A 57,671-nucleotide genomic window follows, 5' to 3' on the forward strand; every position below is an offset into this window, starting at 1 on the left:
CCCTTGGAACCTTTGCCATCTTTGGTTTTTTTGCGACGGTAGGCAACAATGTTGAAGTCCTTGTCAAACACCGTGGCCATCATCTTGGTCCCGCCCAGGTCGAAGCCCAGCCAGTAGCGGTTTTTGGAAGACGCTTTCATCCGCTGTTCCTTTCGTTATAACGCCCGCGCGATCTCTGGAGTATACCGGCCCGTGATGGCGCTGTCACGCGCGAGGCAAGGTGAAGTAGAACGTGCTGCCTTTCTCCATCTGGCTCTCGGCCCAGACACGGCCGGCGTGGGACTGGACGATGTGTTTGACAATGGAGAGCCCAAGGCCCGTGCCACCGAGTTCGCGGCTGCGCGCTTTGTCGACGCGATAAAACCGTTCGAAGACGTGGGGCAGGTGTTCCGGCGCGATGCCGGGGCCGTCGTCTGCCACCGTGGTTTCAATATACCCGTCTTTCTCACCCGCCCGGATGGTCACGTGGCCGCCGGACGGTATATATTTGATCGCGTTGTCGAGCAGGTTAAAGAGGACCTGATGCAAGCGACGCGCGTCGGCGCGAACGGCCGGAAGCGATTCGGGGATTTCCAGCGAAACAGTGACGAACCTTTCCGAAGCTTGTCGCGCCAGTTCGTCGACGACGGATTGGGCAGCCGCCAACATGGAAACAGGCTCGAAATTGAGGCGGGCCTGTTGGGATTCGAGAGCGGAAATGCTCAACAGATCGGCGATGAGCGCTTCGAGGCGGTGGGAGTGGCGCTGGACGGTCTGGAGAAATTGCCGTGCCGTCTGTTCATCGGGTGGTTGCTCGTCGAGCAGTGTCTCGACATATCCCTTGATGATCGAAAGAGGGGTGCGCAGTTCGTGGCTGACATTGGCCACGAATTCCTTGCGCGTGTTTTCGAACTGCCGCATGCGGGTAATGTCGTGGAAGACTACGACCACGCCCGAGAGTGCGCCCTGATGGTCTTGCAAGCGCGTGGCGCTTAGTTCGTAGGCGCGTTCGTTCGGTGTCTGGAACGTCAGCTCGCGGGCCGCCACGTCGCCTTCCTGAATGACCTCGCCGACAAGTTCCTGCAACGAAAGATTGCGAAACGCCTCCAACACGGTCTTTCCGACGGCTTCCTCGTCGATGGCGAACGGGCTCCGTAGTGCCTGGTTCGTCAGGCGAATCCGACCGTCGGGACGCACCACGAGCACGCCTTCCGTCATGCCGGCGAGGATCGCGCTGAGATCGGCCTTCTCCTCGCTGAGTTCGCGGATGTGCGCGGACAACTGGGATGACATGTCGTTGAGCGCGGTGGCCAGCTCCCCGAGTTCGCCACTGACTTTCGCGGGGGCTCTTTCCGTGAAATCCCCACGCGCCACTCGTCCCGCCACTTCACGCATCTGCAGGATGGGCCGGGTCACGCGCCTTGACAGCCAATACAAGATGGGCGCGGTCGCGAGACCGACCAGCACGCTGGCGACCGCCACGGTGTGGAGCACACGCGCGATTGTGTGTTGAATTTCCACGAGCGGCATTGCCACCCGGACGATTCCCACGAGATTGTCACCCCGAACCGGCACAGCCACGTACAACAGATCGACACCAACCGTGTCACTGTGACGCGTTGCGCTCCCGATGTCTTCACGTAGCGCTTGCTGGACCTCGGGCCGGTGCAGATGGTTTTCGATGTTCTTCAGTTCGCTTTCTGGTTTGTCCGATTCACCAATGACCGTCCCGCCGGGCCCGATCACGGTAATGCGGAGACCGGTCTTCCTGGCGAGATCATTACTGAGACGATTGATTTCCACCGCATCCGGATGTGCTGCCTTGAGTTTGGATTCGAAGACCTCGCGCACCACAACCGCATCCCGTCTCAGGTCCGCCTCGATCTGGCGTACCAAGTACGGGGGCAGCGTGAGCCGAAGTGCGAGATAAACAACGAGCAACAGATCGGCGAGCAGAATCGCCAGCCCGAGGAACCACTTTGATGGCAGTGTGAGTTTCACGCTTCTCGCGCGACACGATAGCGGACACCGTGCGTCGTTTCAACGAAATCGGGGCAAAACCGTGAAGAGCCGAGCAACTTGTTGCTATTCCGTGTGAATTTCGTTACACAATTGTCATCGGTCATCAGGAGAATACCCCATGCTGAGGCGACTAATTCCACAGGAATATGATTTCTTCGAATCGTTCGACCGGGCAACCGCCCAGGCAGTCACGGCGGCCAAACTGCTACTGAAGCTGACCGAGAATTACGGCGATGCTGATCCGATCGCCCGCGAGCTGAACGAGGTCGAGCACGCTTGCGATGATGTCGCTCATCGCACGATGGATCAATTGAACAAGTCGTTCATCACTCCCCTCGACCGGGAAGACATCCATGTGATGATTCTCCGGATCGACGACGTCGTCGATCTGACCAACGCAGCCGCCAACCGCATGGCCTTTTTCGGCATCCAGAAACCCACCCAACACGCGATCAACCTCGCCAAGCAGATTGTCCGCGGTTGCGAGAAGCTCGCGGAAGCGGTTCACGGGATGCGCTCGGCCAAACACTATGAGCAGGTCATGCGCGATTGCATTACCGTGCATGAGGTCGAAAATGCAGCGGATGACATTCTCCACACGGCGCTGGCCGAGTTGTTCGCGACGGAGAAGAATGCCATCGAGGTCATCAAGTGGAAGGACATTTATGAGACGATGGAGAAGGTCACTGACCGTCTGGAAGACGTGGCCAATGTTCTCCAAGGTGTCATCGTCAAGATGAGTTGAGCGCCGGCGGCGATTGGAAACCTGAATGTCCGCGTTTTTCACAGATCTGTTGCACATCCTCCAGAATCCATACATTGCCCTGATTTTTTTCACGGCGCTCGTTTTTGATTTTATCAATGGGTTCCATGACGCGGCCAACTCCATCGCCACCGTCGTCGGGACGCGCGTCTTGCGACCGTTTCAGGCCGTCTGCTGGGCGGCGTGGTGGAACTTCGCGGCGGCGTGGTTTTTCGGCGTGCATGTCGCCAACGCCGTCGCGACATGGGTGCATGCGGACTACGTCACGGTTGAAGTCATTTTCGCCGGGCTGCTCGGCGCCATCGTTTGGAACCTGATCACGTGGTACGGCGGGATACCATCCAGCTCATCGCACGCGTTGCTCGGCGGATTCGGCGGCGCGGCGCTGGTGCACGCCGGACAGTGGGACGGTGTTTTGCAAACCGCCAAGGTGTTATTAACGGTCGAGTTCATTGTCATTGCGCCACTGGTTGGTTTGGTGCTGGGCCTCTTCTTCACGTTCATCGTGATGTGGGTCTTTCGTAAGGCTTCACCGATCAAGATGGATCGCTGGTTCCGGCGAATACAACTCTGGTCGGCCGCAGCCTATAGTTTGGGTCATGGGACCAACGACGCACAGAAGACGATGGGCATTATCGCGGCACTGTTGTACGCCAGCATTTGGAAAGGACAGCAGGCGGCGTTTGCGGCGGGAAAAGTCACGTTTCCGTTTTGGATTGTGCTTGTTTGCCATTTTGCTATAGCGCTCGGCACAATGGCGGGCGGTTGGCGAATCGTCAAGACGATGGGCATGAGAATCACAAAATTACGGCCCTATGATGGCGCATGCGCGGAACTCGCCGCGGCGACGTCGTTGTTCACGTCGGCGGCCCTTGGCGTCCCGGTCAGCACCACGCACACCATCACGGGTGCCATTGTCGGCGTCGGCGCGGTGCACCGACTGTCCGCCGTGCGCTGGGGCGTGGCGCGGCAGGTGGTGTGGGCGTGGGTGTTGACGATCCCGTGTTCAGCAGTGGTGGCTGCCGCGGCTTATTGGCTCATCGCTCTCTTGCAGGGCCGCTAGTTCTCAGGGCGCGTCAGCGAAGCGATACCCGACTCCGCGGACCGTCTCGACATAGTCAGAGGCCTTGCCCAATTTCTCACGCAGCCGGCGCATGTGCGTGTCCACCGTCCGCGTGTCTACGTCACCTTCGTAACCCCAGACATCCGTCAACAAACGGTCCCGTGATTGGACGCGCCCCCGTCGCTCCAGCAACGTGGCCAGCAGCTTGAACTCGGTTGCCGTCAAATCAACCACTTTATCCTTCAACGTGACCTCGTGTTTGGCAATATCGATTGTGAGGTCGCCGAATTTGAGGATTTCGGCGGGTGCGGTTTTCCCGCTGGCGCGCCGTAGCACGCTTTTCACCCGTAGCGCGATCTCCCGCGGGCTGAATGGCTTCGTCACGTAATCGTCCGCACCCAGTTCCAAACCGACGACGCGATCCACTTCCTCGGCCTTGGCTGTGAGCATGATGATCGGGATGTGGGCGGTTTTCGAGTCGGCCTTCAGGTGTCGGCACACTTCCGTGCCGTCCATCTGCGGCAACATCAGGTCCAGGAGGATCAGGGACGGCACTTCGTCGCGCGCCTTCTGCAGCGCCACACTGCCATCGCGAGCGGTAACGGTCTTGTAACCCGCCTTTTGGAGGTTGTAAACGAGCAGGTCGCTCACATCCGGCTCGTCGTCCACAATAAGAATCGTTTCTGACATGGCGGCACGGTGTAACAAACGCGTCACGCCCCGGTGGCGTCGATGTTACAAAGAGGTGACGAGACTCATCCTGTAACAGCCCCTTCCGAGGCCGAGGACACCAGTTTGGCGTACTTCGCCAGTGCGCCCGTTTTGTAGCGCGGTTGGGGCGGTTTCCACTCCTTCAATCGGCGCTGGATCTCGTCATCGCTCAATTCAACATCCAGACGCCGCTTCGCCACGTCGAACGAAATCATGTCACCATCGCGCACGATGGCGATGGGTCCGCCCTTCGAGGCTTCCGGGGCAACGTGCCCTGCGGTAAACCCGTAGGTCGCACCGGAGAAACGCCCATCGGTCATCAAAGCCACTTGATCGCTGATTCCCTGGCCAACAATCGCCGCCGTGACGGCCAGCATCTCGCGCATGCCGGGACCGCCGTGCGGGCCTTCGTAGCGGATCACGACGACATCGCCAGGTTTGATCTGCTTCGCCTGGACTGCCGTAAACGAGTCCTCTTCGCAGTCGAAGACGCGCGCCGGACCGCGGTGGCTCGTGCGTTTGTGACCAACGACCTTCAGCACGCAACCTTCGGGCGCGAGGTTGCCTTTCAATATGACCAGTCCGCCCGTCGGCTTGATCGGGTTTGCGAGTGGGCGAATGACCGGCTGTCCCGGAGCTTCTTTCGCGTCTCGGGCCTCCTCGCCAATCGTACGACCCGAGACGGTGATTTCATCGGGGTTGAGCAGTCCCGCATCGAGCAAGCGTTTCGCGACGACCGCCGTGCCACCAGCGGCATAGACATCGGTGGCAACGAACTTGCCGCCCGGCTTCAAATCGCAAAGCAACGGGGTCTTCGCGCTGACGCGGTCAAAGTCATCGATGTTCAGTGGCACGCCCGCTTCACGCGCAATCGCCAGGAGATGCAGAACGAGATTGGTTGACCCGCCCGACATGACGCCGGCGGCGATGGCGTTCTCCAGGGCCTTTCGCGTGATGACTTTGCGAGGCGTCAGTTTTCGCTTGAGCAATTCAACGATTTGTTTTCCTGTTTCAAATGCGACCTGATCCTTCTTTGCGTCCTCTGCGGGCACGCTATTCGCACCCATGAGCGAGATGCCGAGCATCTCCATCGCCATGGACATCGTATTGGCGGTGAATTGGCCGCCGCACGCGCCCATGCCGGGACAGGCGGCGATTTCCAGCTCGCGCAGGTCTTCCTTCGTGATCTTGCCGGCGGCGCAGGAGCCAACGCCTTCAAACACATCCTGGATCGTCACATCTTTGCCATGCCATTTACCGGGCGCAATCGAACCGCCATAGAGCATCAAACCCGGCAAGTCCAGCCGCGCTAACGCCATGACCGTGCCGGGAATGGTTTTGTCGCAGCCCGACAGCGCAACGACCGCGTCAAATAGATAGCCGCGGGCGAACAGTTCAATCGAGTCGGCGATAATCTCGCGACTGATCAGCGAACACTTCATGCCTTCCGTGCCCATGGAAATGCCATCGGAAATCGCGATGGTGTTGCATTCGAGTGGCACGCCACCCGCCGCGCGCACGCCTTCCTTGATTTTGGCGGCCAGCCGCTGCAAGTGAGCGTTGCAGGGCATCGCGTCGGTCCAGGTATTGGCGACGGCCACCAGCGGTTTGTTATGCAAATCCTCGTCGCTGAGCCCGACGGAGCGCAAGTACGAACGTGCCGCGGCGCGCCCGAGCCCATCCGTGACCGTGCTCGAACGGTGTTTAAGGGACTTCAAATCTGTGTTCATGGCTGTAAATCCTACAGCCAATAACTATCACAGCTTGAAGGTGTGGGGAAGTAATTCTGAGAGCAGATGAATGCGCAAGCGGCGGGTGTTGCGTGAATCAGCACAGATGACGACACATTCGCCGAATTCCGCCAGCACCTGGCGGCACGCGCCGCACGGGCTGAGGGCGGTGCTTGGCGCAACGACGGCAATCGCCTGGAACTTGCGATGCCCTTCGCTGACAGCCTTGCCGACGGCGACGCGCTCCGCGCAATTCGTCAGTCCGTAACTGGCATTCTCGACATTGACGCCCGTGTACACCTTGCCACTCTTGGTGAGAAGCGCGGCGCCGACTTGAAATTTCGAGTACGGAGCGTGGGCATTACGCTGGGCAGCTTTGGCGGTGGCGATCAGCTTGCGGAACTTGAGCGCGTTGGATTTCATAACGCGCCGATAAACTCGGTAAGTAGCTTGGCGAGTTTCCCTTGCGCCGTTCGGCCCACTTCGAGGACTTCCTCGTGGGACAGTTTTTTGCTGGAAATACCTGCAGCGAGGTTGGTGATGCAGGAGATGCCGACGACTTCGATGTTGTGGTAACGCGCCATGATGACTTCCGGCACGGTGCTCATCCCCACCGCGTCGGCGCCGACCCAGGCGAACGCCTTGATTTCGGCGGGTGTTTCGTAGCTCGGCCCGGTCGTGGCGAGGTAAACGCCGCGCCAGATGGAAACCTGCTGTTTTTCGGCAGCCGCATCGAGTTTTTCACGCAGTCGCGGGGAATACGCCTGGCTCATGTCGATGAACTTGACGCCGCCGTCGCCATTGACACCGCCAATGAGCGGATTGATGCCCAAATGATTGATGTGATCCTCGATCACCATGAGGTCACCGGGCTTGTACTGCGGATTGATGCCGCCCGCGGCGTTGGTGACGATGAGCACTTTCACACCAAGCGCATCGACCACATGGATTGGATAGGTGATTTCGGCGGGGCTGCGCCCTTCATAGCAGTGAAAGCGTCCGCTCAGCACTAGCAACTTCTTCCCCGCCAATTCGCCGAAGATCATCTGCCCGGCATGTCCGGCGACGGTGGGCTTCGGGAAGTGGGGAATATCGGTGTAAGAGATCACGACCGGCTTCGTGACACCCTGCGTGATGCCTCCGAGGCCGGAGCCAACCACCAGCGCCACGTCCGGCTTGAACCCCGCCAATTTCGATTCCAGGAAATCCTTGGTCTCTTTTACATTCGCCATCATCTGAATCAGGTCCTCACTCGATCTTTTGCACGATCAGCGGTGATCGTGTACTCACGGGTTTGTCTTCAATCTTGTATGCGTCCTGCACCATGCGAGCCGCCTCAGTGGCGCGCGCCTCATCGTTGTAATGCATCATCATCAACGGCTCGCCCGCCCTCACGGCATCACCGGTTTTCTTCGGTTCCTCGAAACCGACCGCGAAATCAACCTTGTCCGCCGCCACTCGACGGCCACCGCCGAGCGCGATGACCGCGTAACCGATTTGATCGCACTCGATCGACTGGACCAATCCCGACTTCGGCGCGGGAATAGGCTTCACCTGTTTCGTGGACGGCAAGCGCTGCAAATCGTCACAAACTTTCGCATCGCCACCTTGTGCTGCGATCATCTCGGCAAATTTGCGGAGCGCCTCGCCGTTCGCGAGCTTCTTTTGCAGGATTTCCCTCGCGGCTGCAACATTTTTCGCAGCCCCCGCCATGAGCAACATCTCGGCGGAAAGTGCGAGTGTGACCTCCAGCAAATCATCGACCTGTGTGGAACCATTCATTATCTCGATGCACTCGCGAACTTCCAATGCATTGCCAATCTTACGGCCCAGCGGCTGGTTCATGTCCGTCTGTAGCGCGCAGACCTTCTTGCCGTAACGTTTGCCGACCTCGACCAGCGCTTTTGCCAGGTCCGTTGACGTCTCACGCGTTCGCATAAAGGCGCCGCTGCCCCATTTTACGTCGAGCACAAGGCCATCCACGTTCTCCGCCAGTTTCTTGCTCATGATACTGGCCACGATGAGCGGCAGACATGACACGGTCGCTGTCACGTCGCGCAACGCGTACAGTTTCTTGTCGGCGGGCGCGATGTCCGCGGTCTGCCCAATCATGCAGCAACCCACGCTATCGGTGATCCGCTTGAAATCGTCGAGCGACAGGTTCACGTTGAAACCGGAAATGCTTTCGAGTTTGTCCAACGTGCCGCCTGTCGGGCCGAGCCCGCGCCCGGAAATCATTGGCACTTTCACACCGCAGGCCGCCACGAGCGGGGCGATGATCAAGGAGGTCTTGTCGCCGATGCCGCCCGTGCTGTGCTTGTCGGCATAGAACGCGCCCGCCCGTCCCTTCCATTCAACGACCTGGCCACTCTCGACCATGGCGCGCGTGAGCCACATCGTCTCGTCGAAATTCATCCCTTGAAAACAAATCGCCATCGCCAGCGCGGCCATCTGGTACTCGGGTAGTTCGCCACCAGTGAACCCGTCGATAAAGAAACGGACCTCCTCTTCGGTCAGCGCCTTCCCGTCGCGCTTCTTCTGGATGATTTGTGCGGGTAGGAGCATGTTCTCGAGAATTGATTTTAGTGCGACTGTCGAAAATGGCAATGTTCTATTCTCATCCTGCCAACATCGCAGCGAACTTCTTGTACAGCGCTTTCAGTTTGTCGAGATAGTAGTCGATATTCTCGTCGCGGCGGGCTGGATTGAAATCGGCGGCGAGTTTGCAATTGTCGTAGACGCTGACACGTTTGCCGTCGCCGGTAACGTAGTAGGTGATTTGGTCGCCGGGTTGATAGGTTCTCCCCGATTTCAGGGCCAACTCATACACGGCGCTACGATTGCGAGCACTCTTGGCGATCTTCTGCTGATAGGCGTCGAGCGTATCCTGCAGCGTTTCTGTCTTGGCAAGCATTTCGATGGGGAACAAACCGCGCTCGATCTTCTGGCAGTAATCTTCGTAAAGTTGCGGTACCTTCTTCGCTTCGCCTTTGAGCGCGAGCGTGAGCATGTCTTCCATGAATTCCCGCTGGAATTTTTCCAAACCCCGTGAGCGGAGCGCGGAGCCGGTGACGTGTAGTTTCCCGTCGCTGTCGAGCAGCGCGTAGTTCTTCATCTTGTAACTGAACATCGCGGGGAACTGTCCATCGATCTCGACATCAATGCCCTTGGGCAACGCGGCCTGTAGCTCGCTCTCAAGCGTTTTGGGATCAGCTTGGGATGGCGGGACGAAATACAGCCCGTCGGTGTCGATTTCGACGACTTTTGCGCCGCGTTTTTGCAACCAGTCGAGCATTGTCTTCAGCGTCTCGCGGCCTTTCGCAGTGACTTCCTCCGCCGCGGTGAAATCGCCGAAGTGCGCCTGAGAAAAACCGAGGTAACCGTAAAAGGAGTTAATGAGGATCTTGAAGGTCTGCTGCAAGGCATCAAGGTGCTGGCGCCGTGTCTCGTCGACCGCTGTTTTGACGTCCGCCTTGGCGCGGAGGCGGAATTGGCGGAGATCGCGCAGGAGCGGCAACAGCAGATTCAGCTCGTCGCGTTGCGATTTGATCTCGAAAGCCAGCATCAGCGACGGATACAGCGATTGCACGTCGCAGTGCCACACGTTGCGCACGATGCCTTCCTGGAATAGATCCGTATAACCACCCGCGAACGGGCGCGATTCACCAAATTGGGGGACCGAATGGCGCTGCTGCAGGTACTCGCGCAGAAAGAGTGCGTCGATTTTCGTCGCGTTGCCGCGGACAACAACGTCCTGGTAGTTGTACGGGAAGATTTGCGCCTGGACAAAGTAACTTGGGCTGAGGAGGTCCCCAATTTTGCGCACCGCCACCGCGCCGGTTTCCTGCACGCCAAAATGACGGGCGACTTCGTCGAGATCGAAGCCCTCCAATTCGCGGGAGGACACGTCGTAATACACACTGAGCAGGAACGTATCGACGACGTGGCGGCCGTGGATTTCATATTTCGGGTACTGGATGGTGCGTTCGGCAATTTGCACACGCGACTGTCGGGAGCGAAGCGCGGAGCCATCGCGACCGAGCTTCAGCGGCACACGGCCAACACGAGCGCGGCCGGTGAGCTGCGTCAAGACGCCGCGGAAAATGTCGTGGCCTTCGAGGACGTCCGGATCGCGTTCGCGTATCACCTCGACAAACTTCTTGAGGATCTCGGCTTCCGCGCCGGTGAGTTCCTGCTGCCAGCCGCGGTTGTCGCAAAGCTGCAGGGCTTGCAAGGTGTTGTCGGCTGTGACGGTTGCCACTTGCAGCCGGTGAAGCTGGTCGAAGCGCAGGGCCTTAAACGATGTGCGCCCGGTGGCCATCAGGTATTGTTGCACGGGGTCGTTGACGGCGAAGTAGGGCGTGGCGCCGAGGAACTTGCGCGCCTGCTGGAAATCCTCCCAGGATTGGAACCGTGCGAGGGACTTGAACGCGCCGCTGCCCGCCAGCGGCACATGTTCCACCTTGCGGTCGAATCCCTGCAGGAAGACCTGCTCGCCGAGCCAGAGGAATGGCTGGAAAGGTTGTGTCTCGACTGTGAGTTTACCATCGAGCCGGCGAAAGACGGTGATTTCCGCATCGCCGGTCAGTTCTGCACAGACAATGGACGAAGCGTCGTCGCGACCGAAGAGCAGTTGGTTCTCTGTAAAGGACACCGCGCTAGCTTTCACGGTGCCAATATAACAAAAACGGCCTGTTCCGAAAGCTTTCGGAACAGGCCGTGGTGCTGAAAAAGGAGTTTACTTCAGCTCATCCCAAGAGAACAGCAGGCGATAGACGTTGTCAAAAAAGCGGCAAAATTGATGGCCGATATACCAAAATGGGCCGCCCGGATGCACATTTCCCTTCTGGATCGTGCCGCCAACCCGGATCATATCTGCCTGCGCCGCCAATTCGTTGAGCTGTCGTTCGCTTAATCGGGAGAGACGGGCCTGCGCCTGCTCGCTACTCAAGCCAACGGCCTGCAGTTGGGTCGCCACGATCTTCTCGCTGAGCAACGCATCGACCTTTTGATACGCGGTGGATGCGCTCGCCGAGGCGACGGATTCGCAGGGAGCGGCGTAGGCTAAGGATGCGCTGACGATGATTGCTGTGACCGCGGACAGGAAAGCCAAACGTGCCATATTCATGATGATTGCCTCCAAAACGCTGGCTCAAATATAGCCGAAGTCGGTCCCGGCACAAGGAATTTTTCTGGCACACCCAATTCCGCGAGTGAGATGGATGGGAAAACGTTCAGCGCGCAGCCGACGGAGTGGGTCTGGCAGCGCTGGACGAAGTTGGCAGCGCGGTTTTTTGGCATGCGGCGTTGAGAAACTCGATAGACGCGCGCGCGACCTCCGGGGCGCGATGGCTGTCTCGCGGGAGTTCGACATTGACGAGGCCCGTGTACTTGTTGTCGTTGAGCACGCGGAGAATGGCGACGAAATCCAGTTGGCCTTCGCCGAACATCAGGTGCTCGTGCTTGCGGTCGCGGATGTCTTCGATGTGCACATTGCGGACGAGGTTGGCAGACTTGCCATAGACCTGGCGGAACGGGATGGTTTCGGTGCAGAACGCATGGCCGATGTCCAGCGTCAGTCCGAAGCGAGCGCTGCTGATATGTTTCTTGAGCACTTCAAATTTCGCCATGTCATCCACCAGCATTCCCGGTTCCGGCTCGAAGGCCAGTTGCACGCCGCGGCGCTTGGAATGCTCCGCGAGCTGCAGGCAGCCCGTCACCAGCCAGTCCCACGCCTGGTGTTCGGGAACTTCGGGGTCCGGCGTGCCCGACCAAAAGCTGACGCATTCGGCATGCAAATCGGCGGCGATATCAATCGCGCGTCGCAGGAATTCCAGGCGGATCGGACGACCCTCGCTGCTGACGAGCGTGGGATGGTGTTTGCGCTGCGAATTAAGAAGGTAATGCGCCCCGGTTTCGATCACGACACGCAGTTGCAGCTTGTCGAGGAGTTGGCGCAGGCGGTTGAGATCGGCAGGCTCGACCGTGAAAGGATTGCAGTGATAATTGTCCAGGGTCAGCGCGACGCCGCGATAGCCGCAGTCGGCGATGGTCTCCAGCGCATCTTCGAGCTTGTGGTGCGCAAACCCATTTGTGTTGTAGCCAAAACTCAGATTCATCTGCCTGCCTCGCACAACGACTCGCCCTGGTCGATACGGCTCGAAAAATAACGTGAATCTGCTAGATTTGCCAGACCAAATGAGCCTTCTGACACGATTCAAGCCGGCTACAAGGCGCATTTTCCGTGGCGTCGCCGTCGTCCTTGGGTGCGTTCTCGTCGCGTGGCCCACGATGGGGGCGGTGTACGAGCCGCACGCACGCCCCGACCCAGGGGACCTCAAGAATGCGCAACCCGTCCTTGAACGCGACCCGGCTCGCGCCATCCTCTATCAAGGACGGGGCATCAAGCTCGTCAACGAAGGCAAATGGGAGTCTGCCCTCGACCAGTTTCGCCGCGCCGCGGCGTTCGACCCGTTGAACCTCAGCGTGCTTGTCAATATCGCGTACGTGCTGGATAAACTGGGACGGTACGAGGAGGCCATTGACCAGTTGAAGGAGGCCGAGAAGATCGATCCGCGCAACAGCATGATCTTTCTGAATTGGGGCAATTCCCTTATTAACATGAAAAAATTCGAGGAAGCCCTCGAACCGCTTCAAAAGGCGGCTGATCTTGACCCCAGCAACCAGCTTGCCTACGTGGATCTCGGTGCGGCGCTTAATAACCTCGGTCGATACCCGGAAGCCGCAGACAGATTTGAAAAGGCGGTTGAGCTTGATCCAAAGAATGTTGCCTCGATCTTTAACCTGGCGATGATCTGGTCCAAGGCCGGCGAGACAGCGAAGGCCATTGAAAAATACGAGCGCGTGATCGAACTCGACCCGAAGAACCTCACGGCTTACTACAACTGCGCGGCACTCTGCGAAAAAGCTGGCAACCTCGACGGCGCCATTGAGACGATCCGCCGCGCCATCAAAGTCGATCCCGATAACGGGACGTTGCGTGAAATCCTCTCGCGCTTGCTGGTGGCCAAGGCGAACCAGCTCCCCACGACCAAGGTGCCGGCCAGGTCAACCGAACAAGAGTCGGCACATTAGTGGCGTCGGTTCGCGGTAAAAACGTTGTCCAGCACAACCGCGGGCACCAGCAACGACAGCACCAGCAGTGCGCCAATCCAATCTCCAAAGGGTGAAAGCAGGACAACCAGTGCGTCGACCACGATAATACCCAACAGCAGCCGCTGGATGACTGGCTGCTGTACCGGATCGTTGGGTTCACGTCGCGACAACAGGGTAATGATGACCGCATATGCTCCTAGCGTCGCCGGCATCCACCACATTCTCACCGGCAGGCAACGCATCCCGAGCAGGAAATTCGCAAAACGGCAGGTACCCAGCACCAGCGGGCGCAAGACGGCAAAGCGCCGCGCCCAGGCGTTGTAGAAGAAAATCATCGCGCCGAGGAAGGTGCCGACGCCGAACGGAACCGGTCCCGCCAACGCCGCCAGTCCCAACGCCGCAATCATCAGGACCGCTCCGAGCAGTCGCGCCGTTTTCAGGGACACCGCGCCGCTCGGCAACGGACGATCCGGGTGGTCAATGAGATCGAGGTCGTAGTCGAAATGATCGTTGAACACGCTGCCCGAGGTATAAAAGCACGCCGACGCGCCCACCAGCAACGGTAGTTCCCACGCCGGCACGCCGCCACCCACGGCGAACCAGCCAGCGAGCGGGTCGGCCATCACCGTGAAGGCGCTTGGGAGCCGAAAGAGCCGGGCATACACGAGGAATTTCGAAGGCTGGTTCGCCATGGTTGCCTGATTGTTGCGAATGTACCTGCCCATTTCCAGTGGAATCGGACTGGAAATCCGCCAGCGGCTTGGCGACAATGACACGCCCATGCACGGGAAACTTCTCAAGGTTCTCTTCGCCGCGGTCGTGGTGTTGGCCCTTGCATTCCCGTTCCTGCTGGCGCTGGAGAAGGTTTCCGAGTCGGACACGTTCTGGCACCTCAAAACTGGTGAATGGATTCTCAGTCACGGATCGATCCCACGTACCGACCCATTTTCCGCGACTGTTTATGGAAAGCCGTGGCTTGATTGGGAATGGCTGTTTCAGGTGGGCATTTATGCGGTGTACACGTGGGGCGGATTCAATGCCCTGCTGGTGGCGAAGGCCGCGGTTGTTTTCCTGACGGGACTGGTGGTTTTTTTGGCGTGTCGTCGCAACGGGGCGGGTGCGCCGCTGGCGGCGTTGTTGGTGATGGCGACCTTCGTCGCGGCGCGTGAACGACTTGAAGCGAAACCCGACGTGGTGGTGTTGCTTTTTGCCGCCGCTACTATCAGCCTGCTCGACGCGGCGCGACGCGAGAGACCGATGTGGCTGTGGGGACTGCCGCTGGTGGAGGTGTTGTGGGTCAACACGCACCCATCTTTCCCGCTTGGAATTGCGCTCGCGGGGATCTACGGACTGGTGCACGGGGCTGAATTTGCCCTCCGCAAAAAGTGGCGTTGCTTGTTGCTGATAGCGGCGACTCTCCTGCTGGCGTGCGCCGCCTGTCTGGTGAACCCATTCGGAATTGAGTTGATACGCCACACCGTCGAGCAGGTGAGGAATTCGAGTCTGTTAGGTACCACTGGTGAATGGCAACCGACGCATCTGCTGTTGCTCACGGAACCGAATTGGGCGCTGACGGTTTTTTGGTGGTTGTTCTGGCTGAATCCGGTCGTGTTGATTGTCGTACTGGTCGTCAAGCGTCGCGAATTCCCGTGGTCACACGCGCTGGTGGTCGCCGGGATGGGCGCATTGGCGTGGCGCTATAACCGGTTCACAGCGCTTTACGCCATCGTAACCGCATCGATTCTCGCGCATGGACTGGCGGTGGTCCGCGCATATATCGCAGGAGAAGAACATTCGGATTGGGGAGAGATGACGGCCCGGGTACTGGCAGGCGTCACAGCGGCCTTCCTGATCTTCATGGTCGTCACGAACCGCTGGGCGATGGCGGAGAATCGGTTGTCAAAATTCGGCGCGGGTGTGGACGAATCGGTGGTACCGCTGCGAGCGCTGTCCATGATGGCGAAACTGCCGGCGGGTTTGAACGTCTTCAATACCTTCCTTTCCGGCGGGCCGCTGCTGTGGAAAGTGTACCCGCAATGGCGACCGTTCTGCGATGGGCGACCGGATCTTTACGGCCGTGATTTTGTGGACCGCTACCAACGCGCGATGTCCGATCCAGTGGACTGGGAAGCATGGATGCGCGAGCGGTCGGTGTCGGTCGCTTACCTCCAGTATGGGACTGCGAACGATCGCCCGGTACTGCAATACATGGTGAAAAGCCACGTCTGGGACCTGCTCTATTTCGATCACGCGGCCTGCATTTTTGTGCACCAGAGTTCGTGGGCAAAATTGCGTGAGGACAAGCAACTGGCGGATTACAAACCCGTGCGCGTGACGGATACGAACGCCGTGCTCGAGTATGCGCACGCCCTGGCCGATGAGACGGCCGGGGGAGATTCCTATCGCCGGGCACGCGTGGTGGCGACAGTCGGGAATTTCCTCATGGCCGTTGGCGCCGTCGGTACGGCGGGGGCGTTGTTTGAGGATGCCGTGACGATCAACCCGCGCCCCTCCGAGGCATGGATGAATCTCGGGATCATCGATCTCAATGAGGGTAGAAAGACCCAGGCTCTGGAATTCACGGGAAAACTGCTCGCGATGAATCCACGCTACTTCTACGCGCGTTTGCTGCAGGCGCAGATCAAAGCCAACAATGGCGACCTGGATGGGGCCGTAGCCGATGTGGACGCCGTAACGAGCGACCAACCGCATGCGGCACAGGCGTGGTTGCTGCGGGCGCAGTTGGCAGCGCGACAAGGGGACCGTCCAGGGGCGATCCGGGCGATCCAACGCACGATTGCGGAGGACGTCCAGGACGCACACTTGTTCCTGTTTCTTGGGGAATTGTTGGTGGCCGAGGGACGGACCAACGAAGCGGTTGCAGCCTACAACAAATGCCTTCAATTCTGGAATGGCCCGCCCAAAGCACGAGCGCAGATCGAAGCCGACCTGGCGAAGTTGCGGGTGCCCGCCGCGAAGTAGAATCGGATCGTGGATTATTGTTGAAGCTTTTATTGAGACGGATACTGCCAGACCCAATCGCCTTCCTTACCCTCAACCAAGGTCTTGACGATTTTGCCAAGAAAATCTTCATTACCCGACCCGCTGCTGTGGTCCTTTTCACTCCCGCCAGCGGAGTAGAGCACAAACTGGCCGTCGGCAGTACGATGGTATTGGTAGAGCTCGCCGGTGATTACATCGTGAGGCAGTTCAGAGATGAATCGCGGCACGAGCGCATCCAACGTGTCAGGAAATTGTCCATTGGCCAGACGGTAGCGTTCCAGCGCGCAGGCAATTGCGGCTTGATCCGTTGCGGCTTGTGCGACGGCGGCTGCGAGAGGAATCCTCCCCAGTGCCGGCAACAGAAGCGCTGACGTGAGCTGGTGGTGTACGAGAAGCATGCCAATATGCCATGGGCCGGTTTGCCGGTTTCGCCCGGCAAGCGCGTGTTCCAACTCTTGGGCGTTGGCTTGAATTCGAATTGGGGACACTCGTTTGTTGGCGCCGTCGAATGTTCCCATCATCTGCAATCCAAACAGCCGGCAATAGTTGAACTGTTCCAGGCGCCACCATCCTGACGGAACAATTCGGCCAAAAAAGTCGGCAATGTCTTTGTCCACCGGGGTTGGCTGCCCCGGGCCGAGGAGTTCGATCAGCGTGCCAACCCCGCGTTGCCTGACGAAATCAATAATGCCAATTCCCCCGGCGCGCTCCCCATCGAGTGGCCACTTCAAATCGGCCACGAGATTATATGATTGAAGACGCGCTTGAAGCTCTTGTAGTTGGGCATCCGACCAGGCGTGTTCGGCCAGGCCTTCCCAGATTGGTTGGATCGCAATTTGAACGCAGGCGATACGCACCAGATAGGAAATCAAGAAAGACTCTTCGTTCAACGAATCCGTCAGCCGAAGAATCAGTTTCACATCTTCCAGGGCAGACTCGCTCTGGCCGTTGGCTAGTTCGGCACCGGCTTTGAGTTCCAGGCGCCGACAAGCGCCTTTGACTTCATTGAGATGCGGCAGCAGGATTCCCGCTGGGTCTTCCATGTTGTAATCGACTGGATAATGTGAGAATGGCCGCTGGCTGACGGCGCGAAGTTCCACAAAAACCGCTTCATTGGTTTTCAATCCCTCCAGAACCAAGGGGGCGGCTTTTGCGCGGGATTTGAAATCGAGCTTGTCCGACGCGAAGTTCTGCGAGCCGGTCATTTTACCGGCACGAACCACATCGAACGCCCTGCTCCAGGCAACCAAATCAAGAAAATGCCTGATAGACGTATCTCGTTTCGCTTCGGGAGGCTCAACATGATACTCCGCTTGCTGGTAAAAATCACTTTTCCAACCGTGGTTGTTGCGGACGAACCATGATTGGATAAATGGCGTGGCGGCAAAGTTTTGGTCGTCGGGAATCGGTTTGGGAATGAACGCATTCAAGTCCAATTGTTCGCCGCGGGCTTCCGCTTCACGACGATACTGCTCCCACGCGTGTTTACCCCGGATATTTTCCTCGGTGTAAAATAGTGCCAGCAGCGTGATAAGGCAGGCTGTGACAATCAGCACACGTCGTAACGTTCGCCAGCTGAACAGCCATTTCAAGAAATGGCTGGCTGAGGTTCGCTGCCATTGACTTGGCGAATCTGCCGATGGGGTATTCATCTCTGCCTTTCACTCATACGGCTGAGGTTTGCGCGGCGCGTTCGCTGCGCGGCCCCGGTGAAGTGCGTTTCCGGGTGTAAGCAGGCTCGGGTAGCGGACCGATCAACTGCGCCAGCATCCGGCGTTGTTCCATCAGCGCCTGCGCTTCCTCTTGCGAAAGCGGCACGATTTTGTTCGCAACTTTCGATGACGGTTCGGAGGATGCCACATTCAGTACAACAATCGCCACCCACGCGCAGGCCAGGCCCGCCCAGATTCGACGGCTCGGCAAGACCAATTCGCACCAGAGTTTCCAGCCGGCGGCCAGAAAGACGTTCTCGGGAGCGGGAGTTCGTTCCGATCGCAATTCCGTCGAGAGGTTCTTGGTCCACATCCGATCCATCTTTGGTTCGATTGGTCGATGTCGCCTCAACAAGATTTCTCGTGGCGTTTTCATGATGCTTATGTCTCCAACAGTTTTCTCAGTGCTCGCTTGGCGTAATGCAGGCGGGATTTGACGGTGCCCAGTTGTGTTTCGGTAATGCGGGCGATCTCTTCCAGGGAAAAGTCCTCGATGTAATGCAGCAAGAGCGCCGACCGCTGGGGCAATGGGAGTTTCTCCAGCAGTTTCATGAACTCAGCCTCCTGTTCCTCGCGAAGCAAGATATCGAGCGGACCCGGGCTGCCGGCTTCCGGCTCGGGCGACAATTCTTCCCGCAACTCGGCTTCGTGGCCCAGCCGTCGCCATTGCTGGACACATTTCTGATGGGCGATGCTGAATAGCCAACCGCCAAACTTCCCGTCCTCACGCAACGAAGCGATGTGCTGGAACGCGCTGATGAATGTCTCCTGCACAAGGTCGAGGCTGGCCTGTTCGTCGCGTAACAGTTCAAACACATAAACGTACAATGGCAGTCGGTAGCGCCGGAAGAGCGTCTTCCATGCTTCGGCATCGCCAGCCCGCGCGTCGGCTACGGGCAGTTGTTCACGTTCGGGCACTACCAGCATTTACACCCAGTAGAATGCCGGGAGCGAGAAAAGGTTCAATCGGGGTTGTGGCTGGGCTGCCCTGTCGTATGGGGTGCTTACCCCATTTGCAAAATTCGATTTCCTCCGTAGGGTAAAGGCACGGTCAACCACAAATGGGGGCATTGGTATGAAACAGGGTACGTTCACTTTTGCATTTTTTCTGGCGCTGTTGACGCAAGCGCTGGGCGGGACATTTACCATCCACAGCACGCGCATCCCGGTCCCGGCGACCGCTGACGGTACGGCCGATGGCGATACGTCCGCATCTTCAACCAACACCGTTCAGATCGATGCCAATGTTTATATACCCGACGGCGTGGTTTCACCCGCACCGGCGGTGGTGGTGGTCCACGGCTTCGCGGAAACGAAAAGCACCGATATCATCGTGACGTTCGCGGAGGACTTTGCCGCGGCAGGCTACGTCGTGGTCACGCCGACGGTGCGTGGCTTCGGCAATTCCGACGGCTCGGTTTCGCTGGTCGGACCCAACGAGATCAACGACCTGAAAACGATCATCCTGGCGATGCAAACGGGCTCGATTGGGGATACACCGGCGATTGTGATCCCCGTCACCAGCGCGAGCAAGTTCGGCGTGATGGGGCCATCGTACGGCGGCGGACACACTTTCGAGATCATGCGAACGCACGTGGCCGGGCTGACCGCGGTGATCCCAATCATTGGCTGGACGGACCTTTACCAGGCACTGGCGCCGAATGACGTTCCCAAACTGACCTATTCGCTCGGCCTCTTCGCGAGCGGGTTTGATTTCACGAACCCAAACTACGCGCCGGTGATGTTCGACTGGCTCCGCGACATACTGAATGGCAAGCCCGAGAAAACGCGCCAGGGTGCTCCCGAAGATAATATCGATTGGCGCTCGGTGATCTTCAATCCAACACAGCTGACCGTCCCCGCCTTCGTGATTCAGGGATGGCAGGACGATTTGTTCCCAGCCGAACAGGCTCTCCAGCTCGTCCAAACCAATCCGGCCATCCCGTTTCTGAAACTTTACATCGGCGGGTTGGGACATCCACCCGCTTCGTCAAGTATCACGGGCAGTGAAGGTATGTATTTGCGGACCCAGGCCGTCCGTTGGTTCGACCAATGGCTAAAGGGTATCGATACCGGCATCACGAACGAGCCGCCCGTGACGTTGGCCCCGGAGAACACGGTGAACTGGTCAAGCAACGCCCTGATAGAGGCCAGCAGCCTGCCGTTGCCGGGCACGGTTACAAACACGTACTTCCTCAATGGGCCGACGCTCTCCACCGTCAGCCCGGCCGCGAATGCCAAAGTGAAAAAATTGCCGGCCTCGACCGGCTTCCTTCTTGTGCTGCGTCCGCTCCTGCATGCGGTCGGCGCAGATGACAACACGTTGATTGAATCCATCGTTTCGGTAAACGCAATCTTGAATTCCGGCGCGGGCAGCATCCTCGACCCAAAAATTTTCACGAAGACCGACGGTGGCGCGAACCGTGCCCGGTTCACCAGCGCCACGTTACCCGTGGACCTCAACGTCGTCGGATCGCCCGATTGCCATTTGATCGTCTCGGCCGGCCACTCGAACGCCTATTATTATGTGCAAATCCTTGAGCACACGGCCAGCGGCAAGACCCAACTTATCACGCGCGGCGCCTTCAAGGACCACACGAACAACCCATCCATACCGCACGCGATTGATTTCTTCCCCTTCACGGTGAACCACACTTTTCGAGCTGGCAGCCAGGTTTTCTTTCAAATCACCAGCCGCGACTACCCCTTCTTCCTGCCGAACCTGAGCCAACCCACCGTGAAAATCTATCGCGACGCCGTGAATACCTCGACAATCTCGTTACCGGTGGCGCCGTAGGCGCGAGAGCGTTTTGTAGTGCGGCCCTCCAAAATAGAGATACTTCTGGATTCTTGATTAAGGCACCAAGCGTACGCGGTAGTAGCGGGAGGGAGTGTTGGTGGCGCCGCCACTGTCCGTGTAGTTGGTGGTCGCGTCGCCGTTACCGGGGATGATGATCGGGGCGCTGATGTCGTTAAAGTTGGCGGTATAGCCGGCGGACCCTGTCGCCTGCACGATATTGGTGTGGCCACCGGCCGTTCTCCAGACGATCACCACATCGGTGGTATTCCGCGTCGTCGAGATGATCTTAAACAAAGAGGCCGGGTTCGTCGGATTGAGACCGGCGAGGAACTGGTTGGTGTTGCTCATGCCTTTGCCGAAAGGATCTGCGCCCGGCTGCGCCTGTGCGTTGGTGGAACTACCGAAATACTGATTCTGCCACGCGGTGAATGGGTCGGTAGGCGCGACGGCGGTGACGACCAGGTTCACCTGGCCGGGGGTGTTGGTAGAGATCGCGTAGGTGAAATTCGTGCTCGGGGTCGCGCCGATCGCCAGCCCGTTGTAGGTCAGCGCGCCGCTGTAGGAGAATAATGTATAGGTGGTCGCGCCGAAACCGCCACCATCCGCTACGTTCAGCGTGCCACCCAGGACGAGAGCGCCCGGTACGACGATTTCCGCCGTGTTGGCGCCCAGCGCGAAGTTTAACGTCGTTGCACCGCCCAGACTCAGACTATTACTCACTGTGAGCGTGGTACCGCCCAACGTGAGGTTTGGATTGGTACCGAGCATGTTGGTATCTGTGATCGCGGCCTGCGCGTTGAAGAAAGCCATGGTGTTATTGGTCGGGGGAATGGCCAAGCCGCCGAGCGTCACCAACGTGGCGTTGGGAGCGCTGTTGGAGACGGTGATCTGCGCGTTGTAGAGGGTAAATGTGTTGGTGCTGGTCGGAGTCGTGAGGTGCGAATCGATAAACTGGATCCCTTGGGCATTGTAGACGACGAAGGTGTTCGTGGGCGCGGTGATGTTCACGTCGTAGAACGTGACGTTGGAGACGAGCATTTCGGTGCGGCCCCAGATGATGCCGTCGATGTTGAGGCCGGTGGTGGCGACGACGGTCAGGTTGCTGATGAGGATGTTCTGCCAAATCGGCGTGAGGCTGGTGACCGGGGCGACGGGCTGGACCGAAGCGATGCTGGGGCTGATGTTATTCGGTGTGCCGATCGTGTTGTAGTAGCTGTAGATGGTGATCGGGTAGGCCACGTTCGTCATCGTGATGTCGAGGTACTGGAGATTCTGGATCAGTCCGCCGCGGTCGTTGTCCGACTTCATGCGGATGCCGTTGACGGTGCCGTTGAACGTGCAATTGCTCACGATAATGTCATGCACTCCTCCCGATGTGATGCTTCCAATCGACACACCATGGCCGGTGCCGAACGTGCAATTGGAGACGGTGATATCGGCCGCCGGGCCGCCACTGCCGCCGATCTCGATGTTGTCGTCTCCGTCACTGATAAAGCAGTTCCGTATCAGCACATTCGTGGACGCCAGGTCCATGCCGTCGGTGTTGGGAGAATCGCCCGGAGTGTTGATGATAATCCCCTGAATCGTGATTCCCGCATTGTTACCCTTCAACATGAGATGGAATGTCGGCGGGTTCTGCAACGTCACGTCCTGAACCAGCACATTGGTGCACCCGCTGAAGCTGATGAAGTTCGGCCGCGACCCGGCGAGGGGGAACCACCAGTTCGTTCCCTGGCCATCGATGCTTCCCAGGCCGCTGATCTCGACGTCGTGCAGGGTCGTGCCTGAAATGAAGGTCGCCGTGCCGGGCCAATTGGAGCGCGGGAGCATCTGCAACATCGCCCCGCCGTCGATCTTCAGATTTACGTTATTGGACAAGACAATCGGACCGCTCAGATACGTACTCAAGCTCCCGGCCGACGGGATCTCCACCGTGCCGCCACCCGCGGCGGCGGCCGCATTGATGGTGCTTTGGATCGCAGTGGCATTGTTCGTCACACCATCGCCCACCGCACCAAAGTTGATGACGTTAAATTGGTTTGTGGGAATATTCGGCAACAGCGGGGGCGATTTGAGTGTGACGGTCAGGACCGCGCCGGTGCTGGTGGTTGAGCCGACGGAATTGCTGGCGACAACGGTGTACGAGCCCGCGTCGGATGGTTGCACGTTCGTCAGGGTTAGGACGGATGCGTTCGCGCTGGGAATCGGCACGGTATTCTTATTCCAATGATAGACGATGGGTTGTGTGCCAACCGTGGTAGCGGTGAAACTCGCGGTGTCGCCGGCGTACACGTGCACCGAAGCGGGCTGCGTGATGAAGACGGGCGCCGCGGGATTGGTGTTGACGGTCAGAACCGCGTTGGAACTGGTGACAGCGCCGGCCGTGTTGCTCACGACGACGGAGTAGCTGCCGGCATTGGTGGATTGAACATTGGTGAGTATTACCGAGGCGCCGGTGGCCCCGGCCAGAAGGGTGTTGGTATTGTAATACCACTGGTAGATCAGCGGCTGGCTGCCGCTGGCTGTTACGCTGAAGGTGGCGAATTGGCCGGGGATGACCGTGAGATTTTGCGGTTGCGTAGAGATGGCCGGGGCTGCCAGGCCCACCGTCAGCTGGCCGGCGGCGCTGGTCACCGCGCCGTAGGGGTTGGAGAGAAGGACTGAGTAACCGCCAGCATCAGCAAGGTGAACGTTGGTGAGCGCGAGCGTGGAATTGGTGGCATTGGCGATGGGGGTGTTGGTGTTGTAGTACCATTGATACGACAGAGGTAGCGTGCCATTCGGGACCACGGCGAAGGTGGCATTTTGGCCCTCGAAGACCGACTGGCCCTGCGGTTCGGTCGTGACCGCGGGAGCTGTCGGTGCGGAACTCACTGTGATGGTTACCTCCTGGAAATCATTCGTGGCCGGTGCCGTAGTATTGTTCGAAGGACGATAGCCGACTCCGTCGAAACTGAAATTGGATGCCGAGTTGTCGGTTACCGAGTCCGAGAGCGTTGCGCCGGTGACCGTGTTCAACCAGGTGATCGTGACCACCATCGAGTTCAGGCCGGTCCGCTGCAGGACAAACTGCAAGGTGTACGGGGTCAGGTTGGCGAATCCACCGAAGCTGTTCGTATCAAGAGAATCCTTGGCCAGCGACGTAAAGTCTCCGCTGGTGCCGAGCAGGGAGCTACTCGACAAATTGATGCGTTTGCGGATGTCGATGGGAGTGGCATCGCTCAATTTACCGTACACCTTTCCGAACAAAGCGTAGCCAGCCACCGAGGATCCCTGGGAGCCGACGCTCAATCCGTCGCTGCTGACGCGTTTCGGGCTGTTGTTTCCGTCGGCGAAGTCAAACAATCCGAACCGGAACCCCTGCGAACTGCTCCCATTTGGTGGCACCCCATTGAAAGTGAACTTGAATGTAGCCGTCAGTGTGTCTCCGATGTTTAGCTGGATGGGAGGACTATTGCTGTCGGGGGTGAAGTAGGTAATGATCTGGCTGGAGCTGCCGCCGACCGTCAGGGTCATATTGCTGGCCGCGGCATCGAGGGCTCCCGCAGTTGAGGTCCACCAAGCGGAACTCGTCGGAAGGTTCTGGTTGGTGCGCACACCGGTGCTCCATGTGTCATCGAGGACAAGGGTTGTGGGAACCTTCAGCGCGCTGTAGGGCGACGCGCCGCACGTGTTATTGGCCCGAATTCGGTACCAATAGGTCGCGCTCGTCACTACTGCCGTATCGCTATAGGTCGTGGCGCCAGCCCCGGGCGTGGCTATTTGCGCCCAGGTTCCCGGATTGCCACCGGCATCCGGTGCGCGGTCGATTCTGAAGCCCTGCACGCTGGAAGAGTTCTCGGCCCAAGATAGGTCGATCTCGTTGCCGCCAACTTGCGTCGCTGTAAGTGCGGAAGGAGATCCGGGACCGGGTGCCAATGCCAGACTGAAGTAGGTGCCACCGGCGATGGCTGCCACCCCGGTCAATCCGGGCGGTGTCGCAGTTTGGCCATACAAATTATAGCCCCAGGCGACCGTGCTCCCATCGCTCCGCAAGGTCATGCTGTGGAAGATCCCGCCGGCGATGGCCAGCACTCCGCTCAGTCCTGATGGCGTCGTTGTTTGGCCATAGCCATTATACCCCCAGCCAACGACGGTGCCGTCGCTCTTCAAGGCCAAACCGTGGTAGCCCCCGGCAGCGATGGCCACTACGTTGGAAAGCCCGGCTGGGGGCATCGTCTGGCCGCAGCAGTTGTAGCCCCAAGCGACGACGGTGCCATCGCTCTTCAAGGCCAGACTGTGGTAGTACCCGGCGGAGATGGCAACGACTCCCGCCAACCCGGCCGGTACATTCGTTTGGCCGAACCCATTATACCCCCAAGCGACGACGGTACCGTCGCTCTTCAATGCCAGGCTATGGTAGTACCCGGCGGCGATGGCCACCACGTTGGAAAGCCCGGCGGGTATCGTTATTTCTCCGTCGCCATTATACCCCCAGGCAATGACAGTCCGATCGCTCGTCAAGGCCAGACTGTGATAGGCACCAGCCGAGACGGCCACCACGTTGGAATACCCGCCCGGTATCGTTGTTTCGCCGAAGACATCGTATCCCCAGCCAATGACAGTCCCATTGCGATTGATCGCGAGGCTGTGGTACTGACCGGCAGCGATGGCTACAACGTTGGTCAGGGTCGTGGGCGGTGACACTTCGCCGTCGACATTATAACCCCAGCCGACGACGGACAGGGGGCACGCCGGCGCGGGCGTCCCGGCGCTGGCCACGGCGGAGAACGCCGAGGCGCCTCCAGCATTGTAGGCACGCACACGATAGGAATAGGTCGTGCTCGGAAACAGCCCGGCGTTCCGGTAATTCGTCACATTCGACGAGACTTGTGCGATCTGGGAGAAGTTTGTCCCGTCCAAGGATCGTTCGACTTTGAATCCGTCCTCATTGGTCGAGGCATCGGCCCAAGACAAACTGATCTGGAAAGCAGAGACCACGGAGGCGGTGAGATTGATCGGGGCATTCGGAATAGTTTGCGCTTGGGCCGAGGGATGGAGCGCGGCGAGCCAGAGGAGCAGGGCACACCCTGACCCGTAGAGGAAGCGCTTCTTGATCATACATTCATACCCGCCCCGATCGGAAACAGATTGGGCCATTCCTCACCCGCATCTTTCCCAAGCTCTCTATTATAGTGGACAGACTCTGTGGAACAAGCGCTGCATGGCCCGATTCCGTAGCGGGATCATATACCAAAGGATCCTTGCTAGTGGCCTGCAACACAGCCATTTGCCCGGTATTGGACTCGAGAAATCCCTACTCAGAATGTGTTCCATGCATGGGCGTTGACGGGCCGCAGCGCCGCTCACCACCACTGATCCACCCAATAGACGTAGATGGAATAGCCGATCATTGCGACGGGCGTTTTCTCCAACAGCGGTGAGTAGTAGGCTGCCACCTGTGGAAAGGCCGGGTCGTGGAGCAGTTGCACACTCACTGCCACATATCCCGGCACTTGGGGCGGCATCAGCGGGTGATAGGTTGATTGCATCGTGGTCAGCATGTGAGTACAGTCAATCCCATAGTATTCGGCATCCGACACCCCCCAATAAGCCAGGTTGATGTGCGAAACCCCATGCGCTGTCATCCACTGTTTCAGCAATTTCAAATCCTGGCCCCAATCGATATTCGAGTCGGCAAGGATATTTGGTCCATTCCTCGGTCCACCCGCCAGACAATTGAAGAACCCCCGGTAATGCGGATAGACGCTCGCCATTTCAAGCCAAGCCAAGAGGCAAAAACAAGCGAGCGCCCACTTCATTCCTCGCCGCAGCAACTCCGCCAGGGGAACAACAGCCACCAGGATCACGAACGGATAAATCGGCAACAAATGACGCACACCAATATTGCGAGTGCTGAACATTGCCACTGCCAGGTAAAGCGCCATTGGCAACAGGATGCACAGGGCATGCATTCCCATTTTCCTTCTTCGGAAGAGGCACAAGACCCCGCCCGCGAAAAATAAACAGAGGACCGTCAGTGGCGTCTTGACCAGAAATACAACCGGAAAATAATACCACCAGTGTCCGTACTTGCTTTGACCCAGCAGGAACGCCGCGAACTTGAAGTTTCCGGTCGTCGATAGCTCCTGCCGCAGAAAATTCTGCGTATAGGCGTTCGGCAGCAATCGATGCCGATCAATCCAGCCGAGCACCATGGCGGATTTTGGCAACCAGACGCGTGTGACCGGATCTTCATAAAGTGCGCTCGTACCTCCGCCATACACATCGGAACCCGTGGTGTAATGGAATCCATAGGTCATCCACACAACCAGCACAAAAACAATGCCCACCACAATAATCAGCGCGGCGGAGGCAACGGACTTCAAACTGAGACTCTGCAGTTTTCCGTCCCCCCTCCACCGAAATGGCCAGGGTTGCCTGCTTACAATGCGGACGGCCAATAAGAGCGCGAGAATCGGTCCCAGCAAAAACCCGGAAAACTTGCTGACATGAGCAATTCCAAAGAAGATTGCCAACCCCGCCACATTGACCGGGGTCAAACACCGCAGGGTTCGGCACAAGAAATAAACCGTCCCGAAAAAGAAGCAGACCAGCCCCAAGTCCGCCGTGACAACCCCTGCATTGCACAGGAAATTCGGTTCACAAGTGTAGAGCGCCAGGCCCGCTGTCGCAGGCCAGAACCCAAACAAGTCCCGCGCCCAGAAAAACAGGATCACGCCCAGCAGCGCACCCAGAAGCGTAATAATCAATCTCGGCCAGCGCAGCAGCTTGTCGCAATCATTCTGCCCGAAAAAAAACGCATGGGTCAGCTCGTCCTTTGGCACATTGCTGGGATCGAATTTCACGCTCTCGATCAACAGAGGTAAGGTTGCCAGCTCGTTGAGGAAGGGAGGATGATCAGTGCGGATATGGTAGCCCCGCGTCAGTGCCATGTAACCTTCCAGAACATGGCCGTTTTCATCGATTGCCAGACTCTTCTGCAGGTAACTACTGACCGACAACGCCACAAACACCATCGCAAACGTCCCCAGCACCAGAGCCACACGAAATCGTCCAACCATCTGGAGTATCGCATTCAAGTTCACCTCGCATCCTACCCGCCTCGCCCTAACCGCGGCAAGTTTTGCTCGGACATACTTGCCGTGAAACTACGTATTGCGAAGCGAACCAACTTTCCGCCATCGCCAAAACCACGAAGGACAATTTGGAGAAAACGCGCTTGCGCACGGGGAAATTTTAACTATTGTTTCGGCGCGACGTCTATGGAAAGGAGGGGAGGTAGGAATGGAAGAGATCACTTGCCCAAACTGCAACGTGGATGTGGATCGTGAGGAGCTGAAGCGGAATAATCTGCGCTGCCCCACTTGCGGATTCGATTTGAGTGATGCAGGGGAAGTGGAGGATCCCGACGAGGGCGACGAAGACGAACTCGACGAGGAGGAGGATGAAGAGGATGAGGAGGACGACGAGGAGGAGGAAGATTGATGCGCGCCCGAACATCGCCCGGATTCTTCGCGCCGTTGCGGAATGATTATTGAGACTTTTGAAGCGGGTCCGGTCGCGACCAACGGTTACCTGGTCGCCGACAGGCGGGGCGGGAAGGCCTTGGTGATTGATGCGCCACAAGGCGTCGCCCCGCTGGTGGTCAAGCAGGCACGGGGGTGGAATACACCGATCACCCATCTGGTTAATACCCACGCCCACTGGGACCACTTCCTGGACAATGCCGAATTGTTACGGCTGACCGGCGCGAAGTTTGGCATTCACCGCGAAAGCGCACCACTGTTGACCCTCCCGCAGGCGCGGTATTTTGGGTTGGATTTGGACATCGAGCCGTCGAAGCCGGATTTTCTTCTGGAAGAGGGGGAAGTATTTGCTGTCGGCGAGCTGAGATTTGAAATCCTGCATTGTCCCGGTCACTGCCCGGGCAGCGTGGTGCTGTTCGAGCAGGAAGAGCGCGTGGCCTTTGTGGGAGACGTGCTGTTCGCGGGATCGATCGGGCGTACGGATTTACCCGGGGGAGATCATCAATTGCTCATGGAAGGGATCCGCACAAAGTTGTTGCCGCTGGGCGATGACGTGCGGGTGTTTTCGGGACACGGGCCGGTGACGACGATTGGTGAGGAACGCCGGACGAATCCATTTTTGGGGAGTTGAGGGGTGTGGAAACCAATAAAAATCAATAGTTGCAAGGTTTTCGGCGCTTTTGTAGTATCCGACGAACCCTAAACCAAGGAGAAACAAGGAGTTTTATGGCAAAGTTGACGAAGTCACAGATCCTAGGAAATCTCGCAGAGAGAACCGGCGTGTCGAAGAAGGCCGCTGGCGCGTTCGTGGAAGAGTTGGTCAAGTTGGCGTACAAGGAAGCGAAGAATTCGTTCACGATCCCCGGCCTCGGGAAAATCGTGCTGGTGAATCGCAAAGCCCGCCTCGGCCGCAACCCGGCCACCGGCGCGACGATTCAGATTCCGGCCAAGCGCGTGGTGAAGTTCCGCATCGCGAAGGCCGCGAAGGACGCCATCTTGGGTACGAAGTAGCTCTCGGAAGATCCCTGATTCAAAAATGGAACGGGCGGCTGTGCCACGCACAACCGCCCGTCTTCTTTTCGGTAAGACAAATTACTTCGCTGATTTCTTCGTGAATGCCGTGATGTCGGGAATGCCGGCGGAGCGGGCTGCATCGACAATCGCGACGACCGTTCCATAGCTGACCGTCTTGTCCGCCGAGAACTGCACCTGCACCTTGGGGTTCTTCTCCTTTGCATCGCGCAGGGCCTTCTCCAGCGCGCTGAGGGCAACGGGTTTATTATCGAGATAGATGGTCTCATCGGAACCGACGGCAATGTTCAGGCGATCCACCTTCTCGCGCCCAACTTCCTCCGCGGTTTTTGCCTCGGGAAGGACGAGCTTGACAGCGGTGGGTGAGGTCGCGCGAAAGGTAGTCGTCGCGATGAAGAAAATCAGCAGAATGAACAACACATCCACGAGGTTGATCAAGCGGATGGCCGGTGGACGCTGGGCTTTGGTTGGCTGAAAGATGCGCATGGCGGTACCCTAGTTCGCGTTACGATATAGCCGCGTGAGCAATTCGTTCGTGTGCCGCTCCAACTCCAGCACCAGCACCTCGATTCGGCGGCGCAGGTACATGTAAGCAATCAGCGCAGGAATGGCAATGCCGAGGCCGGTCATGGTCGCGGTCAATGCTTCGTATATACCCCGCGAAATCATCGTCGGGTCGCCGAGGCCTTTCTTGGCGACGTCCTCGAACAACTGCACCATGCCGATGACCGTACCGAGCAACCCGAGCAGCGGGCCGAGCTCGGCAATCAGCGACAGCGTCGTCAACCCGCGCTCCATCCGACCGACAATCTGCCGGGCGAGCGACTGCATGGCCTCGACATTCTCCGTTTTTGGCAACGAGGCGTGCATAAAGGCCGCCTGAATCAGCTTGCCGAGCACAGTCGTGTCCGATTCGCTCAGCACCCGCAGTTTATCGGTTTGCTCCGGTGTCACCGGCTGCTTCTCAATCGCCGCAGCGAGGACAGGCGAGATGATGCGCCGCCGCTGCAGCGCCCAGGCACGTTCCAAGATGATGGCCACGCCCGCAATCGAGCAGACCAACAGCGGCCACATGGCGATTCCGCCTCGAAAAAACCATTCCGGCATGAGGAAATCCTCCCTATCAATAGTAAAAGGTGAAACTTATCTCGCGCGGCTCCTTCCCAATCAGCGCGCGCAATTCATCGGACAACGGATCGAACGGCCCGGATTCTATGATGGCTTTCTCGCAAAACAACGACAAAATGCGACTCTGTCCGGTGTCGGTGCTGGTCACGTCCTGCACCTGTCCGTCGTCAAGCAGCGCGAACTTCACGGTCACCACGTCGGCGCTTTCGTAAATCCCGTAGTGGTCGATCAACGCGTACCAGTGACTTTGCACGGCTTTAATGAGCTTCTTGTCGTACGCGCCGAAGGGGCTTTCCGCCACGCCGAACGCGGCTATGCCATTGCGCGAGACGCCTGCAACGGTCAGGTGGGACTTCCGCGCCACAATTTCCCGGCCCGGCACGCCGGGCTCGGTGACGATGGCGGGTGAGCCCGGGGTCGCGGCAGCGGAATCCGCGGGAATTTCCGGCACCGTTGCTCCCGTTGCGACCTGTGGCTGCACGACCGGCTTCTGCGCCATCACAACTTTCTGTTCCTCCATCATTTTCAAACCGAGTGGCGCAGCCTCCTTCGGTTGTTCCGGTGCTTTCGGCTGAGGTGGAGGTGCGGGTCTGGATTCGGGCGTCGCCTCCGCAATTTTCGGCGCGGGTTTCGGAGGGCTCGGAGGTCTGCTCGGCGAACCGGGTTGCCGGATCAGTGGTGCGGATGCGCCGGAGGGCGTCGGCACATCGAGTGTATTCGGCGCGCGAGTCTCTTTGCCATTCAAATACGGCGTGTCGCCGGTTTTGTCGGTCGGATTGTTCGGATTCGCCGCGACCGTCGACTTGTCCGAATAATACTTCGTATCCTTCGGCTTCTCACCGGTGACTTGGGACGCGTCGGTCTCCATAAACTGCTGGGCTTCCCTGCCCTTCTTTACTTCCGGCGCGCGCGGTTCCGCCAATTCCACAAACGTCAGCGTCTGGACTTGCTGAGGTGCGGGCCGCTCAAATGGATGCGCCGCCTGCACGAGCTTCGACAGCAAGGAGAACAATGGCAGTCTCATGAGCGTCGAGCGATACTGCCAACCGCCGAAGGCCAACAGGTGCAGCAGCAACGACAACAACACGGCGATCTCGACGTTTAAATTCTCGCGATCCATTCCCGAGTAATGATACCAAATTGCGGCAGACCATCAACTCGCACGACGCACCATCCCGACCCGCTCCAGCGTGGTTGCCAACCGCTCGGTCGGCACGCCCATCACGTTAATGAGTTTTTATACAGTACAGGAGTTTGGCTTTGATTTCTTCGCGAACGCGATTAACGCCGAACCGCGGCGCAAACCAAACAGGGCTCCTTATTGCGTAAGGAGCCTGGTTTTGGTCTCCATCGGCAGGTTTGCGCTCGCCAGCCAGGCTCTCGCAGCGGAAGGATCGGTCTTGAGCCACGCGGCGGCAACATCCTCCAAACGGGCATCGCGCAGTTCAGGTGTGTTTATGGATTCTGCCCAACTCATCGCCTGTGCCGGACTCCGCGAAGCCAATTCCGCTGCAACCGAATCTGCTGCTGCGTCACGGGTTGGTCCAACTCGCAATGTTTGCACCCAAAGACTGACGCTCTCCGGATCCTCGGCCAGCCATTGTGCCGTTACGATTCGAATGTGCTCCACGCGCATTGTTTCCTCGGGTTCCGCCAACACCCAGCGGGCTGCTTCTTGTGGTTGGTTGTCTGCCCAGCGGCCAACCACTTCCTGCAGGGCAATCTGGCGGGAGTCCGAATTGGGAATCCCTTGCGCCCAATTCAGTGCGTCTGTCACATTATTTTGGGCCAACGCGGGAGCAACCGACTTAATGGCGTCATGTTGGTCGGCCACCGGCAAATTCTGCACGAACCGACCAGCCGCGGCCGCATCCTCCAACACCCAGTAGGAAAGTGCACCCCTCATGGCTTCATCCCGCGCTGGATTGTCCGCCGACAAATCGCTCGTCCAGCGGGTCGCTTCTTCCGGTTGCGTTCGGGCCCAGGCCGAGGCGATGCCAACCAGCGCTACGTTCTGGGCTGAATCACTTTGCAGGGTTCCCGCCCAGTGGATGGCCGCGAGCGGGTTGGTCGCCGCCATGTCTTGCGCCAAATGCCCGGCGGCAGCATCTCGGTCCGCGCTGTCTGGCATTTGCGCGACGTATCGTCCGGCATCCTGTGGGTTCTTCGCGCACCAGACATCAAGCGCGTTGTTCAAAGCCAATCCCTGCAGCTCGCCCTCGGGCAAGGTTTCGAGCCATGACATGGCCGTTTCGGGCTGCTGGGCGGCGAGTGCACGAACCACGTCAAGCACGGCTGCAGTTTGCACGGGACCCGCGGGAAGCTGTCTCACCACTTGGCTGGCGGCTAGCGGATCGTCGGTAGTTAATTGTTTCAAGCTACTGCCGAGGATTCGATCCCGCGCGCCTCCCGAGAGAAGCTGTTGGGCCAGCTCGAGCGTGTGGCGAGGATCGTGATTTGAATGAATGAGGAGTGTCGCCTCCAATGCGGCAGTCCGTTCAGCATCGTCATCGAGATGTTCCGCCCAGTTAAGGGCGGAGGCTGCATCCCTGCCCGCCCAGATTGTTGCCAGGGCGCGGAGTGCATTTTCCCGTCTCTCGCCGGCAGGGACCAACTTCAGGTAGTCGAGTGTGATCGATACGTTCCGCTGCGCCAACTGGTCAAAAAGGATGCTGTAAATCAACCGTTGATCGCCGGTTGTCGCCATATCGCGGGCCAGCATGAGCGCGCGCTTCGGTTCACTTTGTCCCAAGATTCCCAGAACCGTCAGCAAGCCTTGCGTGTACTCTTCGCCGTGAGGCATGGTCCGCAGGTAAGTCAACGCTGCCTCCGGATCCCGCGCCATCAGAAGCGCAAGAGTGGATCCAAAATCCACCGAGCGCTTTCGCGGGTCTCGCTCGCGCAGAGCCTGGTCGAGTTCTGCCCTCAGATGAGCGGAGATTGAAAACCGCTCCGAATCGCCAGTCGAGTTCGCGGAGACGGCTGCCCGTGCGGGAGCGGGCGTCCACGCGCTCATGTCCGGCTGATTTGGATGAGAATCGCCACGCCAAAGCCATGAGCCCGCAATCGCAATGACCGCAAGCAGCCCGGCCACAATGAGGATTTTCCGGCGATTGTTCCGCGGGGCCATAACGCAATTCGCTCGTCCGGAAAAATCCGGGCGGCGAGCTCCGCGTGGCACGAGCGGATTTCTCATGCGCTGGCTGAAAACGCCCGTTTAATCGCGCGGGTTCGGTGCGCCAGCGCTGAAGTCGGTGGCATTGTTGTTGGTATCAGTGGTACCTCCGTTGGCGCGCAGGTCAGCGGTTGTGTTTGATGGCGCCGGCGCAGGTCCGGAGCCTTCAAAAGCGTCGGCTGTGGTGCCATAACCAATGAAGTCCACGACGTTGGCGGTACCCACTGGATTATCGACCGCCAGCAGCGTTTGCGTCTTGGTCAAAGCAACCTTGCCAGCGGTGGCAGCCATCGCAATGGTGCCAGTCGCTTCAGGCGTCGGCAGATTCTGGGTGCCGCCGCTTCCCGCCGCCTCTTGAATCAGGTAGTAATGGCCGGGAGCGAGTGAACCGGACAAAAGGGTCTCTGACCAACTGCTGCTCGTGGCGCCGGCATACTGGACGGCGTAGGCGCTCAGGTCCACGGACGCCGAGCCGCTATTGTAGAGTTCGATGAAATCATTCTTATAAGTAGCGCCACTGTTTCCGCCGCCACCGTAGACCTGGCTGATCACGACAGTGCCTGCGGAACCACCGCCCGTGCCGCTGTTGCGTGGATTAACCGCCCCTGTGGCAAAGTCGGCCGCGTTGTTGTCTGTATCCGTAGCGCCTCCGTTGGCCCGCAGATCCGAGACAGTCGCGGAAGGCGCAGGAGCCGGCCCTGAGCCTTCATAGGCGTTGGCCGTGGTGCCATAACCGACGAAGTCCGCCACCGTTGCTCCGCCAACCGGATTGGAGCCTGAGAGAAGTGTGGTCGTTGACGTAAGCGCGACCTTGCCAGCGGTAGCCGCCATGCTAATGGTGCCAGTCGCCTCGGGAGTGGGGAGGTTTTGAGTGCCCCCGCCTCCCGCAGCCTCTTGTACAAGGTAATACTGACCCGCCGCGATGGAACCGCTGAGCGCGGTCTCCGACCAGGTTGAGCCGCTCGCGCTGGCGTACTGGACCGCGTAGGTGCTCAGATCCACGGATGTTGAGCCGCTATTGTAGAGTTCGATGAAGTCATTCTTATAAGTAGCGCCGCTGTTGCCGCCGCCGCCGTAGACCTGGCTGATGACCACTTTGCCGAGAGGCGGGTAATGGTCAACTCCGCCGTCCACCTCGGCGCGCAATGCGGAGGCAATGCTGGAGGACAGGGCGGTGAAAAATGTATATCCCGTATCGGCCTGGATGCGGTTAACGCTGGTGATGTAGTTCGTCCAGTTCACGCTGTGGATACCAGCGACGTTGGGCATCTTCACCGTGACCACGCGTGTGGTGCTGGTGATTCGACTGATCGCAGAACCGCTGCCGCCGGGAACGACGACGACGATTTTCCAGGTATATCCGGGGATGGACGCTTTGCCGCTGGGTTGAATGCGAGAGCCGTCGAAAGCGCTGGGCCCGCAAGTGACCAACAACTCATTGCCCGCGGAGGCCAGGGTGCGGCAATAGGTTTCCAAGGCCTCCCAGGGCCCGGTATTCAGATCGTCCTGCTGCGGTACAATGTTCGACATGTAAAACACCAGCCAATTGTCATTGGTGTTGTCTGTGCGATCATCGGACGGGCACATATGGCCGCGATCGTAGCCTGCATTCGTGTAATCGTCCGAGGTCACCTCGTAAAAGCCCGACGGCAGGGTGCTGTCCGTGTGAAACGAAGAGCGACCGCTCGTGCCGACATCCGAGGAAGTCAAATCCCAACTCGCCCAGTTGGGCTCTCCCAAATTATCACTATAATCGAGCGCTTCCACGGTACGCTGAATCAGATAATGGTTGTGGTTGGTGGGGTCGGCGGTGGCACCGCTGGGGTTACCCAGTTGCATCTGCTGCGATGCACCAATAATGGCATCGGCTCGCAGAACGAAGAAGAACAACGCTGACATACTGACGAGGACGGGAAACAACTCTCGCGTGAAAGAACCCTGCACGGTGGATTTCATAGCGCAGCTGCGCTCCTATTCATGGTTGCGGACGTGGTTGCTATTGTTGGCTAACATATAATAACCGGGCACCCGACACGAACGAGATGGCTTCCTATCCTTCACATGATTTTCTGTCAAGACTTCATTTCTGGCAATCGAGCGTCAAGCGAATGACTTGAACACAATGCACAGCTGGAAAAATCCAGAGGGACTTTAGCGAATCCGCATGGTCAAGGTACTGGTTTGCCTCTGAAGCGCATCAAGCGAGGAATTGACGATCACGTTTATCCGCCGCCCAACCCAAGTATGCCCAACCGCTCAAGCGTTGCCCGAAGCTTCTCAACCGGGAGTCCCATCACATTACTGTAGCTCCCCTCAATCTGCTCGATGATGTCACCATGTTGAATGGCGTACGCCCCGGCCCAACTCAGGAACCCGTGAGTTTTCTGCCAGTTTTCTGCGTAGTTATTATTTGCGCTCGCATTGTCCAGCGGGTTCATCTTGCCGAGGTATTCGGCAATTTGCGGGTGTGTAAGAGGCCGCATCCAGACCCGCGTCGTCTCGGCGAACGTCAGTTCCGTGTCGAGCGCGCGGTGCAACAGGCAAACACCAGTCACGACCTCGTGCCGTTGTCCCGCCAACTGCCCGATCATTTGCGTGGCATCTTCAAGATCGCGTGGCTTGCCGAAGAGCTTTCCATCGAGCACAACAATCGTGTCGGCCCCGATCACCACCGAATCCGGATGCCGTCCCGCCACCGCACGAGCTTTGCGTTGGGCATTCTGCATCGCGACGACATCGGGCGCCGCACCGCCGAGCAACTCTTCCACGTCGATTGGCCGCACCACGGTGAACTGTAATCCCATCTCGCGCAGGAGGTCTTCACGGCGCGGGGACGCGCTGGCGAGGATGATTTGGAGTTTGTCTGAACTCATATCCGACGCTATTGTAGACTAGAAGTATGGGAATCCGATCAAGCAAAGTCGAGCACCTCTATGGGCATGTGCCATTCTGCGCGGCGAAGTGCAATTACTGCGCGTTTTATTCGGAAGCGGGCAGCGCCGCCAAGATGGAAGATTATGTGGACGCGCTGTTGTTGGAATTGGAAAGATTCGCCCCGCAACTCGCCCCCCGAAGCATCTTTTTTGGCGGGGGCACGCCGAGCTTGTTACCGGCGGCGCTTATGCGGCTCGTGTTGGAGGCGATCCACGACAAGGTTTCACTGAGCCAGTTGGGCGAGTGGACCATTGAATGCAATCCTTCAACCGTGTCGACTGAGAAGGCGAAGCTGTTCCGCGCGTGCGGGGTCAACCGTATCTCAATGGGCGTCCAGGCTCTCGATGACGAGCTGTTGAAGACCATCGGGCGCGTGCATTCGTTGAAAGCAGCCATTGAATCGTACGAAAGGCTGCGCGCGGCCGGGTTCGACAACATCAACCTTGACCTGATGTTTGGATTGCCGGGCCAAACGATGGATCACTGGCGCAGCACCCTGAAAAAGGCCATCGAGCTTCAACCCGAACATCTCTCGACGTATTGCCTGATCCTGGAGGAGGACACGGAATTCTGGTCGCTCTTCCAGAAAGGGCTTCTCAAGCCGAACGAAGAGCAGGAATTGGCGATGTATCAGACAGCCATCGACACACTCGGCGCCGCGGGTTATCGCCAATACGAGATTAGCAATTTCGCGAAGCCCGGCCGCGAGTGCGCCCACAACATCGCATATTGGGAAGGCAAGAACTACATCGGCCTGGGCCCCAGCGCGTGCAGCACCGTCGACAACCGCCGCTGGCAGAATGTGCCGGACACAGATCGTTATATCGAAGGAATCCGGACCCGGAGACCGGTTGTCATCTCTGAGGAGACGCTCACGCCCGAATTGCGCGCCGCTGAGCGCGCCGCATTCGGGATGAGGATGAACGCCGGCGTGCCCGCCGAAGTACTGCAAGGCCGGTGGGCCGGTGAAATTGCGGAACTACTTTCCGCGGAGCTTGTACAATGGCGCGACGGCCGGTTAATACCCACCCCGCGGGGAATCCTCTTCGCTGATGAAATTGCTGTGCAATTCGTTTAGCCACGTACTCACAGGGCTTCTCGGCCCCTGCAGAAGCCCATCAGCCGATGATTGACCATAATGCCAAGAGTCGCTACGCTCTGCCTCTTTACAGTGTGGACGCTTCACGCGGGAGGATATCTATGATGAAATCTTGTCGGTTGTGCTACTCCATTGTTGCGGCGACGTTGTTCGCAGGTTTGCTTTCCGCCTCCCGAGCCGAGGATGTTTCCGGGCCGGTCCTTTACAAGGATCCAAAACTTCCTGTCGAGCAGCGCGTCGAGGATCTGCTCGGGCGAATGACGCTCGAAGAGAAGGTTGACATGCTCAGCGGGACGGGGTTTGAGTCAAAGCCCAACGCGCGCCTAGGGATCCCCGCCATCAGAATGGCTGACGGGCCGCAGGGAGTGAGGATTCCGTTGCCCCATCAGCGTCGCGCGGCTCGCGCAAGTGGCGGCACCAACTCCCCAAGCGCCGGAGGCGGCAGTCTCAGTTGGCTTTCCGGAATGTTCCGTGATCCGTCAATTCCCACGACTGCTTTTCCGTCAGGTGTGGCCCTGGCGGCGACATGGAATCCCGATTTAATTGAACGGGTGGGGCGAACCATTGGCGAGGAAGCCAGGATCCTCAACAAAGATATGATGCTTGCCCCGTGTGTGAATATCCAGCGCGCACCCCAGGGCGGCCGGAACTTCGAGAGTTACAGCGAAGACCCGTATCTCGCCTCGCGGATGGCGGTGGCGTACATCAAGGGCATACAGAGCCAGGGTGTCATCGCCACCGTGAAACACTTCGCCGCGAACAACCAGGAGTTCGAGCGGGGCACCATCAGCGTGAAAATGGACGAGCGCGTCTTGCGCGAGATTTACCTGCCGGCTTTTCGCGCAGCCGTATGTGAAGCTGGTGTCTGGTCCGTGATGTCGGCGTACAACAAACTGAACGGCACGTGGTGCTCCGAGAATCCGTACTTACTCACCGAGATTCTGAAAAAGGAATGGGGTTTCAAGGGCTTCGTGGTCTCAGACTGGAGCGCGGTACACTCCACTCTTGAAACAGCCAATGCGGGTTTGGACATCGAAATGCCGAAGGGTGAGTTCCTGAACAGGGAGTTACTGCTCCCACTCATCTCGAGTGGCAAGGTACAACAGGCCGTGATTGACGATAAGATTCGCCGAATGCTGCGAGCGATGTTCACCATCGGCCTCTTCGAGCGCGAGGATTCGGAGGGGGGACCGATTGACACTACCGAGCAAAGAGCCATTGCGCGCGCGGCGGCCACGCAAAGCATTGTCTTGCTCAAGAATGCGGATGGGGTGCTTCCATTGACGCCGCGAAAAGTCCATTCGATAGCCATGATCGGCCCGAATGCCGGTACCGCGCGCGTCGGCGGTGGTGGTAGCGCAATGGTGAGGCCGGTCTACGCGGCAAGCCCGCTCGACGGTATTCGTTTGCGGGCGGGTACTCGATTCAGAGTCGGCTATGCCCAAGGGTGCGTCCTGGAGGGGGATGGGGCGGAGAAGATAACCCCGGAAGCCAGCGACGACCTGATTCAAGAGGCGGTTTCCCTCGCGGCGACGTCAGACGTGGCCTTTGTATTTGTGGGAGATTCATCGCGGATTGAATCAGAAGGTTTTGACCGCAAATCGCTGGAACTGCCGACAGGCCAGAATGAATTGATTGAAGCTATCGCGAAGACGAATAAAAACACCGTTGTGGTGCTTGCGGTGGGCGCGCCAATACTGATGGGGCCCTGGATCGATCAAGTGACGGCAGTCGTCAACGGTTGGTTCGGTGGTGAGGAGGCCGGCAACGCGATCGCTGATGTCTTGTTTGGCGACGTCAGCCCATCCGGCAGGCTCCCCGTGACATTCTTCAAAGAGTGGAAGGATTCACCGGCGTACGGGCGCTATCCGGGCGAGAATGGCGCGGTCGGGTACGACGAGGGCCTCTATGTCGGCTATCGTCATTTCGACAAGCAAAACATTGAACCCCAATTCCCATTCGGTTATGGGCTGTCCTATACCACGTTTGAATACAGCAATCTAAAGGTGACTCCGGAAAAAGTCGCGCCCAACCAACCAGTGCAAGTGAGCCTGAACGTGCGCAATAGCGGCCCGCGAGACGGCGCGGAGGTCGTGCAGTTGTACGTGCACGATGTTCAATCAACTGTTGACCGTCCCGTGAAAGAACTAAAGGCGTTCCGTAAGGTTGTGTTGAAGCCCGGGCAGACCCAAACGGTCTCTTTCACTCTCGATAAGAACGCCATGGCCTTTTACGATCCGACAAAGAAAGACTGGGTGGCAGAGCCGGGAGCGTTTGAAATCCTGGTGGGGGCCTCGTCGCGGGATATCCGCCTGAAAACTTCCTTTGACCTGATGCCGTAAACCTAACGCGTCACGACCGGCGCTTCCGCTCTTTGTGTGCCTAGGTTTTGGGCGAGGTTTCGCCTCGCGCCTGCCGCAGACTTAGAATGTAACGCTGCATCCGTTCCTGGTTGTCGGTGATGTGTTGCACCTTAAGCATGGAACGTACGCGCAGGAGCAGGTCGTTGACATCAAAAGGCTTGGCGACGAAGTCGTCGGCCCCGGCGGCGATGCTTTCCTCCAGCTTCGCCTGCATGCTCAGCGAGGTGACAACAATGATGGGAATATTCTTCGTACGCTTGTCGACACGGACGGCTTTGCAATACGTCACACCATCGAGATTGGGCATGCGGAGATCCAGAAGCACCAAATCAGGGGCCAGGGTGAGGGTTTTGCTGAGCGCTTCTTTGCCGTCGGAAGCCGTGTGGACAATGAGCCCCTCGGATGCGAGGACTTCCTTCAGGAAGTCCTGCATGTTGGCATCGTCCTCAACGACGAGTACCGTCTGGTTGCTCACGATTAAACCGCCGATCCCTCTGCACTACAAACGAAAGTGTAGCAATGACGAGCTCGTATGTAAAGTAATTCATAAAAATAATTCGAACTGAGGGCAGAGGGTATGCTCTTCCCCGTCGCGATGGCATCGACAAGCCGCCGGATATCGGGCATATTACACTCTGTCATGACGAAGAAGCTGACAAAGATTCTCGATGAGTTGGTGGATTCGTTCCACAAATATGGCGGGATCAATCATCTGGACGGTGCGAATCTGCCGTCGCGTGAAGCGGTGGTTGAAATTGCCCGGGATTTACTGCGGTTGATGTTCCCCGGATTCTACGACAAGGACCCCCTTCATTCCAACCAGTTGATCGAGTACACCAACGAATTGGTGGCGTCGGTCGCGCGGCGGCTCGAGAACGAGATTCATCGAAGCCTGGAGTACCGGCCGTGCGACGATTGCGATCCGAATGACTTGGCGGGCACGGCGGCGCGCGTGACGCATGAATTTCTGAACGACTTGCCAGACGTACGCGCGATTTTGCAGACGGACGTGACAGCCGCCTACGAGGGTGATCCTGCGGCAATCAGCAACGAGGAAATCATCCTGGCGTATCCGGGTATCGAAGCCATTGCGGTGCAACGTCTCGCGCACCTGCTTTATCGCCAGCACATCGCGCTCATCCCGCGTATCATGACGGAATGGGCGCATAACAAGACCGGCATCGACATCCATCCTGGCGCCGAAATCGGCCCGCATTTCTTTATCGACCATGGCACCGGGGTGGTTATCGGCGAGACTGCCGTTATCGGCAAGCATGTGAAGATTTACCAGGGCGTGACGCTCGGCGCGAAGCATTTTCCAAAGGACGCGAAAGGTCGCGTTGTTAAAGGGATCAAGCGCCACCCGAACATCGAGGACGGCGTGACGATCTATGCGGGCGCGACGATTCTGGGTGATGTGACGATCGGTAAAGGCTCAATCATCGGCGGCAACGTCTGGCTGCTGGAATCTGTACCGCCCAACACGGTCGTGTATTCCGAGGCCGGACAGACGCGGATGAAAATCGCCGGGGCGGACCGCGACAAGATGATCGGCCACTCGGACGGTGCGGGTATTTGATGCGAAGCGTCTACGCAGACTACAACGCAACCACGCCCTTGGATCCGCGGGTGCTGGAGGTCATGCTTCCGTACCTGCGCGATCATTTCGGCAACGCCAGCAGTGTGCATATTTTCGGACGCGACGCGCGGGCGGCCATCGACGATGTCCGCGTGCGCATGGCCAGGATCCTCGGGGCGCAGGAAGGCGAGATCGTTTTCACCGGGGGTGGCACCGAAGCCGATAATATGGCCGTTTTCGGTGCTGTCCGCGCCCACCGCAAGCAGGGCCGGCACATCATCACCAGCACCATTGAACATCATGCCGTACTTCACGCCTGCCAATACCTCGAGAAGACGGGCGAATGCGAGGTCACGTATTTGCCTGTCGACCGCGAGTGCCTTATCGATCCCGGTGGTCTTCGCCAGGCAATCCGTGAAGATACCGTATTGGTGTCGATCATGTCGGCTAACAACGAGACAGGCACGATCCAGCCTGTGAAGGAATTGGCGGCGATCTGCCGCGAGCGCGGCGTGACGTTTCACACCGACGCCGTTCAGTCGTTTGGCAAGCAGCCGGTGAACGTGAACGATTGGGGCGTGGATTCACTCTCTATTGCGGCGCATAAGTTTTACGGCCCAAAAGGCGTCGGCGCGCTGTACGTCCGGCGCGGCACGAAGTTGGATCCGCTGCTGTTCGGTGGCAGCCACGAGAATGAGCGGCGCGCGGGGACAGAGAACGTTGCTGCGATCGTCGGTCTGGGCCTGGCTGCTGAGCTGGCCACCGCGCAAATGAGGGAGGAACAGGACCGCCTGTTCGACCTCACCGAAAAGCTCAGCGATGGCATCGCGCAGCGGATCCGCGGTGCGCACCGCAATGGTCACGCGAAGCAACGCATCGAGAACACCATCAACTTCAGTTTTGAGGGTTGTGAGGAAGAAGGGTTGTTACTCGGTCTCGACCTCGAGGGAGTAGCCGTGTCCAGCGGCTCGGCGTGTGCGGTCGGTTCACTGCAGCCGTCGCACGTGCTGCAAGCGATGGGCTTGCCACATGAGCTGGCGCGGGCCGCCGTGCGTTTCTCCTTCGGCAAGAGCAACACCCGGGAAGATGTGGATTATATCCTGAAAGCGGTCGAGCGGGTGGTGAAACGTCTGCGTGCCTTCTCAACACAATTGTGAGCCGGTGCGCCGGGCACTCAATCAAAAAAGCGATAGCGGAAAATGAACCAGAGCGCAGCGAGGCCGTCCTTCCAGTTGATCTTCTTGCCTTCACTGTAGTCGCGACCGGAATAGTTGATACCGGTTTCGTAAAAGCGGAACCGGCGACGCGCCAGCTTGGCGGTCAACTCGGGCTCGACGCCAAAACGGTTGGAGGTCAGCTTCACGCCCTCGATGCATTGTCGACGGAAGACCTTGTAGCAGGTTTCCATGTCCGTGAGATTGAGGTTGCAGAGCATGTTCGAGAGCAGCGTGAGGAAACGGTTGGCCATGAAATGCCAGAACAGCAACACACGATGGGTCCCCCCGGCAAAGCGTGAACCATAGACGACGTCTGCACGCCCATCCAGGATCGGCCGCAACAGGGCGGGATAATCGGATGGATCATATTCGAGGTCGGCGTCTTGAATCAGGACAATGTCGCCAGTCGCATGTTCGAGGGCCGTGCGCAACGCCGCGCCCTTGCCGCGGTTGTAGGGATGCGAGGATACGCTGACCCCGTTGTCGCGCTGGATTTTTTTTAGAAGATCACCCGTGCCGTCGGTGGAGGCGTCGTCGACAAGAATGATCTCCTTTTCCAAGCCGCAACAATCCGCCGCGCGCACGCGACGGACGATCTCCTCCACGGTGCGGACTTCATTGAAAACCGGAATTAAAATCGAGAGGCGCTTGAAGCTTTCGGGCATATGGGTTCGGAGTATAGGGACGCCTGTCGCCCGCGTCAGCAGTTTTTTTCCTGTAGCGCCGCGCGGCGGCTCATGCTATTTTCGGCGTGCGGTCTGCGGGCGGGTTAGCCAAGTGGTAAGGCGGGAGTCTGCAAAACTCCTATCGTGAGTTCGATTCTCACACCCGCCTCCATCTCTAACTGTGAGTGGAGCAAAGAGTTTGGAGCCGTGTGGTCCACGACGGACACCAGTTTTCCTACTCCGTGAGAATTCAGCGTAACGGGCGTTAACTCGTCCACTGCTCGCTGACAGAGCGGAGTCGGCCTCACCTATAGTTGCGGTTGCGTGAAAGGAAATGTGAAAACACGCTACCGTTTAATTCGTCGCGGCAATCGCGGCGGGGCCTTCTACTGTGTCGATACGGAAACCGGCCAGCGCGCCAGTTTGAGCACGATCACCAAGGATGTCCCTTCGGTCGCCGTGCGGTGATGCCTGACGAAGTGGACATCAGAACGGAGCCTGAAAGAATGACCGGGTTTCTCTTAGTTCGTATGCGCCTATTGGCCCTGTTGGCCAACAGGTGCCACGACTCCCGGCTGCGGAGAAAGCTGCACTGTGATCTCACGATGGCCACCGTAGAAACCTTGGAAGGCCACTGAGTGGCTGTCGTCAACTTGCTCGTGTAACCGATGCAGCAGGTAGCCATCCATAAGCAGGTAGCACTTGAAGAAAGCACGTGTAGTGTAATTCTCCGAACCGTTCGCATGGAAGTCAGTCTCCAAGGTTTCGTATACAGGAGCAGTTCCGGTGAACCTGCCGCCTGTCTCCGCGCCGCGTAGCGCCTCTCCCAAAGTTACATGGCGAGTATACTTGATTTCGAGCGGTGTCGTGCCGAGCAACGTGCCGGGTGATCCGCTCCAGGCTCCATAGACTTTCGCTCCCGGTGGAACACTCTTTACCACCACTGTGAGACTGTGCTCAGTATCCCCAATTGGTTCGCGTTGTTGGCGGGTTGTCCGTTCGGAAGGCGCTGTCTCGCATCCGGACAATGACAATATGCTAGCAACTAGTGCAACAATCGCTATTTTATTCATGGTCTGCTCCTTTGATGTTTGACCGGTTCGCCCACTACGATTGTCCTTAATTAGAATTATAGACCTAAGGTGCGGCAGTCCAATCAGGCGAAGGAGGATTTTTTTGTAGGAACGCGTCCTACAGAACTAGGTGCGAGGCGGACACCAAAACTGACACCAAACGAGTTAAGAAAGGTATACTTGGGTAAAAGTGGTTATCCTTGATTAGTCGCTAAAATCAGGCATTATGTCACTGCAATCGCGGCGGGAAAAGGCCGATTCTAACACCCGCCTCCAATTTTCTTCGCTGAGTTTCTCAGCAAGTTGCGAGGTGTTCTTATCCTCGCAAATGAGGGCGTGAACTTATCGGCGCGCTGGCTGACCGTTCGCGGCCTGATTGTCCTTCACGATGTTATCCGGCCGGCGGGCGCGGCTAACGGCGGTGTCGTAGGTAATCAGGCAGCGTTCGTATAGCTCGGCAAGATGGTTATCCATCAACACCATGCCGTCTTTGGCTGACACCTGCATTGTGTTTTCGAGCTGGGTGATCTTGTTTTCACGGATCCCGTTGCGGATTGCCGGGGTGGCAATCATCATCTCATAGGCGAGCACGCGATGGGAGCGATCGGCAGATGGCAACAAATCCTGCGCGAGGATTCCCTGCAGAACGTTGGACAATTGGAGGACCACCTGCCGCTGAGTGCTGCCTTCGTAGATGCCCGTGATACGCTCCAGTGCCTGGGTGGTGTTCGGCGAGTGTAACGTGGCCAGTACGAGATGACCGGTCTCCGCTGCGGTTAGCGCAGTCGCAATCGTCTCGGGATCGCGCATCTCGCCGATGACGATGACATCCGGGTCCTGCCGCAACACATGGATCAGGGCTCGATGAAATGAATGGGTATCCGTCAACACTTCGGTCTGGACGATGATCGCCGAACGGTTTTCGTGGACGAACTCGATCGGGTCCTCAATGGTCACGATCTTGCAGCGGCGCTCGCTGTTGATCAGGTTGATCATGTAATTGAGCGTGGTGGTCTTTCCGGAGCCGGTCGGCCCGGTGATCAATACCAGCCCATTGGGCCTGCGCGCCAGTTCATCGACCTTTGGTGGCAGGCCCAGGATTTCACGGCTCGGGATCGATTCTCCGCAAAGACGGAAACACAGTTCAGGATGACCGTTGCGCCGGTAGATGGTCACGCGCACACGACCGGCCGCGCTGTGATACAGAGAAATGCAAAGCTCCCATTCCTGCTCGAATTTTCGCCGCTGTAGATCGTTTAGCAAGCCATGGGTGATCTCCGTGATCTCCTCGGTGGACATGGCATCCTCATCGGCGAGGATGATTTCACCGTTGATGCGGTAGGCGGGAGGCACGCCAAAAATAAGATGCAGGTCCGAGGCGTGGTGTTGTTTCGCCGCCGCCAACAGTGAATCAAGTTTCATCTTTCTCATCGGCGTAGCACCCGTCTCCAGAAGCGGGAAAATCGCCCGGTCAGGCCCATTCGTGTCGATTCCAACAACGCCGCCGCAACCTCGCGGTTGTGGGGATTTAGTTGTCGGACCTGCTCAAAGGACTCGTTGGCCAAAGCGGTAAGGCCGAGGGCAGTTTGACAGTATCCCAGTTGCATCCAGATGACGCTACGGGTAGCGTCCAGAGACAGAGCCTGTTGCGCCATTTGTAACGCGAGGGAAAACTTGCTGTAGTAATAATAAATCCGAGAGGCCTGCCAGCGGATGAGCCAATTGTGGGCGCGTGCGACCGCCTGTTCCATGCAAAACGAGGCTTGGCGGCGTTTCGCAGCCAGCAATACGTCTCCCCGTGCCAGCCAGACATAGGGTGTGTCACCGCGTTCCTCGACGGCGGCATCCGAAAATGCCAGGGCCTCCTTGATATCGCCGATCCGCGCGAGCGCCACTCCCTTGGCCGCGAGCAATTCGGGTTCATGGGGAAACTTTTCCAGCGCCTTGTCCGCCCAGAGCTTGGCTTCGCGAAATTCGCCCAATTCAACCAGCATTTTTACCTGGCCGGTCCAAGCAGTGGCATTCTGCGGATTGTATTCCAGCACTTTGGCGGAGGAACGCAGGGCCTGTTCAAAATCACCGGTTTCAAAAGCTGTTTGGGCTTCCTGCTGATAGTAAGCCTCGTCTTTGACGAAGGGTTGTGAGGCCGATTGTTCTTCGGATTCGCCGCCGAGCTCCAGATTATTGAATCGGCTCATGCCGGGGTCTGCTTTCTCCACCACCAGCGGTGGAACACCGTTCCCATGAAGTTCGACCTGGGCACCATTGCCAGGGCAGTCATGGCATTTTCCGTTACATCTGCTCCCACATTCCCGTATCCACTTATAGTCACATCCGGCCAAATAAACCAGCTTCCATCGGCCACTACGAGATTTCCGCTGGCCGGCATGTAGGCGCGCCGTGGTCGCGACACGCCATTGATGGAAAACTCTTTTGCCTGGAAGGAGATGGTGTCGCCGGCAACCGCCAACACCTCACCAAGCCCATAGCCCCCTTCAACCCGTGCATACCCTCCGTCAACCTCTGTTCGGTAGCTATGGCTGGGGGTAATTCGATAGACTACCCAGTCGCCCCGTTTGACTAGGCTGGGAGATGCGCTCGTCTTGACGACCAGTACACGTTCGCCAACGCGTAACGCCATGAACCAGCGGCGCTCCATCTGCCAACGCAACGGTCGATACACCAACAGGCTGACAAGCGCGAACACCACGAGCGACCAGATGATTCGCTTCCATAGCTCCACGTCAGGCGTCAGCCGACGGTTCATGAACAGAATGCTGCTCGTATGGATCGACATCAGGATGGCAAGCGAGACGGTTCCCGCCGGGTGGCCGATCCAGATAAGAAACGTGATGACCATGAGACAATAGCTCGCCATCGTCAGCAAGCCAAAGATGGGACGTCCGTACCACAACCACGAGAGCCCCGGCACCGTCATCCCCAAAAGCAGCTTGTGAAACGGCAGTTCAAACCCGTCGGTTACGGCCGCCAGGTGGAGCCTCCGTTTGATGAGATACCACGGATACCAAAATCGGCTATACCAGCGCTCCCGAGGTGGATAGTACGGCGATTCGGCTTGAGCCCTATGAATTGCGGCATCTCTCACTGTTCTCGTCCGGGCCCCACCCGTTTATTGCCGTTGATCGATTCGGAAACGGACATCCTCTTCGGGTTCATAAAACTCGCTCGTTTCGCGTTGGGATTCAACCTTGCCAACAATTTGTTCGAAAAGACGGACGACCTTCAGGCAGCTCTTGCCCTTGTATCCCTTGATATGCAACTGCACATTTCCGTCGGGAGCGATGGTAATTTCAAATTCGCGTTGCGGCATTTCAACCTTCCCAGTGGCGGACCTTCAGGCGAATGCTTTTGTCAGCTTCCACTTCTTCCTCAACAATAAGGAACTGGCGCGCCCGACACTCATCGATCAAGCGCTGGTAAACATATTGTTGGACGACGCGCTGGCTCAATTCTTCTCCGACCGCGCGAAGTGCTTCCTCGGTTTCATCAACGCCATTGACGCAGACCTGGGCATGGCCCCGCGCGTCGCGTGAAAAGGTCACGGTCACCCCGCCGCGGGTGACGGCGATGTGCTGGTCGCGCCCCAGTTGATCGGTTACCAGTTCGGTGTTGGCGATCTGCAATTCCACGCGCCGGGCGACTTTGGTCGCCGCGGTTATCGGCCCCACCTTATCCAGAACGTCCGCCACCACGGTGTATCCCATCGAAGTAGCTGCCGCCGCGACCACCGCACTGAACACGGGCCACGCAGCCACGACCACCGGCGTCAAAATGCTCACGGAACTCATATGTATGATAACTCCCTCGTTCATGGAATTAGACAAGGCAGGGCCTTCATGCTCACGCGGAAAACTTCGAACAGAGCGACCAGATTGAGAGGGTGTTAGTGGTGCCCGAACACGATTGAAAGCACATAGACCGCCGTGCCGATGACCAGAAAAGCGACGAACACCAGGACGAAGATGTTCCCGCCAAACTGGCCGCATCTCTTGAAGAATTCCGCAATTGATTCCAGATTCATGGGCACTAAACCTCCATCCGCCGATGGTCCTTGGCCGGTGTGAGCGCGCGAGGGACACTGGCATGCCGGGCCCGGCCTTCAGCCCAACTGCGCAGACGGTTCAAATGTTCGTCCATGGTTTTGGAGAGCGGCACCGTTTGGCGCATCGTCTGGAGGACATCGTCCATTGTCAGGTCCCGTTGGGCGTAGAACGCGTCGTACAACGCGCTGATGATGGCCTCTTCAATTTCGGCGCCACTGAAGTGTTCACTGGCGGCTCCCAACGCTTTGAGGTCGAAGTCCTCGGGGCGGCGCCCACGCCGGGCCAGATGGATGCGGAAAATGTCGATGCGCTCTTCTTCTGCCGGCAGATCGACGAAGAAAATCTCGTCCAGCCTTCCTTTGCGCAGGAGCTCGGGTGGAAGTTGGGAAATATCGTTCGCGGTGGCGACGACGAACACAGCCGTCGTCTTCTCTGAAAGCCATGTCAGGAACGTCCCGAAGACGCGCGCCGTGGTGCCGCCATCCGAGCTGCCAGATCCCTGGATGCCGGCAAAAGCCTTGTCGATTTCGTCCACCCAGAGGATGGCGGGGGCGACCGACTCGGCCACGGCAATGGCCTTGCGCACGTTTTCCTCGGAAGAACCAACGAGGCTGTTGAACATGCGGCCCATGTCGAACCGCAGCAGCGGGAGTTGCCAAAGGCTGGAGACGGCCTTGGCGCACAGGCTCTTGCCGCAGCCTTGCACGCCGAGGAGCAACACGCCCTTCGGCGCGGGCAGGCCGAAGTCGCGGGCTTCCTCGGTAAACGCCACCGCACGCTTTAGTAACCAATCCTTGAGCACCGCCATGCCGCCCACGTCGGAGATCGTTTGGCTGCTGGCGTAGTACTCCAGCAGCCCGCTCTTGCGGATGATCTGTTGCTTCTCGGAAAACACCTCGGCCACATCGTCCCCGCTCAATCGGCCTTCCTTGACGATGATCTTGGCAAAGACGTTTTCGGCTTCGCTCCAGGTAAGCCCGAGGGCACCTTGCAGCAACCGCTCACGCCCCCCGTTATCCAGTTCGATTTTCACATCCTGCATGTCTTTGACGTCTTTGATGATCCCGTCCAGCAGGCCTCCCAGATCTTCGCGCGAGGGCAGTGGAAAGTTCAGCACCGTGATTTCCTTGTCCAATTCGGTGGGGATTTCCAAAGTGGGTGAAATCAGGATGACCGTCTTGAAACTGTTTTTCAAATGCAGGGCGATGTCCTTGAGCTTGCGGATCACGGCAAAATTGTTCCTGGTCAGGAACGGGTGGAAATCCTTGAAGACGAAAATGGCCGGTTCAATTTGGTCGACCACCTGGTCCAACGCGGTCAACGGGTCTTTCGTGGCGGCGTTGCGATGTTTCTGGGACTGGAAAGAAGTGCCGGCGGGAAGCAGCCCTGTGCTGTAAGACCATTCAAAAACCTTCTTCTGGCGCTTCGTGCCTATCGGCACGATCAGGTTTTGCACCCGGGTCTCTTCGGAAGTCACCACGTACAGGATCGGGTAGCGGGCCCGGATCAGGGTCTCAAGTTCTTGCTGGAAGTTCATCGGTTGATCGAGGTTTGATGGCACAAGCCCGTTGCTTCATGGGTCCGTCGGAGGGGTTGAGGGCGCTCAATAACTCGGCCATGGCGGGAGTCAGGTTGTGGGCGAAAATCGTTCCATCCGCCTGGATTCGCAAATCCGTGATCGACGCGTTCCCAGTCGTTGCCATCTCAAGTTGTCCAGTCTTGGGTTTCATTCGATCAGACGCAAGCCATAATTGCCCGCAATGGTCCAGGCAGACCGCAATTCCGTCAGCGAAAAAGGTCGGGACAATTCCGGATGATTCGTGGCCCGCCACGCCGGCCAGAATCCGGATCGCAGACTCACCTTTACGGATGGCAGGTTTGCCGCAAGCCATCGGGCAATGGGTTCCCAACAGCAATCGACGTGGCCCGGCATCAGCAGATGACGGACGATGAGTTCACTATTGTGGCTGGCCCAAACAAGGTTCTCGCGGACCACGTCCTGGTAGCGCGGCACACTCGCCAAACGCTCCGCGCAGTTGTCGTTTCCGAATTTGTAATCCGCCAGCCAGACATCGAACAGCCCGTCCAGCCAACCTCGGGCCAGGGCGGTGCCATGAGCGTTGGTCTTCCAGATGAGGCGCAGCGACGGTGGCAACGCAGCAACAATCTCCAGCGCGGCCGGTAGATGGATGGTTGGCTCCCCCCCGAGAATCATGGCTGTCTGCGCTCCGTTCTCCATGGCAGTCTTTGCCCGGGCAGCCAGAGTGACCGGACACAATGCTTCACCGGCCCGGGGGTTCCAACTCTCCGCTCCGGTAATGCAAAAGGAACACCGCAGGTCGCAGCCGCTGAGGGCGATGGCGAACGTCGGGAGCAATTCCATCTCGTCCCCCACTTCAACCTGCGCGGAAAAAACGCGGGCCGCAGTTCCGGCATGGCACATTCCCCGTTCACCCGCGAGCCGATTGACACCGCAATGGTGCGCGCACAACTGGCAATCCGCGAGCGCCGCAAGAGCCAGCTGTGCCCGTTCGCGTGCAAGGACCGCACGATCCGGCGCGCGTGTCGCCACCACCGATTCTTCGAGGCCAATCATAACTCCAATCGGCTGATCCGCTCCGACGGCAATAACTGCGGGCCACGACGCGACCGCCAGTACGACTGCGCGGCGAGATACAGCCAGCCCGATGCGCCGCCGCCGAGAATGGCCAGCGCATTCCAAAACCCGCACGGACTGAACAAGCCGAACATAATAATCAGCCCCGCGATGATCAGGATTGCTGTGCGCATCCGCATCCGCCACGTGGCCATCATCATCACTTCCTCGTTGCCAAACAATCGATACCATGCCGCGAACATCGCGAAAACCACGCCGCCAATACCGACCAATCCTCCGTGGCTAAACGGGCTGAGCACCAGCTTCGTGACCGCCGTGCCGGCCATCGCCACAAGGCAAAACACCCAAAACTGCCGCCGCCCCAACCCGATCACCAGCCGCGTACCAAGCACAGCAAAGAGGAATCCGTTGAAAATCAAGTCCGCTGGTCCGAAGGGCAACGGCGCGTACGTTGCCACTTGCCATACACGTCCGTGCCAGAACTCTCCTGGCCACAGCGCGAGCGGCCTGTAGAGGTCAAACGTACCCGTGAGATTCCCCGCCAGCGCAACAACACCGGTCATCAACAGAAACAACAGTGGCCCGCGAAGTCCGCGCGGCAGGTAGTCCCAAACTCGCCTGGCAGGGTTCATGACGTTCTACTTACCGAAAAGCCGATGCCACCAGGAGCGTTTCGGTTTTGGTTCCCGTTCCATGGAAATCTTGAGGCGCTCGGCAATCGCCGGGGGCGGCACGGTCTGGAGGTTGTCGTAACGCAGCAATTCCTCCACGGACTCGAACGCGAGGCCGGCCTGTTGCCCGGTAGTCTGCTGTTGTTCGGTGGCCTGTTCCTCCGCCTGACGATGTCGGAAGCGTTGCTTCGGTGGGTCTGAATCCATAAGTTCCTTTCAACTGTTCTTTTGAAACTCCAACGTGAATGCCCGGCGCGCGCGGTGCAACTTGCCCCGCACCGCGTCCGAGCTCTGTTCCGTCAGCGAGGCGACTTCCTGGTAGCTCAAATTCTCGTCCGCCACCAACAAGAGCAATAACCGGTATTCGTCGGGCAGCGCCTCCAGTGTCTTCTGGATTCTCTCACCCAATTCCTTGATCTCCAGGACGCGCAGGGGGCTGTCCGTATTGGCGGCCACGGCATCCAACGCTTGCGGATCGCCGGTGCTGATGATGCTCCGCTTCTGCCAGGCGCGTTGCGTGTTCTGACAATGGTTGATGGTAATGCGATACAGCCACGTCCGCAGACCGGCCTGACCGCGAAATTGGTCGAGGTGGCGGTACGCTTTCAGAAACACGTCGTGCGTAATGTCCTCGGCGAGAGTCGGATCGCCGACGGTACGCAGGGCCAGATAATAGACATAACGCGAGTGTTGCTCGTAGAGGGCCTGCCACGGACCAGGCGTGGATGCCGCCGAAGGCGTTGTTGCCATTTCAGGCGCAGCCACGGGATCGTCGCATTTGACGGGCGCTGGCATCGCTAATTAGACAAACGTGCGCGCAAAAAGTCACGCTGGCAACCAACATTATTGCAAGGCTTCCGAGTAGGCGCCGATGAGCGGGCCGAGCAGGTTTGCCATTTGAAAAATCATGTAAACGCAGACGAGCCCGTAGGCGATGCGCGGGAGCCAACTGCTGAGAAGATCGAGACTGTGACGCCAGCGTTCCTCGTAATGCTGGGCCAGCCGATCCAACATGTCGTCCAGACGACCGCTTTGTTCCCCCGTTGCCCAGAATTGGATCAGATGTTCCGGGAATACGCCGGTGGCCTGGAGCGCGCGGCTGACTTCCAACTGGCTGTCGATGAGGGGACGGGCCACGTCGTAAGCGTGGGCGATCCGCGGGCTGTTGATGGTTTTGCTGGAGAACTCGAGCGCGGTTATGACACCAAAGCCGGCTCTAAGCATCAACCGAACCGAAGAGATCCACTGGCTCAGGGCATAATCGAACCGCACCCGACCTACGACGGGCAGGAGGCGGATGAATTGATCCATGGCCAGATCCAGCTTTGGGGTCTTGAACGCGATACGGATGATCCAGTGAATCACGCAGGTTGCGGCGGCAAGAAGAATAAGGAACCCGACTGTGTCGCGCAGGTACTCGGGCAAGCCATAGTTTCCCTGCCCGAGTGCGCCGGCGACGAGGGCGGGAAGATGAGAGACGAATACCGCGACCATCAGTATTAGCGCGGGAAACATCGAAGCGGAGATCATTTTACGCCGTGCTCGCGCCAGATTCTCGTAGTAGTTACCAAGGGACAACAGCCCCACGTCCAGGGCGCCGCTCTGTTCGCTAACAGCGAGGGTATGCTGATCAAGGCGCGCAAAGCGGCAACGCCGGCTCTCGGCCACGGCTTGATGCAGGGGTTCGCCTTCCTGAACGCGCTCGCCCAGAAACGCGACGGTCTTCCGTAACGGACGCGGCCCGGTTTCCTGCAGCGAGGTGAGCGCGTTGCGGATGTTCACACCCGCTTGCAGCATTGTCCCCAACTGGTAATAAAAAACCGCCAGATCTTTGGAGGAAGGTCTCATTCCTATTTCGGGGCCGTTTCCAGCGACGACCACACCTTGCTCCGCAACCGGAGAAAACTCAATCGCGAAACAGATTCAGCTCGGCCAGGCGACAAACGCGCCCGCTCATCTCCAGTAGCCGGAGACCCACACACCGCCGCCGCCACGGTGCGCATAGTAACCACTGACCCAAACCGCATGGCGATGGGGCGGCCAGGCCCAGCGGCCTCGCACCCACACCCAGCGTCCCCCGTACCATCCCCAATAGCCGCCGACCCACACGTACCCTGGTCCGGGCGCCGGATAGTAGACCTCTTCCACAATCGGCGGTGGCGGAGGTTGAGCCACCACGACTTCCTCATATTGTGTCGATGGCGGTGGTGGTGGTGGTCCTGCGTCGGCGCCGCCGGCCGTGTTGATCATGAAGTCGATGACCCGCTCGCTGACGCCGGCGTCCTTGAGATCAATGATCTCCGCGGTGCTCAGGTGATAGGCCGTGTGCGAATTGCGGATCTGGCTGATGATGACCTCGTCGCTGACACCGGCCCTGGCGAGGGCTTTGATGTCCGCCACTCCGAGCGGTTGACCCTGATCGATGCGCTGGATTGTTTGTGGGGAATATTCACGTACTCGTTCCCGTTGCTGCTGATCGATGGAATTGCCAACGATGGCGCCGGTGAGCGCGCCGATCGCGCCGCCGATTAATGCCCCTTCACCCGCATGACGGCCTCCCGCGATAGCCCCAATACCGGCGCCGGTTGCACCGCCAACCAACGCACCCGTCGCCGTGTTGTCCGGACGGCCCGAGGGAGTTTCACATCCTGTCAGCACCAGCACAAGTCCAACTGCCACTGCTGTCAGGCTCATAGAGTGATATTTCATATTTCGCTCCTTACGTTCTTCTTAGACAAACATAACCACGCAGACGTTACATGCAACTTTTAAACCGTTGATTCCCATCCACAAACAACTCCGAGATACCAGGCTTTATGCAAACAGTAACACCGCGGAATCCAGATAGTTCTTCGGGCCTGATTTTTCCAACTTGACTGAACGGTCAACTCCAACGATAGTTTTGACCGGTAGCGAAGTATGAAACCTGAATGCGAGACCAAACAGAAGTTGTTGGATACCGCGATGCGGCTCATTTGGGAGCAAAGCTACGGAGCGGTCAGCGTGGATCACATTTGCGAGCAGGCTGGCTCCAAGAAGGGTAGCTTCTATCATTTCTTCCCATCGAAGTCGGATTTGGCGGTCGCGGCGATTGATGATCATTGGCGAAAGTTGCGGCCCGATCTTGACCGCATTTTTTCGCCGCAGTCGCCGCCATTGGAACGACTGGCAGGGTATTGCGCTTTTATTTATGAGCAACAGCATCAGCAAATGCAGAGATTTGGCAGGGTTTGCGGGTGTGCTTTCACTTCCCTGGGCTCCGAGTTGAGCACGCAGGACGAAAAAATCCGAAAGAAATCGCTTCAGATCATGGAGTGGCGCTGCAAGTATCTGGCGGCGGCAATCCGGGACGCCGTCCGGGAGGGGCTGGTACCGGAGCAGGACTGTGAGGCCAAAGCCCGCGACCTTTACGGCAGCGTTCTGGGAGTGCTCTTGCAGGCAAAAATCGAAAACAACCTGGCGATCATCCGCCATTTGAAGCCGACGATCTTTCGATTGATTGGCGTGCCCGAAAAGGAAATCGCGAGCGCGCCAGGCCGCCAACCGTAATGCTAGACCAGTTGGTCAAGACCATGAATATGATTTGCCATCGTAGCTGTTCACGGAGGACGCCATGTGGATTGTCCGCCTAGCGCTTCGTCGTCCCTATACCTTTGTCGTGGCGGCATTGCTGCTCTTGTTATTGACGCCGTTCATTCTGCTGCGCACACCAACGGACATTTTTCCTGCCATTAATATTCCAGTCGTCAGCATCGTCTGGAACTATACCGGCTTGAACGCGGTGGAGATGGAAAACCGCATTGTCTACAATGAGGAGCGCTTCCTGACCACGACGGTCAACAATATCGAGCACATCGAGTCCTCTTCCTATAACGGCATCGGCGTCATCAAAGTGTTCTTTCGCCAGGGGACCTCGGCGGACGCTGGCGTGGCGCAGATTACAGCCGTCTCACAGACTGCTTTGCGCGTGCTGCCACCCGGGACCACGCCGCCGCTTATTATCCAGTACAACGCATCCACGGTCCCCATCCTTCAATATGGCGTCAGCAGCCAGACACTTTCCGAGCAGGAAGTTTTCGACACCAGCGTGAACCAGATCCGCGTCGGCCTGATCACCGTGCAAGGCGCAGCCATCCCGTTCCCGTACGGCGGCAAACAACGTCTGGTATCCGTGGACCTTGATCTGAAAGCGTTACAGTCCCAGAACCTTTCTCCCGCCGATGTCGTCACGGCGATCACTCTCCAGAATTTCGTACTACCCAGCGGCACGGCGAAGATCGGCTCCACGGAATACGACATCAACCTTAATACCAGCCCAAAATTGCTGGAGGAATTGAATGATCTGCCAATCAAGACCATTAACGGGGCCGTGATCCGTGTTCGGGATGTGGCCCAGGTGCGCGATGGTTATCTGCCCCAGCAAAATGTTGTCCGCCAGGACGGCCTTCGCAGCGTGTTGATCAGTATTCTCAAGACCGGGACAGCCTCGACCTTGAGTGTTGCGAAGGGCGTCAAGCAAGCGATGGCGGCTGCGATGAACACGGTTTCCGATAAACTCGTTGTGAAGCAATTCATCGATCAGTCAGTCTTCGTACGCTCCGCCATCTCGGGTGTGGTACGCGAGGGCGTGATCGCGGCATGTTTAACGGCGATTATGATCCTTTTGTTTCTGGGTTCGTGGCGGGGCACGGTCATCATCGCCCTCTCGATTCCACTTTCGGTGCTGGTCTCATTGGCCACGCTGAGCGCATTGGGCGAAACGATCAACCTGATGACCTTGGGTGGGTTGGCACTGGCCGTCGGCATACTCGTGGACGACGCGACGGTTGAGTTGGAGAATGTCCACCGTCAAATGGCGCTGGGGAAGCCGACCATCCAGGCGATTCTGGACGGAGCGCAGGAAATCGCGTTGCCGGCATTTGTCTCCACGCTGTGCATCTGCATTGTGTTCGTGCCCATGTTTTTCCTGACGGGTGTGGCGCGGTATTTGTTCGTGCCACTGGCGGAGGCGGTGGTGTTCGCCATGCTGGCCAGCTATGCACTGTCCCGAACACTGGTGCCGACGATGGTAATGTTTTTTTACCGTCACGTGGAGTATCACGGCCACGGCGCCGATCCCAGCAAGGTCGCGCCGTGGTTGCGTCCGTTTGCCCGGATACAAGTCAGCTTTGAAAAGGGTTTTGACAAACTGCGGGAGAACTACCGGTTCCTGCTTGGCGTCGTCTTTGAGCACCGGATCCTCTTTGCCGTGATATTCCTGGCATTTTGCCTCGGCTCGTGCCTGCTGATCCCGTTTCTCGGACAGGATTTCTTTCCGTCAGTTGACGCGGGAACCTTTCGGTTGCACGCACGGGTTCACAGCGGCACGCGTATTGAGGAGACCGCCAAGGCGATCGATGAGATCGAAGCCGATATTCGCCAGGAGATCCCCCACAAAGAATTACACGGCATTCTCGATAACATTGGCTTGCCGAACTCGTCAATCAACCTCACGTATAGCGACAGTGGCGTCTCGGGGCCAAATGACGCGGACATTCTGGTCTCACTCAATGAAGGACATCGGCCCACCGCCGAGTATGTCCGTCGTTTGCGGCTCCGTTTGAACCGCAATTTTCCTGGGACGACA

Annotated in this window: 53 protein-coding genes and 1 tRNA gene (1 of these 54 running past the window's edge); 16 read left to right on the forward strand and 38 right to left on the reverse strand. The window is 58.3% G+C overall.

What is annotated here, in order from left to right; all coding sequences use genetic code 11:
* Positions 1-204: 204 nt before the first annotated feature.
* Positions 205-1,980: an ATP-binding protein gene (locus tag VNL17_09530; GenBank protein ID HXI84314.1), complete on the reverse strand. Its 1,776-nt coding sequence runs from the start codon at positions 1,978-1,980 to the stop codon at positions 205-207.
* 139 nt (positions 1,981-2,119) lie between these two features.
* Between VNL17_09530 and VNL17_09535 the strand changes: the two genes are divergently transcribed.
* Together VNL17_09535 and VNL17_09540 are read left to right on the forward strand one after the other, a co-directional pair.
* Positions 2,120-2,746: a DUF47 family protein gene (locus tag VNL17_09535; GenBank protein HXI84315.1), complete on the forward strand. Its 627-nt coding sequence runs from the start codon at positions 2,120-2,122 to the stop codon at positions 2,744-2,746.
* 25 nt (positions 2,747-2,771) lie between these two features.
* Positions 2,772-3,827, forward strand: a complete 1,056-nt coding sequence (locus VNL17_09540) for an inorganic phosphate transporter (protein ID HXI84316.1) — start codon at positions 2,772-2,774, stop codon at positions 3,825-3,827.
* 3 nt (positions 3,828-3,830) lie between these two features.
* Here VNL17_09540 and VNL17_09545 read toward each other — a convergent pair whose 3' ends face one another.
* The 8 genes from VNL17_09545 to VNL17_09580 all read right to left on the reverse strand — a co-directional run bounded on the left by VNL17_09545 (position 3,831) and on the right by VNL17_09580 (position 12,387).
* Complete coding sequence (locus tag VNL17_09545; protein ID HXI84317.1) at positions 3,831-4,517, reverse strand: response regulator; 687 nt, start codon at positions 4,515-4,517, stop codon at positions 3,831-3,833.
* Between the two features lie 65 nt (positions 4,518-4,582).
* Positions 4,583-6,268: a dihydroxy-acid dehydratase gene (ilvD, locus tag VNL17_09550; protein HXI84318.1), complete on the reverse strand. Its 1,686-nt coding sequence runs from the start codon at positions 6,266-6,268 to the stop codon at positions 4,583-4,585.
* 27 nt (positions 6,269-6,295) lie between these two features.
* Positions 6,296-6,691 (reverse strand): cytidine deaminase, encoded by a 396-nt coding sequence (locus VNL17_09555; protein HXI84319.1) that lies wholly within the window; start codon positions 6,689-6,691, stop codon positions 6,296-6,298.
* Positions 6,688-7,503 (reverse strand): purine-nucleoside phosphorylase, encoded by an 816-nt coding sequence (locus tag VNL17_09560; GenBank protein ID HXI84320.1) that lies wholly within the window; start codon positions 7,501-7,503, stop codon positions 6,688-6,690. Before VNL17_09560 ends, VNL17_09555 begins: the two co-directional genes overlap by 4 nt.
* A 13-nt stretch (positions 7,504-7,516) precedes the next feature.
* A complete protein-coding gene (locus VNL17_09565; GenBank protein ID HXI84321.1) occupies positions 7,517-8,833 on the reverse strand; it encodes a thymidine phosphorylase in 1,317 nt (438 codons plus the stop codon).
* Positions 8,834-8,885: 52 nt separating this feature from the next.
* A complete protein-coding gene (locus VNL17_09570; protein ID HXI84322.1) occupies positions 8,886-10,937 on the reverse strand; it encodes a DNA polymerase domain-containing protein in 2,052 nt (683 codons plus the stop codon).
* Positions 10,938-11,006: 69 nt separating this feature from the next.
* The gene (locus VNL17_09575) at positions 11,007-11,396 is read right to left on the reverse strand and encodes a PA2779 family protein (protein HXI84323.1); all 390 of its coding nucleotides are present in this window, start codon (positions 11,394-11,396) and stop codon (positions 11,007-11,009) included.
* A gap of 106 nt (positions 11,397-11,502) precedes the next feature.
* Positions 11,503-12,387: a sugar phosphate isomerase/epimerase family protein gene (locus VNL17_09580; GenBank protein HXI84324.1), complete on the reverse strand. Its 885-nt coding sequence runs from the start codon at positions 12,385-12,387 to the stop codon at positions 11,503-11,505.
* Positions 12,388-12,466: 79 nt separating this feature from the next.
* Here VNL17_09580 and VNL17_09585 point away from each other — a divergent pair, with 79 nt between their 5' ends.
* Positions 12,467-13,363 carry a tetratricopeptide repeat protein gene (locus VNL17_09585; GenBank protein ID HXI84325.1) on the forward strand — a complete coding sequence of 299 codons (897 nt, stop codon included), beginning with the start codon at positions 12,467-12,469 and terminating at the stop codon, positions 13,361-13,363.
* On the opposite strand, the gene VNL17_09590 is transcribed toward VNL17_09585, so the two are convergent.
* The gene (locus VNL17_09590) at positions 13,360-14,076 is read right to left on the reverse strand and encodes a UbiA family prenyltransferase (protein HXI84326.1); all 717 of its coding nucleotides are present in this window, start codon (positions 14,074-14,076) and stop codon (positions 13,360-13,362) included. The two genes, VNL17_09585 and VNL17_09590, sit on opposite strands and share 4 nt — an antisense overlap.
* 19 nt (positions 14,077-14,095) lie before the next feature.
* Between VNL17_09590 and VNL17_09595 the strand changes: the two genes are divergently transcribed.
* Positions 14,096-16,366 carry a tetratricopeptide repeat protein gene (locus tag VNL17_09595; GenBank protein HXI84327.1) on the forward strand — a complete coding sequence of 757 codons (2,271 nt, stop codon included), beginning with the start codon at positions 14,096-14,098 and terminating at the stop codon, positions 16,364-16,366.
* A gap of 29 nt (positions 16,367-16,395) precedes the next feature.
* Here the strand turns inward: VNL17_09595 and VNL17_09600 are convergent, their stop codons facing one another.
* The 3 genes from VNL17_09600 to VNL17_09610 form a co-directional block, all read right to left on the reverse strand.
* Positions 16,396-17,943 (reverse strand): hypothetical protein, encoded by a 1,548-nt coding sequence (locus tag VNL17_09600; protein ID HXI84328.1) that lies wholly within the window; start codon positions 17,941-17,943, stop codon positions 16,396-16,398.
* A gap of 109 nt (positions 17,944-18,052) precedes the next feature.
* Positions 18,053-18,475 carry a hypothetical protein gene (locus tag VNL17_09605; protein HXI84329.1) on the reverse strand — a complete coding sequence of 141 codons (423 nt, stop codon included), beginning with the start codon at positions 18,473-18,475 and terminating at the stop codon, positions 18,053-18,055.
* A 5-nt stretch (positions 18,476-18,480) separates the two neighbouring features.
* A complete protein-coding gene (locus tag VNL17_09610; protein ID HXI84330.1) occupies positions 18,481-19,017 on the reverse strand; it encodes an RNA polymerase sigma factor in 537 nt (178 codons plus the stop codon).
* Between the two features lie 157 nt (positions 19,018-19,174).
* On the opposite strand from VNL17_09610, the gene VNL17_09615 reads away from it, so the two are divergent.
* The gene (locus VNL17_09615; protein ID HXI84331.1) at positions 19,175-20,896 is read left to right on the forward strand and encodes a CocE/NonD family hydrolase; all 1,722 of its coding nucleotides are present in this window, start codon (positions 19,175-19,177) and stop codon (positions 20,894-20,896) included.
* A 57-nt stretch (positions 20,897-20,953) separates the two neighbouring features.
* Here the strand turns inward: VNL17_09615 and VNL17_09620 are convergent, their stop codons facing one another.
* Positions 20,954-25,999: a glycosyl hydrolase family 28 protein gene (locus VNL17_09620; GenBank protein HXI84332.1), complete on the reverse strand. Its 5,046-nt coding sequence runs from the start codon at positions 25,997-25,999 to the stop codon at positions 20,954-20,956.
* 245 nt (positions 26,000-26,244) lie between these two features.
* Complete coding sequence (locus tag VNL17_09625; GenBank protein HXI84333.1) at positions 26,245-27,981, reverse strand: glycosyltransferase family 39 protein; 1,737 nt, start codon at positions 27,979-27,981, stop codon at positions 26,245-26,247.
* A 205-nt stretch (positions 27,982-28,186) separates the two neighbouring features.
* On the opposite strand from VNL17_09625, the gene VNL17_09630 reads away from it, so the two are divergent.
* The 3 genes from VNL17_09630 (at position 28,187) to VNL17_09640 (ending at position 29,439) form a co-directional block, all read left to right on the forward strand.
* A complete protein-coding gene (locus VNL17_09630; protein ID HXI84334.1) occupies positions 28,187-28,387 on the forward strand; it encodes a hypothetical protein in 201 nt (66 codons plus the stop codon).
* Between the two features lie 42 nt (positions 28,388-28,429).
* Positions 28,430-29,059: an MBL fold metallo-hydrolase gene (locus VNL17_09635; protein HXI84335.1), complete on the forward strand. Its 630-nt coding sequence runs from the start codon at positions 28,430-28,432 to the stop codon at positions 29,057-29,059.
* Between the two features lie 95 nt (positions 29,060-29,154).
* Positions 29,155-29,439, forward strand: a complete 285-nt coding sequence (locus VNL17_09640) for an HU family DNA-binding protein (GenBank protein HXI84336.1) — start codon at positions 29,155-29,157, stop codon at positions 29,437-29,439.
* 81 nt (positions 29,440-29,520) lie between these two features.
* On the opposite strand, the gene VNL17_09645 is transcribed toward VNL17_09640, so the two are convergent.
* The 6 genes from VNL17_09645 to VNL17_09670 form a co-directional block, all read right to left on the reverse strand.
* On the reverse strand, positions 29,521-29,946 hold the full coding sequence (locus tag VNL17_09645; protein HXI84337.1) for a biopolymer transporter ExbD: 426 nt from the start codon (positions 29,944-29,946) through the stop codon (positions 29,521-29,523).
* Between the two features lie 9 nt (positions 29,947-29,955).
* Entirely contained in the window at positions 29,956-30,567 is a 612-nt protein-coding gene (locus tag VNL17_09650; protein ID HXI84338.1) for a MotA/TolQ/ExbB proton channel family protein, read from the reverse strand.
* Positions 30,568-30,583: 16 nt separating this feature from the next.
* Positions 30,584-31,708, reverse strand: a complete 1,125-nt coding sequence (locus VNL17_09655; protein HXI84339.1) for a hypothetical protein — start codon at positions 31,706-31,708, stop codon at positions 30,584-30,586.
* A gap of 198 nt (positions 31,709-31,906) precedes the next feature.
* The gene (locus VNL17_09660) at positions 31,907-33,718 is read right to left on the reverse strand and encodes a hypothetical protein (GenBank protein HXI84340.1); all 1,812 of its coding nucleotides are present in this window, start codon (positions 33,716-33,718) and stop codon (positions 31,907-31,909) included.
* A gap of 87 nt (positions 33,719-33,805) precedes the next feature.
* Positions 33,806-35,719, reverse strand: a complete 1,914-nt coding sequence (locus tag VNL17_09665; protein ID HXI84341.1) for a DNA/RNA non-specific endonuclease — start codon at positions 35,717-35,719, stop codon at positions 33,806-33,808.
* 266 nt (positions 35,720-35,985) lie between these two features.
* Positions 35,986-36,636 (reverse strand): Maf family protein, encoded by a 651-nt coding sequence (locus VNL17_09670; protein HXI84342.1) that lies wholly within the window; start codon positions 36,634-36,636, stop codon positions 35,986-35,988.
* Positions 36,637-36,662: 26 nt separating this feature from the next.
* Between VNL17_09670 and hemW the strand changes: the two genes are divergently transcribed.
* Together hemW and VNL17_09680 are read left to right on the forward strand one after the other, a co-directional pair.
* The gene (hemW, locus tag VNL17_09675; GenBank protein ID HXI84343.1) at positions 36,663-37,775 is read left to right on the forward strand and encodes a radical SAM family heme chaperone HemW; all 1,113 of its coding nucleotides are present in this window, start codon (positions 36,663-36,665) and stop codon (positions 37,773-37,775) included.
* Positions 37,776-37,897: 122 nt separating this feature from the next.
* Entirely contained in the window at positions 37,898-40,138 is a 2,241-nt protein-coding gene (locus VNL17_09680) for a glycoside hydrolase family 3 C-terminal domain-containing protein (GenBank protein ID HXI84344.1), read from the forward strand.
* A gap of 40 nt (positions 40,139-40,178) precedes the next feature.
* On the opposite strand, the gene VNL17_09685 is transcribed toward VNL17_09680, so the two are convergent.
* Positions 40,179-40,634 carry a response regulator gene (locus VNL17_09685; protein HXI84345.1) on the reverse strand — a complete coding sequence of 152 codons (456 nt, stop codon included), beginning with the start codon at positions 40,632-40,634 and terminating at the stop codon, positions 40,179-40,181.
* Between the two features lie 165 nt (positions 40,635-40,799).
* Between VNL17_09685 and epsC the strand changes: the two genes are divergently transcribed.
* Positions 40,800-41,738, forward strand: a complete 939-nt coding sequence (gene epsC, locus VNL17_09690) for a serine O-acetyltransferase EpsC (protein HXI84346.1) — start codon at positions 40,800-40,802, stop codon at positions 41,736-41,738.
* Entirely contained in the window at positions 41,738-42,895 is a 1,158-nt protein-coding gene (locus VNL17_09695) for a cysteine desulfurase family protein (GenBank protein ID HXI84347.1), read from the forward strand. The genes epsC and VNL17_09695 overlap by 1 nt, the downstream gene beginning before the upstream one ends.
* A 17-nt stretch (positions 42,896-42,912) precedes the next feature.
* Here the strand turns inward: VNL17_09695 and VNL17_09700 are convergent, their stop codons facing one another.
* Positions 42,913-43,620: a glycosyltransferase family 2 protein gene (locus VNL17_09700; GenBank protein ID HXI84348.1), complete on the reverse strand. Its 708-nt coding sequence runs from the start codon at positions 43,618-43,620 to the stop codon at positions 42,913-42,915.
* Between the two features lie 98 nt (positions 43,621-43,718).
* On the opposite strand from VNL17_09700, the gene VNL17_09705 reads away from it, so the two are divergent.
* Both VNL17_09705 and VNL17_09710 read left to right on the forward strand, forming a co-directional pair.
* Positions 43,719-43,792, forward strand: a tRNA-Cys gene (locus VNL17_09705).
* Between the two features lie 164 nt (positions 43,793-43,956).
* The gene (locus tag VNL17_09710; protein HXI84349.1) at positions 43,957-44,088 is read left to right on the forward strand and encodes a hypothetical protein; all 132 of its coding nucleotides are present in this window, start codon (positions 43,957-43,959) and stop codon (positions 44,086-44,088) included.
* A 68-nt stretch (positions 44,089-44,156) separates the two neighbouring features.
* On the opposite strand, the gene VNL17_09715 is transcribed toward VNL17_09710, so the two are convergent.
* The 15 genes from VNL17_09715 to VNL17_09785 all read right to left on the reverse strand — a co-directional run bounded on the left by VNL17_09715 (position 44,157) and on the right by VNL17_09785 (position 54,754).
* Positions 44,157-44,564: a hypothetical protein gene (locus VNL17_09715; protein HXI84350.1), complete on the reverse strand. Its 408-nt coding sequence runs from the start codon at positions 44,562-44,564 to the stop codon at positions 44,157-44,159.
* A gap of 471 nt (positions 44,565-45,035) precedes the next feature.
* Positions 45,036-46,115 (reverse strand): PilT/PilU family type 4a pilus ATPase, encoded by a 1,080-nt coding sequence (locus VNL17_09720; GenBank protein ID HXI84351.1) that lies wholly within the window; start codon positions 46,113-46,115, stop codon positions 45,036-45,038.
* A 5-nt stretch (positions 46,116-46,120) separates the two neighbouring features.
* Positions 46,121-46,891 (reverse strand): tetratricopeptide repeat protein, encoded by a 771-nt coding sequence (locus VNL17_09725; GenBank protein ID HXI84352.1) that lies wholly within the window; start codon positions 46,889-46,891, stop codon positions 46,121-46,123.
* A complete protein-coding gene (locus tag VNL17_09730) occupies positions 46,888-47,799 on the reverse strand; it encodes a S26 family signal peptidase (GenBank protein ID HXI84353.1) in 912 nt (303 codons plus the stop codon). Before VNL17_09730 ends, VNL17_09725 begins: the two co-directional genes overlap by 4 nt.
* 24 nt (positions 47,800-47,823) lie before the next feature.
* Positions 47,824-48,024 carry a DUF2997 domain-containing protein gene (locus VNL17_09735; protein HXI84354.1) on the reverse strand — a complete coding sequence of 67 codons (201 nt, stop codon included), beginning with the start codon at positions 48,022-48,024 and terminating at the stop codon, positions 47,824-47,826.
* A 1-nt stretch (position 48,025) separates the two neighbouring features.
* Positions 48,026-48,502 carry a DUF1257 domain-containing protein gene (locus tag VNL17_09740; GenBank protein ID HXI84355.1) on the reverse strand — a complete coding sequence of 159 codons (477 nt, stop codon included), beginning with the start codon at positions 48,500-48,502 and terminating at the stop codon, positions 48,026-48,028.
* 95 nt (positions 48,503-48,597) lie between these two features.
* Positions 48,598-48,735 (reverse strand): hypothetical protein, encoded by a 138-nt coding sequence (locus VNL17_09745; protein ID HXI84356.1) that lies wholly within the window; start codon positions 48,733-48,735, stop codon positions 48,598-48,600.
* A 5-nt stretch (positions 48,736-48,740) separates the two neighbouring features.
* Positions 48,741-50,294, reverse strand: coding sequence for an AAA family ATPase (locus VNL17_09750; GenBank protein HXI84357.1), 1,554 nt, complete (start codon positions 50,292-50,294; stop codon positions 48,741-48,743).
* Positions 50,272-50,487: a hypothetical protein gene (locus VNL17_09755; protein HXI84358.1), complete on the reverse strand. Its 216-nt coding sequence runs from the start codon at positions 50,485-50,487 to the stop codon at positions 50,272-50,274. Before VNL17_09755 ends, VNL17_09750 begins: the two co-directional genes overlap by 23 nt.
* Positions 50,484-51,353, reverse strand: coding sequence for a radical SAM protein (locus VNL17_09760; protein HXI84359.1), 870 nt, complete (start codon positions 51,351-51,353; stop codon positions 50,484-50,486). Before VNL17_09760 ends, VNL17_09755 begins: the two co-directional genes overlap by 4 nt.
* Positions 51,350-52,006: a rhomboid family intramembrane serine protease gene (locus VNL17_09765; GenBank protein HXI84360.1), complete on the reverse strand. Its 657-nt coding sequence runs from the start codon at positions 52,004-52,006 to the stop codon at positions 51,350-51,352. The genes VNL17_09760 and VNL17_09765 overlap by 4 nt, the downstream gene beginning before the upstream one ends.
* A 6-nt stretch (positions 52,007-52,012) precedes the next feature.
* Positions 52,013-52,252: a hypothetical protein gene (locus VNL17_09770; protein HXI84361.1), complete on the reverse strand. Its 240-nt coding sequence runs from the start codon at positions 52,250-52,252 to the stop codon at positions 52,013-52,015.
* A 9-nt stretch (positions 52,253-52,261) separates the two neighbouring features.
* Entirely contained in the window at positions 52,262-52,840 is a 579-nt protein-coding gene (locus tag VNL17_09775) for an RNA polymerase sigma factor (GenBank protein HXI84362.1), read from the reverse strand.
* Positions 52,841-52,888: 48 nt separating this feature from the next.
* Complete coding sequence (locus VNL17_09780) at positions 52,889-53,893, reverse strand: type II secretion system F family protein (protein HXI84363.1); 1,005 nt, start codon at positions 53,891-53,893, stop codon at positions 52,889-52,891.
* A 105-nt stretch (positions 53,894-53,998) separates the two neighbouring features.
* Complete coding sequence (locus tag VNL17_09785; protein ID HXI84364.1) at positions 53,999-54,754, reverse strand: glycine zipper domain-containing protein; 756 nt, start codon at positions 54,752-54,754, stop codon at positions 53,999-54,001.
* Between the two features lie 210 nt (positions 54,755-54,964).
* Between VNL17_09785 and VNL17_09790 the strand changes: the two genes are divergently transcribed.
* The gene (locus tag VNL17_09790) at positions 54,965-55,594 is read left to right on the forward strand and encodes a TetR/AcrR family transcriptional regulator (GenBank protein HXI84365.1); all 630 of its coding nucleotides are present in this window, start codon (positions 54,965-54,967) and stop codon (positions 55,592-55,594) included.
* Positions 55,595-55,658: 64 nt separating this feature from the next.
* A protein-coding gene (locus VNL17_09795) for an efflux RND transporter permease subunit (protein ID HXI84366.1) crosses the window boundary here: on the forward strand, positions 55,659-57,671 show its 5' portion. 1,215 nt of this gene lie beyond the right edge of the window; the window shows 2,013 of its 3,228 coding nt (coding positions 1-2,013); it begins with the start codon at positions 55,659-55,661; its stop codon lies beyond the right edge, outside the window.

The sequence above is a fragment of the Verrucomicrobiia bacterium genome (genome assembly GCA_035577545.1).
GTDB lineage: Bacteria > Verrucomicrobiota > Verrucomicrobiia > Palsa-1439 > Palsa-1439 > Palsa-1439.

What these genes read in the sequence shown, in the direction of transcription:
- VNL17_09535 (HXI84315.1), top strand. Translation starts at nt 2,120, where the DNA reads ATGCTGAGGCGACTAATTCCACAGGAATATGATTTCTTCGAATCGTTC.
- VNL17_09540 (HXI84316.1), top strand. Translation starts at nt 2,772, where the DNA reads ATGTCCGCGTTTTTCACAGATCTGTTGCACATCCTCCAGAATCCATAC.
- VNL17_09545 (HXI84317.1), bottom strand. Translation starts at nt 4,517, where the DNA reads ATGTCAGAAACGATTCTTATTGTGGACGACGAGCCGGATGTGAGCGAC.
- ilvD (HXI84318.1), bottom strand. Translation starts at nt 6,268, where the DNA reads ATGAACACAGATTTGAAGTCCCTTAAACACCGTTCGAGCACGGTCACG.
- VNL17_09555 (HXI84319.1), bottom strand. Translation starts at nt 6,691, where the DNA reads ATGAAATCCAACGCGCTCAAGTTCCGCAAGCTGATCGCCACCGCCAAA.
- VNL17_09560 (HXI84320.1), bottom strand. Translation starts at nt 7,503, where the DNA reads ATGATGGCGAATGTAAAAGAGACCAAGGATTTCCTGGAATCGAAATTG.
- VNL17_09565 (HXI84321.1), bottom strand. Translation starts at nt 8,833, where the DNA reads ATGCTCCTACCCGCACAAATCATCCAGAAGAAGCGCGACGGGAAGGCG.
- VNL17_09575 (HXI84323.1), bottom strand. Translation starts at nt 11,396, where the DNA reads ATGAATATGGCACGTTTGGCTTTCCTGTCCGCGGTCACAGCAATCATC.
- VNL17_09580 (HXI84324.1), bottom strand. Translation starts at nt 12,387, where the DNA reads ATGAATCTGAGTTTTGGCTACAACACAAATGGGTTTGCGCACCACAAG.
- VNL17_09585 (HXI84325.1), top strand. Translation starts at nt 12,467, where the DNA reads ATGAGCCTTCTGACACGATTCAAGCCGGCTACAAGGCGCATTTTCCGT.
- VNL17_09590 (HXI84326.1), bottom strand. Translation starts at nt 14,076, where the DNA reads ATGGCGAACCAGCCTTCGAAATTCCTCGTGTATGCCCGGCTCTTTCGG.
- VNL17_09595 (HXI84327.1), top strand. Translation starts at nt 14,096, where the DNA reads ATGTACCTGCCCATTTCCAGTGGAATCGGACTGGAAATCCGCCAGCGG.
- VNL17_09605 (HXI84329.1), bottom strand. Translation starts at nt 18,475, where the DNA reads ATGAAAACGCCACGAGAAATCTTGTTGAGGCGACATCGACCAATCGAA.
- VNL17_09615 (HXI84331.1), top strand. Translation starts at nt 19,175, where the DNA reads ATGAAACAGGGTACGTTCACTTTTGCATTTTTTCTGGCGCTGTTGACG.
- VNL17_09620 (HXI84332.1), bottom strand. Translation starts at nt 25,999, where the DNA reads ATGATCAAGAAGCGCTTCCTCTACGGGTCAGGGTGTGCCCTGCTCCTC.
- VNL17_09630 (HXI84334.1), top strand. Translation starts at nt 28,187, where the DNA reads ATGGAAGAGATCACTTGCCCAAACTGCAACGTGGATGTGGATCGTGAG.
- VNL17_09635 (HXI84335.1), top strand. Translation starts at nt 28,430, where the DNA reads ATGATTATTGAGACTTTTGAAGCGGGTCCGGTCGCGACCAACGGTTAC.
- VNL17_09640 (HXI84336.1), top strand. Translation starts at nt 29,155, where the DNA reads ATGGCAAAGTTGACGAAGTCACAGATCCTAGGAAATCTCGCAGAGAGA.
- VNL17_09645 (HXI84337.1), bottom strand. Translation starts at nt 29,946, where the DNA reads ATGCGCATCTTTCAGCCAACCAAAGCCCAGCGTCCACCGGCCATCCGC.
- VNL17_09650 (HXI84338.1), bottom strand. Translation starts at nt 30,567, where the DNA reads ATGCCGGAATGGTTTTTTCGAGGCGGAATCGCCATGTGGCCGCTGTTG.
- VNL17_09655 (HXI84339.1), bottom strand. Translation starts at nt 31,708, where the DNA reads ATGGATCGCGAGAATTTAAACGTCGAGATCGCCGTGTTGTTGTCGTTG.
- VNL17_09660 (HXI84340.1), bottom strand. Translation starts at nt 33,718, where the DNA reads ATGGCCCCGCGGAACAATCGCCGGAAAATCCTCATTGTGGCCGGGCTG.
- VNL17_09665 (HXI84341.1), bottom strand. Translation starts at nt 35,719, where the DNA reads ATGAAATCCACCGTGCAGGGTTCTTTCACGCGAGAGTTGTTTCCCGTC.
- VNL17_09670 (HXI84342.1), bottom strand. Translation starts at nt 36,636, where the DNA reads ATGAGTTCAGACAAACTCCAAATCATCCTCGCCAGCGCGTCCCCGCGC.
- hemW (HXI84343.1), top strand. Translation starts at nt 36,663, where the DNA reads ATGGGAATCCGATCAAGCAAAGTCGAGCACCTCTATGGGCATGTGCCA.
- VNL17_09680 (HXI84344.1), top strand. Translation starts at nt 37,898, where the DNA reads ATGATGAAATCTTGTCGGTTGTGCTACTCCATTGTTGCGGCGACGTTG.
- epsC (HXI84346.1), top strand. Translation starts at nt 40,800, where the DNA reads ATGACGAAGAAGCTGACAAAGATTCTCGATGAGTTGGTGGATTCGTTC.
- VNL17_09695 (HXI84347.1), top strand. Translation starts at nt 41,738, where the DNA reads ATGCGAAGCGTCTACGCAGACTACAACGCAACCACGCCCTTGGATCCG.
- VNL17_09700 (HXI84348.1), bottom strand. Translation starts at nt 43,620, where the DNA reads ATGCCCGAAAGCTTCAAGCGCCTCTCGATTTTAATTCCGGTTTTCAAT.
- VNL17_09720 (HXI84351.1), bottom strand. Translation starts at nt 46,115, where the DNA reads ATGAAACTTGATTCACTGTTGGCGGCGGCGAAACAACACCACGCCTCG.
- VNL17_09725 (HXI84352.1), bottom strand. Translation starts at nt 46,891, where the DNA reads ATGAGCCGATTCAATAATCTGGAGCTCGGCGGCGAATCCGAAGAACAA.
- VNL17_09735 (HXI84354.1), bottom strand. Translation starts at nt 48,024, where the DNA reads ATGCCGCAACGCGAATTTGAAATTACCATCGCTCCCGACGGAAATGTG.
- VNL17_09740 (HXI84355.1), bottom strand. Translation starts at nt 48,502, where the DNA reads ATGAGTTCCGTGAGCATTTTGACGCCGGTGGTCGTGGCTGCGTGGCCC.
- VNL17_09745 (HXI84356.1), bottom strand. Translation starts at nt 48,735, where the DNA reads ATGAATCTGGAATCAATTGCGGAATTCTTCAAGAGATGCGGCCAGTTT.
- VNL17_09750 (HXI84357.1), bottom strand. Translation starts at nt 50,294, where the DNA reads ATGAACTTCCAGCAAGAACTTGAGACCCTGATCCGGGCCCGCTACCCG.
- VNL17_09755 (HXI84358.1), bottom strand. Translation starts at nt 50,487, where the DNA reads ATGAAACCCAAGACTGGACAACTTGAGATGGCAACGACTGGGAACGCG.
- VNL17_09760 (HXI84359.1), bottom strand. Translation starts at nt 51,353, where the DNA reads ATGATTGGCCTCGAAGAATCGGTGGTGGCGACACGCGCGCCGGATCGT.
- VNL17_09765 (HXI84360.1), bottom strand. Translation starts at nt 52,006, where the DNA reads ATGAACCCTGCCAGGCGAGTTTGGGACTACCTGCCGCGCGGACTTCGC.
- VNL17_09770 (HXI84361.1), bottom strand. Translation starts at nt 52,252, where the DNA reads ATGGATTCAGACCCACCGAAGCAACGCTTCCGACATCGTCAGGCGGAG.
- VNL17_09775 (HXI84362.1), bottom strand. Translation starts at nt 52,840, where the DNA reads ATGCCAGCGCCCGTCAAATGCGACGATCCCGTGGCTGCGCCTGAAATG.
- VNL17_09780 (HXI84363.1), bottom strand. Translation starts at nt 53,893, where the DNA reads ATGAGACCTTCCTCCAAAGATCTGGCGGTTTTTTATTACCAGTTGGGG.
- VNL17_09785 (HXI84364.1), bottom strand. Translation starts at nt 54,754, where the DNA reads ATGAAATATCACTCTATGAGCCTGACAGCAGTGGCAGTTGGACTTGTG.
- VNL17_09790 (HXI84365.1), top strand. Translation starts at nt 54,965, where the DNA reads ATGAAACCTGAATGCGAGACCAAACAGAAGTTGTTGGATACCGCGATG.